Source organism: Sphingobacterium sp. BIGb0116, assembly GCF_024808035.1.
Classification (GTDB): domain Bacteria; phylum Bacteroidota; class Bacteroidia; order Sphingobacteriales; family Sphingobacteriaceae; genus Sphingobacterium; species Sphingobacterium paramultivorum.
Map to the genome: position 1 here is coordinate 519,042 of NZ_JANUDT010000001.1, position 57,671 is coordinate 576,712.

Annotated in this window: 55 protein-coding genes, 1 pseudogene and 1 riboswitch (1 of these 57 only partly in view); of the genes and pseudogenes, 17 read left to right on the top strand and 39 right to left on the bottom strand. The window is 40.2% G+C overall.

Annotated elements, in window-relative coordinates:
- The first annotated feature begins 19 nt into the window (after window positions 1-19).
- Window positions 20-1,273 (top strand): DEAD/DEAH box helicase, encoded by a 1,254-nt coding sequence (locus M2419_RS02465; RefSeq protein WP_262885290.1) that lies wholly within the window; start codon window positions 20-22, stop codon window positions 1,271-1,273.
- A 507-nt stretch (window positions 1,274-1,780) separates the two neighbouring features.
- Here M2419_RS02465 and M2419_RS02470 read toward each other — a convergent pair.
- The 4 genes from M2419_RS02470 to M2419_RS02485 form a co-directional block, all read right to left on the bottom strand.
- On the bottom strand, window positions 1,781-2,509 hold the full coding sequence (locus M2419_RS02470; protein ID WP_153845842.1) for a menaquinone biosynthetic enzyme MqnA/MqnD family protein: 729 nt from the start codon (window positions 2,507-2,509) through the stop codon (window positions 1,781-1,783).
- Entirely contained in the window at window positions 2,502-3,128 is a 627-nt protein-coding gene (locus M2419_RS02475; RefSeq protein ID WP_153845841.1) for a histidine phosphatase family protein, read from the bottom strand. The genes M2419_RS02470 and M2419_RS02475 overlap by 8 nt, the downstream gene beginning before the upstream one ends.
- A 13-nt stretch (window positions 3,129-3,141) precedes the next feature.
- Window positions 3,142-4,341: an aminofutalosine synthase MqnE gene (mqnE, locus tag M2419_RS02480; protein WP_153845840.1), complete on the bottom strand. Its 1,200-nt coding sequence runs from the start codon at window positions 4,339-4,341 to the stop codon at window positions 3,142-3,144.
- Window positions 4,342-4,444: 103 nt separating this feature from the next.
- A complete protein-coding gene (locus M2419_RS02485; RefSeq protein WP_159727644.1) occupies window positions 4,445-6,268 on the bottom strand; it encodes an ABC transporter ATP-binding protein in 1,824 nt (607 codons plus the stop codon).
- 265 nt (window positions 6,269-6,533) lie between these two features.
- Here M2419_RS02485 and M2419_RS02490 point away from each other — a divergent pair, with 265 nt between their 5' ends.
- Both M2419_RS02490 and M2419_RS02495 read left to right on the top strand, forming a co-directional pair.
- Window positions 6,534-7,694 carry a pyridoxal phosphate-dependent aminotransferase gene (locus M2419_RS02490; RefSeq protein ID WP_153845838.1) on the top strand — a complete coding sequence of 387 codons (1,161 nt, stop codon included), beginning with the start codon at window positions 6,534-6,536 and terminating at the stop codon, window positions 7,692-7,694.
- 131 nt (window positions 7,695-7,825) lie between these two features.
- Window positions 7,826-8,665 carry a prephenate dehydrogenase gene (locus tag M2419_RS02495; RefSeq protein WP_075993419.1) on the top strand — a complete coding sequence of 280 codons (840 nt, stop codon included), beginning with the start codon at window positions 7,826-7,828 and terminating at the stop codon, window positions 8,663-8,665.
- A gap of 55 nt (window positions 8,666-8,720) precedes the next feature.
- Here M2419_RS02495 and M2419_RS02500 read toward each other — a convergent pair whose 3' ends face one another.
- The 3 genes from M2419_RS02500 to M2419_RS02510 all read right to left on the bottom strand — a co-directional run bounded on the left by M2419_RS02500 (window position 8,721) and on the right by M2419_RS02510 (window position 13,089).
- Window positions 8,721-9,941, bottom strand: coding sequence for a tetratricopeptide repeat protein (locus tag M2419_RS02500; protein ID WP_153845837.1), 1,221 nt, complete (start codon window positions 9,939-9,941; stop codon window positions 8,721-8,723).
- A gap of 49 nt (window positions 9,942-9,990) precedes the next feature.
- Window positions 9,991-10,374: a hypothetical protein gene (locus M2419_RS02505; protein WP_088162243.1), complete on the bottom strand. Its 384-nt coding sequence runs from the start codon at window positions 10,372-10,374 to the stop codon at window positions 9,991-9,993.
- 102 nt (window positions 10,375-10,476) lie between these two features.
- Window positions 10,477-13,089: a TonB-dependent receptor gene (locus M2419_RS02510; protein ID WP_153845836.1), complete on the bottom strand. Its 2,613-nt coding sequence runs from the start codon at window positions 13,087-13,089 to the stop codon at window positions 10,477-10,479.
- A 429-nt stretch (window positions 13,090-13,518) separates the two neighbouring features.
- Between M2419_RS02510 and M2419_RS02515 the strand changes: the two genes are divergently transcribed.
- The 12 genes from M2419_RS02515 to M2419_RS02570 all read left to right on the top strand — a co-directional run bounded on the left by M2419_RS02515 (window position 13,519) and on the right by M2419_RS02570 (window position 24,219).
- Window positions 13,519-14,148 (top strand): Crp/Fnr family transcriptional regulator, encoded by a 630-nt coding sequence (locus tag M2419_RS02515; RefSeq protein WP_075993423.1) that lies wholly within the window; start codon window positions 13,519-13,521, stop codon window positions 14,146-14,148.
- A gap of 60 nt (window positions 14,149-14,208) precedes the next feature.
- Window positions 14,209-15,054 (top strand): NAD(P)-dependent oxidoreductase, encoded by an 846-nt coding sequence (locus M2419_RS02520; protein WP_153845835.1) that lies wholly within the window; start codon window positions 14,209-14,211, stop codon window positions 15,052-15,054.
- Window positions 15,055-15,172: 118 nt separating this feature from the next.
- Window positions 15,173-15,916 (top strand): dienelactone hydrolase family protein, encoded by a 744-nt coding sequence (locus M2419_RS02525; RefSeq protein WP_153845834.1) that lies wholly within the window; start codon window positions 15,173-15,175, stop codon window positions 15,914-15,916.
- Window positions 15,917-15,961: 45 nt separating this feature from the next.
- Window positions 15,962-17,200 carry a hypothetical protein gene (locus tag M2419_RS02530; RefSeq protein WP_153845833.1) on the top strand — a complete coding sequence of 413 codons (1,239 nt, stop codon included), beginning with the start codon at window positions 15,962-15,964 and terminating at the stop codon, window positions 17,198-17,200.
- Window positions 17,201-17,325: 125 nt separating this feature from the next.
- Window positions 17,326-18,168: a VanW family protein gene (locus tag M2419_RS02535; RefSeq protein ID WP_227550165.1), complete on the top strand. Its 843-nt coding sequence runs from the start codon at window positions 17,326-17,328 to the stop codon at window positions 18,166-18,168.
- A 63-nt stretch (window positions 18,169-18,231) separates the two neighbouring features.
- Window positions 18,232-18,324: riboswitch (TPP riboswitch) on the top strand.
- Window positions 18,325-18,406: 82 nt separating this feature from the next.
- The gene (thiM, locus tag M2419_RS02540; RefSeq protein WP_075993426.1) at window positions 18,407-19,210 is read left to right on the top strand and encodes a hydroxyethylthiazole kinase; all 804 of its coding nucleotides are present in this window, start codon (window positions 18,407-18,409) and stop codon (window positions 19,208-19,210) included.
- A complete protein-coding gene (gene thiE, locus M2419_RS02545) occupies window positions 19,200-19,832 on the top strand; it encodes a thiamine phosphate synthase (protein WP_153845830.1) in 633 nt (210 codons plus the stop codon). The genes thiM and thiE overlap by 11 nt, the downstream gene beginning before the upstream one ends.
- Window positions 19,829-20,668 carry a bifunctional hydroxymethylpyrimidine kinase/phosphomethylpyrimidine kinase gene (thiD, locus tag M2419_RS02550; protein WP_153845829.1) on the top strand — a complete coding sequence of 280 codons (840 nt, stop codon included), beginning with the start codon at window positions 19,829-19,831 and terminating at the stop codon, window positions 20,666-20,668. The genes thiE and thiD overlap by 4 nt, the downstream gene beginning before the upstream one ends.
- Window positions 20,655-21,311 (top strand): thiaminase II, encoded by a 657-nt coding sequence (tenA, locus tag M2419_RS02555; protein ID WP_182331199.1) that lies wholly within the window; start codon window positions 20,655-20,657, stop codon window positions 21,309-21,311. Before thiD ends, tenA begins: the two co-directional genes overlap by 14 nt.
- Window positions 21,312-21,551: 240 nt before the next feature.
- Window positions 21,552-22,295 carry a GIN domain-containing protein gene (locus M2419_RS02560; RefSeq protein WP_153845827.1) on the top strand — a complete coding sequence of 248 codons (744 nt, stop codon included), beginning with the start codon at window positions 21,552-21,554 and terminating at the stop codon, window positions 22,293-22,295.
- Window positions 22,296-22,603: 308 nt separating this feature from the next.
- Window positions 22,604-23,182, top strand: a complete 579-nt coding sequence (locus tag M2419_RS02565; protein ID WP_182331198.1) for a DUF1572 family protein — start codon at window positions 22,604-22,606, stop codon at window positions 23,180-23,182.
- A gap of 149 nt (window positions 23,183-23,331) precedes the next feature.
- Window positions 23,332-24,219 (top strand): AraC family transcriptional regulator, encoded by an 888-nt coding sequence (locus tag M2419_RS02570; protein ID WP_182331197.1) that lies wholly within the window; start codon window positions 23,332-23,334, stop codon window positions 24,217-24,219.
- On the opposite strand, the gene M2419_RS02575 is transcribed toward M2419_RS02570, so the two are convergent.
- The 21 genes and pseudogenes from M2419_RS02575 to katG all read right to left on the bottom strand — a co-directional run bounded on the left by M2419_RS02575 (window position 24,216) and on the right by katG (window position 43,548).
- Entirely contained in the window at window positions 24,216-24,986 is a 771-nt protein-coding gene (locus M2419_RS02575) for a DUF2490 domain-containing protein (RefSeq protein ID WP_182331196.1), read from the bottom strand. The two genes, M2419_RS02570 and M2419_RS02575, sit on opposite strands and share 4 nt — an antisense overlap.
- 63 nt (window positions 24,987-25,049) lie before the next feature.
- Window positions 25,050-25,940: an urea transporter gene (locus M2419_RS02580; protein ID WP_153845823.1), complete on the bottom strand. Its 891-nt coding sequence runs from the start codon at window positions 25,938-25,940 to the stop codon at window positions 25,050-25,052.
- A gap of 10 nt (window positions 25,941-25,950) precedes the next feature.
- The gene (locus M2419_RS02585) at window positions 25,951-26,748 is read right to left on the bottom strand and encodes an urease accessory protein UreD (RefSeq protein ID WP_075993435.1); all 798 of its coding nucleotides are present in this window, start codon (window positions 26,746-26,748) and stop codon (window positions 25,951-25,953) included.
- Window positions 26,749-26,750: 2 nt separating this feature from the next.
- Window positions 26,751-27,389 (bottom strand): urease accessory protein UreG, encoded by a 639-nt coding sequence (gene ureG, locus M2419_RS02590; protein ID WP_112376090.1) that lies wholly within the window; start codon window positions 27,387-27,389, stop codon window positions 26,751-26,753.
- Between the two features lie 12 nt (window positions 27,390-27,401).
- Window positions 27,402-28,091: an urease accessory protein UreF gene (locus tag M2419_RS02595; protein WP_153845822.1), complete on the bottom strand. Its 690-nt coding sequence runs from the start codon at window positions 28,089-28,091 to the stop codon at window positions 27,402-27,404.
- A gap of 169 nt (window positions 28,092-28,260) precedes the next feature.
- Window positions 28,261-28,803, bottom strand: coding sequence for an urease accessory protein UreE (locus M2419_RS02600; RefSeq protein WP_153845821.1), 543 nt, complete (start codon window positions 28,801-28,803; stop codon window positions 28,261-28,263).
- Between the two features lie 3 nt (window positions 28,804-28,806).
- Window positions 28,807-29,394, bottom strand: a complete 588-nt coding sequence (locus M2419_RS02605) for a hypothetical protein (protein WP_153845820.1) — start codon at window positions 29,392-29,394, stop codon at window positions 28,807-28,809.
- Between the two features lie 158 nt (window positions 29,395-29,552).
- The gene (gene ureC / locus M2419_RS02610; RefSeq protein ID WP_070567879.1) at window positions 29,553-31,274 is read right to left on the bottom strand and encodes an urease subunit alpha; all 1,722 of its coding nucleotides are present in this window, start codon (window positions 31,272-31,274) and stop codon (window positions 29,553-29,555) included.
- A gap of 65 nt (window positions 31,275-31,339) precedes the next feature.
- A pseudogene (gene ureB, locus M2419_RS02615) lies at window positions 31,340-31,645 on the bottom strand (urease subunit beta); the annotation flags it as partial.
- 17 nt (window positions 31,646-31,662) lie between these two features.
- Window positions 31,663-31,965: an urease subunit gamma gene (gene ureA / locus M2419_RS02620; RefSeq protein WP_075993440.1), complete on the bottom strand. Its 303-nt coding sequence runs from the start codon at window positions 31,963-31,965 to the stop codon at window positions 31,663-31,665.
- A gap of 175 nt (window positions 31,966-32,140) precedes the next feature.
- Window positions 32,141-32,491 carry a hypothetical protein gene (locus M2419_RS02625; RefSeq protein ID WP_159727663.1) on the bottom strand — a complete coding sequence of 117 codons (351 nt, stop codon included), beginning with the start codon at window positions 32,489-32,491 and terminating at the stop codon, window positions 32,141-32,143.
- 186 nt (window positions 32,492-32,677) lie between these two features.
- The gene (locus tag M2419_RS02630) at window positions 32,678-35,116 is read right to left on the bottom strand and encodes a TonB-dependent receptor (protein ID WP_259254160.1); all 2,439 of its coding nucleotides are present in this window, start codon (window positions 35,114-35,116) and stop codon (window positions 32,678-32,680) included.
- A 41-nt stretch (window positions 35,117-35,157) separates the two neighbouring features.
- A complete protein-coding gene (locus M2419_RS02635) occupies window positions 35,158-35,751 on the bottom strand; it encodes a GNAT family N-acetyltransferase (protein WP_259254162.1) in 594 nt (197 codons plus the stop codon).
- 95 nt (window positions 35,752-35,846) lie between these two features.
- A complete protein-coding gene (locus M2419_RS02640) occupies window positions 35,847-36,689 on the bottom strand; it encodes an ABC transporter ATP-binding protein (protein ID WP_259254163.1) in 843 nt (280 codons plus the stop codon).
- The gene (locus M2419_RS02645) at window positions 36,686-37,702 is read right to left on the bottom strand and encodes an iron ABC transporter permease (protein WP_259254164.1); all 1,017 of its coding nucleotides are present in this window, start codon (window positions 37,700-37,702) and stop codon (window positions 36,686-36,688) included. Before M2419_RS02645 ends, M2419_RS02640 begins: the two co-directional genes overlap by 4 nt.
- Window positions 37,699-38,700, bottom strand: a complete 1,002-nt coding sequence (locus M2419_RS02650; RefSeq protein ID WP_159727666.1) for an ABC transporter substrate-binding protein — start codon at window positions 38,698-38,700, stop codon at window positions 37,699-37,701. Before M2419_RS02650 ends, M2419_RS02645 begins: the two co-directional genes overlap by 4 nt.
- A complete protein-coding gene (locus tag M2419_RS02655; RefSeq protein WP_259254165.1) occupies window positions 38,701-39,258 on the bottom strand; it encodes a hypothetical protein in 558 nt (185 codons plus the stop codon). It lies immediately after the preceding gene.
- 130 nt (window positions 39,259-39,388) lie between these two features.
- Window positions 39,389-40,117 (bottom strand): hydrogenase nickel incorporation protein HypB, encoded by a 729-nt coding sequence (gene hypB, locus M2419_RS02660; protein WP_159727670.1) that lies wholly within the window; start codon window positions 40,115-40,117, stop codon window positions 39,389-39,391.
- A gap of 12 nt (window positions 40,118-40,129) precedes the next feature.
- A complete protein-coding gene (locus M2419_RS02665) occupies window positions 40,130-40,474 on the bottom strand; it encodes a hydrogenase maturation nickel metallochaperone HypA (RefSeq protein WP_088162260.1) in 345 nt (114 codons plus the stop codon).
- Window positions 40,475-40,556: 82 nt separating this feature from the next.
- Entirely contained in the window at window positions 40,557-40,958 is a 402-nt protein-coding gene (locus M2419_RS02670; protein ID WP_088162261.1) for a hypothetical protein, read from the bottom strand.
- Window positions 40,959-41,268: 310 nt separating this feature from the next.
- On the bottom strand, window positions 41,269-43,548 hold the full coding sequence (gene katG, locus M2419_RS02675) for a catalase/peroxidase HPI (RefSeq protein WP_259254167.1): 2,280 nt from the start codon (window positions 43,546-43,548) through the stop codon (window positions 41,269-41,271).
- A gap of 266 nt (window positions 43,549-43,814) precedes the next feature.
- Between katG and M2419_RS02680 the strand changes: the two genes are divergently transcribed.
- Window positions 43,815-44,396, top strand: coding sequence for a DUF4126 domain-containing protein (locus tag M2419_RS02680; RefSeq protein WP_259254169.1), 582 nt, complete (start codon window positions 43,815-43,817; stop codon window positions 44,394-44,396).
- Window positions 44,397-44,598: 202 nt separating this feature from the next.
- Here M2419_RS02680 and M2419_RS02685 read toward each other — a convergent pair whose 3' ends face one another.
- From M2419_RS02685 to M2419_RS02720, 8 genes are all read right to left on the bottom strand, one after another.
- Window positions 44,599-45,054 (bottom strand): Hsp20/alpha crystallin family protein, encoded by a 456-nt coding sequence (locus tag M2419_RS02685; RefSeq protein WP_153845809.1) that lies wholly within the window; start codon window positions 45,052-45,054, stop codon window positions 44,599-44,601.
- A 75-nt stretch (window positions 45,055-45,129) separates the two neighbouring features.
- On the bottom strand, window positions 45,130-45,423 hold the full coding sequence (locus M2419_RS02690; RefSeq protein WP_159727676.1) for a hypothetical protein: 294 nt from the start codon (window positions 45,421-45,423) through the stop codon (window positions 45,130-45,132).
- Window positions 45,424-45,661: 238 nt separating this feature from the next.
- The gene (locus M2419_RS02695; protein WP_153845807.1) at window positions 45,662-46,000 is read right to left on the bottom strand and encodes a hypothetical protein; all 339 of its coding nucleotides are present in this window, start codon (window positions 45,998-46,000) and stop codon (window positions 45,662-45,664) included.
- Between the two features lie 12 nt (window positions 46,001-46,012).
- Window positions 46,013-46,570 (bottom strand): RNA polymerase sigma factor, encoded by a 558-nt coding sequence (locus tag M2419_RS02700; RefSeq protein WP_200845550.1) that lies wholly within the window; start codon window positions 46,568-46,570, stop codon window positions 46,013-46,015.
- Between the two features lie 230 nt (window positions 46,571-46,800).
- Complete coding sequence (locus tag M2419_RS02705; protein WP_200845551.1) at window positions 46,801-47,784, bottom strand: FAD:protein FMN transferase; 984 nt, start codon at window positions 47,782-47,784, stop codon at window positions 46,801-46,803.
- Between the two features lie 87 nt (window positions 47,785-47,871).
- Window positions 47,872-50,070, bottom strand: a complete 2,199-nt coding sequence (locus tag M2419_RS02710) for a PepSY domain-containing protein (RefSeq protein WP_159727680.1) — start codon at window positions 50,068-50,070, stop codon at window positions 47,872-47,874.
- Window positions 50,071-50,084: 14 nt separating this feature from the next.
- On the bottom strand, window positions 50,085-50,570 hold the full coding sequence (locus M2419_RS02715; protein ID WP_075993457.1) for a DUF2271 domain-containing protein: 486 nt from the start codon (window positions 50,568-50,570) through the stop codon (window positions 50,085-50,087).
- An 18-nt stretch (window positions 50,571-50,588) separates the two neighbouring features.
- The gene (locus M2419_RS02720) at window positions 50,589-52,094 is read right to left on the bottom strand and encodes an ankyrin repeat domain-containing protein (protein ID WP_159727682.1); all 1,506 of its coding nucleotides are present in this window, start codon (window positions 52,092-52,094) and stop codon (window positions 50,589-50,591) included.
- A 427-nt stretch (window positions 52,095-52,521) separates the two neighbouring features.
- Here M2419_RS02720 and M2419_RS02725 point away from each other — a divergent pair, with 427 nt between their 5' ends.
- Complete coding sequence (locus M2419_RS02725) at window positions 52,522-53,466, top strand: alpha/beta fold hydrolase (RefSeq protein WP_182331185.1); 945 nt, start codon at window positions 52,522-52,524, stop codon at window positions 53,464-53,466.
- Here the strand turns inward: M2419_RS02725 and M2419_RS02730 are convergent.
- The 3 genes from M2419_RS02730 to M2419_RS02740 form a co-directional block, all read right to left on the bottom strand.
- Window positions 53,458-54,519: an acyltransferase gene (locus M2419_RS02730; RefSeq protein WP_182331184.1), complete on the bottom strand. Its 1,062-nt coding sequence runs from the start codon at window positions 54,517-54,519 to the stop codon at window positions 53,458-53,460. The two genes, M2419_RS02725 and M2419_RS02730, sit on opposite strands and share 9 nt — an antisense overlap.
- 67 nt (window positions 54,520-54,586) lie before the next feature.
- A complete protein-coding gene (locus M2419_RS02735) occupies window positions 54,587-55,687 on the bottom strand; it encodes a family 43 glycosylhydrolase (RefSeq protein ID WP_228280182.1) in 1,101 nt (366 codons plus the stop codon).
- A 41-nt stretch (window positions 55,688-55,728) separates the two neighbouring features.
- Window positions 55,729-57,671 carry the 3' portion of a glutaminase family protein gene (locus M2419_RS02740; protein WP_259254171.1) on the bottom strand. The gene runs 532 nt beyond the window's last position, so only the last 1,943 of its 2,475 coding nucleotides appear in the window; its start codon lies beyond the right edge, outside the window; it ends in the stop codon at window positions 55,729-55,731.

Consider the following 57,671-nt stretch of genomic DNA (forward strand, 5'->3'; position numbering starts at 1 on the left):
CATTTCATCCTTAAATGAGATGCAAGAAAAAGTAGTGGAATCGTTCCAAAAAGACCATGATTTCATCTTACTTTCACCCACAGGATCTGGCAAAACCTTGGCCTTTTCATTGCTCATTTTAGAGCAATTGAGGGAAATCGTTCGGGAGGTTCAAGTACTGATTTTAGTGCCAACCCGCGAACTTGCCTTACAGATAGAGCAAGTGCTACGCAAGGTGGCCACAGGTCACAAAGTCACCTGTGCCTATGGCGGTCATAGTACCCGTATCGAAAAAAATGAATTCAAGGATGCTCCCGCAATTATTATAGGAACTCCAGGACGTATAAAACAACATATCGAAGAAGGAAATTTTGATCCGACCAGTATCCACACCCTTGTGTTAGATGAATTTGATAAATCGTTGGAACTGGGATTTCAGCATCAAATGGATTTCATTATTCGACATATACCGGCCATCAGATCACGGATATTGACTTCTGCAACGATGATGGATGTGATCCCGCCATTTACACAGATAAAGGAGCCTATTCTTGTTGATTTTCTGAATAACTCACAGAACATACCCCGCATTACAATAAAAAAGGTCGTTGCGCCTGTTCAAAAGAAATTGGAGGCATTACTAAAACTCATCTGCAAGATCGGAACGAAAAAAATGATTATTTTCTGTAATCATCGCGATGCAGTAGATCACATCAGCGAACTGCTGGACAATCGCAATATTATTCACGACACTTTTCATGGCGGACTTGAACAGCAAGATCGTGAACTGGCGCTTCTCAAATTCCGTAATCATTCCAACAATGTTTTAATCACGACCGATTTGGCTGCAAGAGGGCTGGATATCCCCGAAGTCGATGCCATTATTCATTACCAGCTACCGCATAAAGAAGATGGCTTTATTCATCGCAATGGACGCACTGCGCGCATGCAGGCAAAGGGTGATGTCTATGTCATCTTAAAGCCTGAAGAAGCCTATCCCTATATAGCGGAAGAAATACCTGAAGAGGAATTTCCCGAATACTATGATCTTCCGGAAAATTCACCTTTCGCCACACTTTATATCAGTGCTGGACGAAAAGATAAAGTCAATAAAATTGACATCGTAGGTTTTCTTCTGCATTTGGAAGGTGTTGAAAAAGACGACATCGGTATAATAGAAGTGAAAGATAAGGTAGCTTATGTTGCCGTTAAAAGAAAGCTTGCTTCCGTTATTATCAATAAGGCTAGTGGGCAAAAAATCAAAGGACGTAAAGTAAAAATTGGACGTACCTAGTTCTTCGCGCTCCAAGAGATCCTCCTTACCTATTTCGGTGGCGAAGGTCAGATCCATTATCCAACTGTCATTCCAATGCATAAGGAGACCTGCATTGTCGTTTAAATAAGTCGATATAAAAACCACTCAATGAGTGGTTTTTTTTATAGGGACCCGATTAACTCTTGGTTAACATCATGTTTGATACTAACAGGGGTATTACAGGGGGTTAGCAGGGGTATAACAGGGGGTTAACAGGGGTGTACCCCTATTAACCCCCTGTTAATACCCTGTAAAAAGAGTACTGTCACCCTTTTAATTCCAAACATGGTGTAATCGGAGTTATATGCCTTACCGAAGTCGTTATAAACAAAAGCAAGAAATAAAGGGAATTTGTCGGGGGTTAGTGCACTTGGGGAATCAATCGCCAGGTAAACCTTCACAATGCCGTGTAAGGCCTACCTGGCGATGCTAATTTAAAATTTTTCAGGGTATGTCATGAGTCCTGTTCAGGTCAAGCGCCCCAGGTTAATCCAGTTCTTTTAAATACCGGAGATACAACTGCACAGCTTCGCGTTTCTTATCTGTCAAATGGAAATTAAGATGTTGCGTCAGATATTTGGTATAATCAAAGCCCTCAAATTCTGGGAGACCGGCTATCACATCGGTTGCATGTTCAACGCCATATGCTAAAGCTTCATTAAATTGCTCCACAAAAGAGTCGGGAAGTTTTTTGTTACTTACCCATAAGGCAAAAGCGAAAGGTAATCCGGTGAAGTTAAACCACTCTTCTCCCAAATCATAAACATAGGGTACTGCATTCTTCTTACCGAAAGTACGATCCCCAATTAGAACATAGGCATCTGGCTCTATAGATTCATCAGTGATCAATTCTACATCCTTTTTCCAATAATTTTTAATCAATACACGTGCTAAACCATTTGACGTGCGCGATTGCTTATCTAAACGTAAAGTTTTTACCTCATCAATAGGCTTATTGGCAAAAATAAAGACAGAATCAACAGCACCTTCTGTGCCGATACAAAAATCGGTATTAATATAATACTCGGGCAGACTTAATAAGGCAGCTGTCGGTATAATACCGATATCAGCTTGATCATCGATTACTTTCTGTGCACAGGCACTTGGATAATCAACGCTCAAGTCGATTTGCTCCATCACTTTCGATTTACGTATTCCATTCAAAAATGGATAAGTATTGGTATACGATACGGCAGAAACTCTAATTTTATTCATTTATCAATGCTTCTAAGTGTGCGGTATTGTAATGGTCCACAATCTCAAATTGACCATTATCATACAGCAATTTATATAAAGCAGTATTTGTATGCGGGAAATCATCCATATAACGGGCATCGACACCTGTCATTAGACAAAGCATAATCCGTAAAGCACGACCGTGCATACAGACTAATATGTTTTTTTCATCTGTCCGAGCGAGCATATGATCCAAGGCGACTTGTTGACGAGCCATCAATTCATAAGGAGACTCTCCGTTTTCAATACTGACATCCAATTCTCCGTTGCGCCATGCTGCGACCAATTTTTCAAAACCAGTTAGCAACTCTGGTGTCTGTTCTTTTCCTTCATAAACTCCCCAGCTTATTTCATCCAAACCAACAAGCTGTTCCCAAGGTAAATCCAAATCAAGAAATCCCTGTACAGTTTGATGCGTACGCAATAAAGTGGAGGTATATATCTTATCAAAAGGCACCGTCTTATAGCGATCAAAGAAAGCCTGAGCTTGAGCTATGCCCATCTTATTGAGCGGGGAATTAACACCCCGTCCCTGCACAATACCTTTTAAATTTAGATCAGTCTGTCCGTGTCGTATAAAATAAAATGTCTTTTTCAACGTGCGATATGAGTTATGAATTGACAACAGGTAATGCATAATAGCTTTTCTTTTGATCACCTTGATCAAAAACAAAATCATTATAATCGGTCACCACATTGTAGAGGGTATCTCTTTCTATCGGATGGCGTCCAACATTTTTTATCAGCTCGACAACCTCTTGTGTGGTCATCCCTGGCTTTTGCTCTTCTGCTCCTGCCATGCTGTATATTTTTGTCGTATCATCCAGTGTTCCATCGATATCATCGACCCCAAAAGCCAAGGACAACTGGGCCGTATCTCTCGATATCATTGCCCAATAAGCTTTAATATGATCAAAATTATCCATGTAAATTCGAGCGATCGCATAATTCCTTAGGTCTTCGATAACGGATACCTCGGGAATATGGGACATTTGGTTCTCCTTATTTCTAAATTTTAAAGGAATAAAGGTCTGAAAACCGCCAGTCTTATCCTGCAGCTGTCTTAGGCGCTCCATGTGATCTACACGATGCCAAAACTGCTCAATATGACCATACAGCATTGTGGCATTGGTATGCATTCCCAGCTTATGCGCTTGCTCATGAATATCCAACCATTGTTCGGCGGTACATTTATCATGTGCAATCTGTTCTCTGACTTCTGGATGAAAAATTTCTGCTCCCCCACCCGGCATGGAATCCAAGCCGCAAGATTGCAAATACTTCAGGCCATCGTAATGGCTTAATTTTGCCTTCTTAAAAATATAGTAATACTCTACAGGTGTAAGTCCTTTAATATGCAACTCGGGGCGATGCGCCTTACATTTGCGAAAGAAATCAGCATAAAATTCGAGGTTTTGTTTAGGAACAACGCCTCCAGTGATATGAACCTCAGTAACAGCCTCATTGTCATATTTTTTGACAATATCCATCATGCCGTCAACTTCCATCTCCCAACCTTCTGCTCGTTCTTTTATTAACCTGGAATACGAACAGAACTTACAGTCATAGACACAAACATTCGTCGGCTCAATGTGAAAATTACGATTGAAAAAAGTATGATCTCCATGGCGTTTCTCACGAATATAGTTAGCAAGCACACCAAGATAGCCTAGCTCACCTTTTTCATATAAAAGCACTCCTTCCTCAAAAGTGATACGCTCCTCTCGCAAAACTTTCTCCGCTATATCTCTCCATTCGACAGCTAAGTTTTTGTCGTTTATCAAGAAATTCAATTTATCTATTGCGTTCATTAAATGTATCTCCTATCTTAAATCAAATGTACCGAAAAGGCAACAAAAGTTATAATAAAAAATGTGACAACAACTAATTTGACAAACCTCTTAGAAAAGAAAGCTAATCTGTAAATTGTTGCATCTCGATTAATTTGCGGTATAATCCTTCACGTTGTATCAGCTCACTATGGCTACCTACTTCTACAATCTTTCCGGCTTCAATAACCACTATTATATCCGCATTCTGAATGGTACTTAAGCGGTGGGCAATGACAACCGTTGTTCTATTGTCCATTAATTTATATAATGAGTCCTGTACCAATTTTTCAGATTCGGTATCTAGCGCAGAAGTCGCCTCATCAAGAAGCATGATCGGTGGATTCTTTAAGACTGCCCGTGCGATACAGATCCGCTGGCGTTGGCCACCCGATAATTTACCGCCCCGATCACCAATGTTGGTCTGATAACCATGTTCTGTTTTCAAAATAAATTCATGCGCATTGGCAATCCGTGCAGCGGCTTCAACCTCTTCCTGGCTGGCAGAAAGATTAGCAAATGCTATATTATTGAAAATCGTATCATTAAACAAAATGGACTCCTGATTGACGACACCGATCATGTCCCGTAAAGAATCCTGGTTTAAATCCCGTAAATCAGTACCATCAAACAAAATTTGCCCTCCAGTGACGTCCATAAAGCGTGGAATCAAATCAACCAAAGTTGATTTTCCCCCACCTGAAGGCCCTACCAATGCAACGACTTTTCCTTTTTCTATAGTCAAATCGATGTTCTGGAGAATCTCTTTATCTTTGCTGTACGAAAAATTGACCTGGTTAAATACGATATTCCTCTCAAAGCTTTTCACAAGTTTCGCGTCGGCGCGATCTTTCACTTCCGTCTTTTCATCAATAAGCTCCAATACCCTTTCACCTGCAGCAAGACCATTGTGGATACCGCTAAAAGAATCTGTTAACGCCTTTGCCGGACGCATCACCTGCGAAAAAATAGCGATATAGGCGATAAATTCCGGTGCAGTTAACCCCTTGTCACCTGAAAGCACCAAATGACCGCCATATAAAAGAATAATTGCGACCATAATGACACCCAGTAGCTCAGAAACAGGCGAGCTTAACTGTTGTCTTTTAGCCATAGCACGGCCGATATTCGCATAACGTTCGTTCTCATTATGAAATCTGTTCTTAATAAAGGAGACCGCATTGAAAGCTTTGATAATTTTAATCCCAGATAATGCTTCGTCCAAATAAGAAATCATATTTCCATAGGACTCCTGTGCGGCATGCGCCTGACTTTTAAGATTCTTAACGATTCTTGCAATAAAAAATCCAGATATAGGAATAACCAAAAGGGAGAAAAAAGTCAATTTTGGAGAAATATTAAACAGCATCACGATATACGCGATCAATTGCAAAGGTTCCTTAAAAACCACCTGCAATGTCCCTGTAACAGAATACTGAACAACCTGCACATCTGACGCGACTTTAGAAACAATATCTCCTTTTCGTTGCCCCGTAAAATAGCCAACATGCAGATCCATCACATTATCAAACACCGCTCTACGCAATTTGAGCAGGGTATGAATGCGAAAATTCTCCATAATACGCTGACAGAAATAACGAAATAGATTACTGATAAATACAGAGATCACAATAACAATACAGACGTATTTCAATGCACCATAGGCTCCAAACTGGCTATTAGCAACACTGGCATAGTAATTAAACCACGCGAGAATGTCTGTATAAGCCTCTGGCTTTACGGCCTCGGCGGTCTCTTTACCAGCGTTAAAAAGTGTATGGAGTAATGGAGCAAGCAATGCTAAATTCAAGGTGCTAAATATAACCGTGATCAGCGTGCAAATTACATAGGGGATTGCAAATTTCTCAATGGGTTTAGCAAACGATAAGAGCCTAAAATATGTTTTCATTTATTTTGAACTAAGACAAATTACCTTTATACGAAAAGTCATTCGTCGGTCTCTCCTCTACCTTTCAGATTTTTGACGAGGAAATTGAACAAAAATAACAAATTAATCAAGAAAAGCACATATCCTGGTAAGGGACTATAAAATTGTTGCATCTCAAGACTAAAGCATCCAGCTTGTTTTGCTTGAAAAATCGATAAAAAAATCTCCTTTTAATAGATAATTCCCTAATTTAGCCTTATTCAAATACCAAATTTATTAAAATAAAATGCAAATAGACGTTGCCAAAAGATTGCAGCACACTGAAGAATATTATTTCTCCAAAAAATTAAGGGAAATAGATGAGTTAAACAAACAGGGTGCGCGTGTAATCAACCTAGGAATTGGAAGTCCAGACTTGCCTCCGCACCCGGAGGTGATCGAGACATTAAATACGAATGCCCAACTTCCAAATGTGCATGGCTATCAAAATTATAAAGGCGCCCCCGCCCTACGACAAGCCGTTGCAGATTGGTATCAACGTTATTATAACGCAACTTTTAATCCAAATACAGAAATATTACCCTTAATAGGGTCAAAAGAGGGTATTGTGCACATCTGTATGACCTATCTTCAGGAGGGAGACCAAGCGCTTATACCCAATCCCGGCTACCCAGCTTATGCGGCTGCAGTGAGATTGAGTGGTGCTGAAGCGATTACCTATAATCTTACACAAGAGAAAAATTGGCTTATTGATCTAAATGAGCTCAAAAAACAAGACTTGTCAAAGGTTAAACTAATGTGGATAAACTATCCTCATATGCCAACAGGTGCCTCGGCACCCGATGCATTTTATCAAGAGCTGATTCAATTTGCCAAAGAGCATAACATCTTGATTTGCCACGATAATCCGTATAGCTTTATTTTGACAGATACGCCAAGAAGCATTATGAGTATCCCTGGCGCGAAAGATGTGGCCATTGAGTTGAATTCGCTGAGCAAGTCTTCCAATATGGCGGGATGGCGAATTGGAGTGCTCGTGGGTGCCGAAGAACGTATAAACCAAGTACTCCGTTTCAAAAGCAACATGGACTCAGGTATGTTTTTACCTGTTCAGCTGGCTGCGGCAAAAGCCTTACAACTTGATGCCTCCTGGTATGCTGATCTAAACAAAATTTACGCTGAAAGACGTCAGCAGGTTTATGAAATTATGGATTTGCTGGACTGTTCTTATCAAAAAGACCAAGTAGGTCTGTTTGTATGGGCACGCATCCCTGAAAAATATAAGGATGGTTATGCGCTAAGCGATGCTGTTTTGGACAAATCACGGGTATTTATTACACCGGGTGGAATTTTCGGAGACAAAGGCGATCAATATATACGCATCAGTCTCTGTGCCACAGTAGAGGTACTCAAAGAATCAATCCAGCGCATTAAAGATAATTTCTAAGACATTCGATATCTCGACAGCTTAATCGCTTTGAAATTATCGATAGAATAATTGATCGAAAAACAACCAGTGTATAAAGCGTTCGGTGTATAACATTTGAACAAAAATACGCTTAATATAATTGTTTACATATGAACATTGCCATTGTAGGCGTAGGCTTGATCGGCGGCTCAGTTGCCATTCGCCTAAAAGAAACAAAATTCTGCGACAAAATAATCGGTGTAGATAAGAGTCAAAAGAACTTAGATAAAGCGATGCATATCGGCTTCATTGACGAAACAGCAAGCTTAGAAGATGCGATTAAGAGCTGTAAAGTATTGGTGCTCACAATTCCTGTCGATGCCATTTTACATGTTGTTCCTCAAATCTTGGATTTGGTTACAGATCAGGTCGTCATTGACATGGGATCGACAAAAACAAATATTCTCAACAAAATCAAGGATCATCCTAACCGGGGGCGTTACGTTGCAGCCCATCCCATGGCCGGAACCGAGTATTCGGGGCCTGAGGCTGCAATACCGGGCTTATTCAAAGGCAAGATGATGGTGTATGTCGAAGCATTTAAAACTGATGAGGATGCTTTCGAGATCGCGGATGCCATCACCGACCAATTGGAGATGCGCAGCTGTTTTATGAATGCGGACGAACATGATGTACACACTGCTTATGTATCACACATCTCTCACCTGACCTCTTTCGCCCTCGCCTTAACGGTATTGGAAAAAGAGAAATCTCAGGGACGTATCTTTGAGCTAGCGGGCTCGGGATTTGAATCTACAGTACGTCTGGCCAAAAGTTCGCCCGATATGTGGACACCTATTTTCAAGCAAAATCGCGAAAATGTACTCGAAGTACTCGAAGAACATATCAAGCAGCTTCAATCCCTGCACGATTCTATTGCCACAGAGGATTATGACAAATTGCACAAACTTATTACCCGTTCCAATAAGATAAAAAGGATCATTAAGTAAAGGGTGCTCTAGTTAGAGCAGCAGGTATAAAAGTCCACCTTTTGGTGGACTTTTTTTATTCATCTTCCAATTCATTGAATTTATCCAAGTCGGCTTTTGCACCTATAGGATCACCCAATTTTTCGCGAATTGCTGCCCGGTAAGAATACAGATCAGAATAATATGGATTCAAATCGATCGCTTTCGAGTAATCTGCCAGTGCGCCTGGTAAATCCTCCAACTTTTCATTCAAATCGGCCCGTAATGAATACACATAAAAATCTTCCGGATTGAGCGTAACAAGGCGGTCAAAATCCAATAATGCTTCCTCAAAATTTCCCAATCGCTCAAACAAAGATGCCCTTTCTTCGTATACGATCGATGAATCACGATCTATTTCCTCCGCTTTGGCATAGTCTTCCAGGGCACTTTGGTAATTACGATAGGATTCAAACACTTTAGCGCGAAATATATAGGCGGCAGAACGATTCTCATCAAGAGCAATAGCCTGATTGAAATCAGACAATGCCAATTCAAAACAGGTCAATTTCAGGTACAAACTTCCTCTAAAAACAAAGAGGTTGCTATCCTTATTGTCGGATTCCGCAATAGCAGCAGAATAAAGACCGATTGCTTTTAGATAGCTATAGCAATGAACATATTCAAGTCCCAATGAATTTATTTCGTCAGTACTCAGCTGCTTTGGCTTCGATTCCAGCTCTTGAATAACCAAATTATCGGCCTCAAAGTAAGTGAGTTCAGCTTGATTCTCCGCCCATTCCAATACACTATGGTAATTAAAATCCAGTCTCTTGGCAATCTGATAATCATAGAAAGCACCTTCGTCTTCATCGATGAGTCGATAAACTAAACAACGGCTCGCATAAAAAAATGGCTCCTCTTTATACTGTTCGATTGCGCTTGTAAACGTTGCAATAGCTTGGTCATATGCCGCTATTTTAAAATAATAAAGACCTAAATAGCTATAGGCAAGTGCATGATGAGTCAAAGCAATCGCCTGCTCAAGTAAAGCGACAGGATTGCCATCGCCACTGATTCCGACATTAAATCCTTCCAATGTAGATCTAATCGCGCTCTGTTGGACGGTATCTAGCCAATTAGCGGAAAAAGATGAACTCGCTTCCGGAAAAAATGATGAAATAGGTAAAAAAGAAAACTTAGCAAGAAGTACGGGTACCGGCAGTGTAAAATCTGATTCCACAAAAGTATTGTTTTGTAGAATGACAGCTAGATTTGAAAACATATGCTTCATACCCAAAACTAAGCTAAATTTCATTACAAAAGAAATCTAACGGTAGATCAAGTACCCTATTCGGGTATTCTTATCAACTAATTTCACCTGTCAGGTATAAGTATTTATAGCGGACAATATCCCTCGAATTTGTAAATTTGATTAATTTTTCCTTTTTGAAAACATAATTGGAAACCTTCTCTTCCATCAAACGCAGGAATTCAACAAATTCAGCAAAAAAGTCTTGACGTTCTCCTGGTGTAAACTGGCTGTTTTTTACAATCCAAAAGAATTGCTCTTCATTTACATGGAAAGATACCTCATTTTTCTTTTCTTTTCGAAAAATAAAGATTGGGTCATTTTCTTGGTTAATAAATAAAGCAAAGCCCGTATTTCCACCATCCAAATTAACAACAAAAGCAGAAAAATGGACAGTACCGATCTGTAAATTTTCCAGACAAATTAATTTATGCAACATCAGGTTGACAATTAGATCACCTAAAATTATTAAGTTTTTATTAAAAAACAAAAAAAGGCCCACAAAATAATTGTGGGCCTTTTGTATTCGACGTAAATCTAATTAGAATGTAAATTTCACAGATGCATTCCAAGTTCTACCCTGTCCGATCAAAACAAAATTGGAAGTGTCAATACCATTCCAAGTATTGTTCACATCTGTCACCAAGTTACTCGAAGTAGCTTCCGAAATATAGAACTTATTCAACACATTGTTCATGTTGACACGGAAACTCATACTGTTCTTGTCACTTACTTTGACATTGTAAGAAAGACCGGCATCCAAAAGATTAAAAGACGGTAATTTCATATAGCGTCCATAAGTTTGGCCATCTATTACTTCTCTACGATAATTCGATGCATACAAACGCTCATAATATCTGTAGTTTGCGTCAACAGACAAACCCTTAAACACTTTATATTTAGCACCAAATCCATAAGAAGTTTGCGCTGCGTTACCAACATGTTCACCGGTTAAATTAACCTGAGAACGTCCCAATTCGACGCGGTTATCGTTACGTATAACAGAGTTTACTGCGCCATCGTATTTCCAGTCACCTATCGATAAAAACCCTGTTAGGCTTAATTTTTCGATTGGGCGGGCCTCAAAATCAACTTCTACCCCTCTATGCACCTGTTTTACACCGTAATTTGTTGTATATAAATAGGCACCTTCGACCAAAATACCAGGATCATTTGTTGGATTGTATTTTTTCACATCATCTGCCGTCGCTAAACTCGAACTACCCGTAACACGGTTTTCCCAAGTTGTGCGGTAAACATTCACATTCACATCCAAGAATCGAGAAGCAAATTTATAACCAGCCTCTAAACCAAGGATTTTTTCATTTTCAGCATTTTCATTAATATCATTTGCAAAATTCATGAAAATATTGTTTTGATAAGGCTGACGAGAATAGTACCCCGCATTACCAAAAACACTATGATGTCCCAATGTATAACTTACACCACCCTTCGTATTGTAGCCAAAGTTGTTCACGTCTTTAGAATCCTCATTACCTGGTGTGTATTGAAAATAATCAGAACGTTTGTTTTGTTGTTCGGAAACCGATCCTTGGAAAAACGCTGTAAAGCCATTTTTCGCATATTCCAATTGACCGAACAGACCTCCGTAACGGATGTATTGATTGTAATCCCAAGCTAAGCGATCTTCACGCGAATCAGGTTTACTTGAGAAAGCTTTCCAAGGGTTTGTTGAGTACGTATTGGTAACCAATGGCTTATTAGGGAAATTAACATTACCGCCTAATACAACACCATTTGTATTTCCAAGTGGATCTGTCAATTTACGATAGTGTGTACCTTTATAATCCCTTACATCAAAACCGACATTGAAATTCAAGGATTCTGAAAGTTTACGATTATAGTTAGAAACTATACCAAACCATTGGTGATTGTTCACATCAGCAGCTAAATATTTGCCTGTATTGTATTTATCGCTTCGCAAGGATTGGCCACCCCCAGCAGCTAACGATGCGTAAACGACAGTTGACAAAGATGATTTATCATCGATCGTCCAGTCCCAGTTCAAGTTGGCTACTGGCTTATGATAAAAGTTCTTTTGTGCATTCATCATCACGCCGTTTGCATCCTTATAATTGTCGTTATAACGTCTGCCATTAGCGAGATAGTTAGACAATTTTGAGGTATACCCCTGGTTGTGCCACTGTGGAGCACCCGTTAACATAAAGTTCAGGTTGTGCTTTTCATTCGCTTTATATCCAACAGACAAGAAATAACTTTGTCCAGCACCTTCTGTATGGTCCATATAACCGTTACCTGACCACTGTGTAAACATAGCCGAAACAGCAAAGCCGTTTTTCATAAGACCGGTATTGTAACCTACCGTTGCCTTCATAAACATATCGTTACCAACAGTGGTACGAACAAAACCACCCTCTTTCATTGCAGTGGATTGTGTCACGTAATTTACGGTTCCGCCGACAGATGAAATCGCTAATTTAGATGATCCCAAACCACGTTGAATCTGCACTAAAGAGGCAATATCTGTAAGTCCCGACCAATTTGACCAATATACACTTCCATTGTCCATACCATTGATAGGCTGACCGTTCAACAAAAATGCTGTATTGGACTGATCAAAACCACGTGTTGTCATAGAAGACTCACCAAAACCTTTTGCCTGACCAGTGATATAAACCGAAGGGGTATTAGCCAATGCGGAAGTAATATCCTGTGCTCCTACCCTTTCCTCTAAATCCTGCTTACGGATCGTCGAAACGGCAATCGGTGTCTTTCTTCCTGCCGCAATATCGATAACCCCATGACCGACAACAACAACCTCATCCAAATTTGTTGAAGATCCAGCCGTAAAAATTGGATTGATATTCAACGATTCCCCCGATTTCAGCATGATGTTTTCGAAAACAACAGGCGTTTCGCCAATGTAAGTTACCTCTACTTTGTAGGGGCCTCCTTCTTGAAGATTTGAAATTTGAAATTTTCCTTGGGCATCGGCTGAGCCACTTACTACTTGTCCACTTGGGATGTGGGTAATTTTAATGGTTGCTCCTTTAACCGTTTGTCCAGTAGCTTCTTTGACAACTCCTGAAACCGAACCAGTATTTGCTGTTTGACCTTGAACGGCACTATAACTAGCAAAAACAAGGGCAAAAAAAAGTAAAGACTTTTTCATGTTAGATGTGATTGTTTTGTTTTTGTGCCGCAAAATTAGGAATTGATTGTCTTTTTAACTAATTTTAACAATACCAATATGATGCAGTATCTCTATATAGAAAGAATAAATTTTAATCTTCCACAGAAAAACAGCAAATTTCAGCAAAAAGAGGCAATAAAAATACAGCATACATAAAATAAATACAACACATCCATCTTATTCATGAAAAAACACCAAAAATAATCAGAATAATATTTTGTCTGTTTTGAATAAATCAAAATTTATCAATTTTACGATTTTTTTGAATTGCATACAAGATTTTATAGCTTATCCTCATGAGGTGCTAAAAATTATTTCTTTCAATCCGTCGTTTCCACCTACCTCTTTTTCTTCCCACAACAGCTGAAATAAGCCTATAAATAATTAACTTTAACTAATTTAAAAAATATGTTATCCATAGAACAAGCTTATACAGGCATTCTTGAACCGGAATTAATCGCTGAAATAGCGGAAAACGCGCATATAAAAACGTTCCGTGAAGGCGATCTCATCATTGATACCAATCAATATATCAAGGCGATGCCTCTCCTCTTGGATGGGGCAATAAAAATTGTCCGGGAGGATGAAGATAAAGGCGAATTGTTGCTCTACTATCTGGAAAAAGGTCAAACCTGTACAATGTCAATAGCCTGTTGCCTCGGGAATAAAAAAAGTGAAATTCGTGCGCTCGCAGAAAAAACAACGACTGTAGCCATGATTCCAAATGAGCTTGTCAACCTTTGGATGGGAAAATACCCTTCCTGGCGAAATTTCATCATATCAAGCTATTCAAGCCGTATGGACGAAATGTTACAAGCTGTTGATAGTCTAGCTTTTTCCAATATGGAAGAACGCATCATCAACTATTTGAAAGCCAAAGTGAAGCTGAATGACGACCGAATACTCACCCTTACGCATCAGGATATCGCTTCCGATTTAAATACATCCCGAGTCGTTGTCTCCCGAATTTTAAAAAAACTGGAACAGGAAGATAAAATAGTGCTGCTTCGCAACGAGATTAGGGTATTGGTAGAATGAGTAAAACATTTGTATCTTTAGCTATACGTAAATTTTGATAGCTATTAATGTAATTTTTAGATGAAGATAGAAAAAATAGGATTTATAGGATTAGGAAACATGGGATACCCCATGGCTAAAAATCTAGAAAAAGCAGGATTCCCCCTTTCTGTTTACAATAGAAACAAGGCTAAAGCAGCAGGCTTTGAAGAGCAATCAATTATCAGCGAAGATATAGGTGAATTAGTCGATCATAGCGACATTATATTTTCCATGCTCACCAATGATGAAGCAGTCAGCGAAGTATATGAAAAAATCCTCCAAAGGGAGATCAAGGGCAAATTGTTTGTCGATATGAGTACAATATCTCGTGAACGCTGTATTTCAATAGCCACTAAGCTAAAAGAAAAAGGCGCTGCTTTTATGGATGCTCCCGTTGCCGGCAGTACCAAACCAGCGACTGAGGGTACGCTTATTATTATGGTGGGTGGTGATCCCGAAGACCTTCATCGCGCTCAACCATACCTCGAGCAGATGGGAAAATCGATCAAACATCTCGGCGAAAATGGCCAGGGAATTGCCGCTAAACTTGCGATCAACTATTTCCTTTCCACCATCTATCAAGGTCTCGCGGAGACGATCTTATTCTCAGATAAACTGGGAATTCAACGAAGCGATATGCTCGAAATCATCAACGATAGTGCCAGTGGCAGTGGGGCAACAAAAGTGAAAACACCATTATTGGTGGAAGAAAACTACAGTCCTGCATTCGCGCTAGACCTTATGCTGAAAGATATTCGACTGGCTCAACAAGCCGGTGCTGAATATCCCCTCCTCAAGACCTTACTCGAAACCTACGGGAAAGCACACGATCAAGGTCTCGGACAGCTCGATGTTATTGGTATCATTGAATCCATCAAGTCGTAGCTTCAGGTTGGCGACAGTGAAAAAAATGTACATTGAAAATTATATTTAGTTGAGATGGACTCCAAATTAGGTTCATTTCTGATCACACAAAATAATGAGTGGAACAAATTCTTTACAGATGAAAACAGTTATGACACTATTGATGCTTACTATGGTCACCATGACTACGCAGGCCCAACAATTAAAACAGGTTTCTTACCAGGATGGTGAACAAAAACTCAACGGCATGGTAACCGCCAATAGGGCAAAAAAAGGCCCTGCTGTCTTAATTCTTCCGGCATGGAAGGGAATTGACAACGAAGCGAAACAAGCTGCATTGCTTCTTGAAAAAGAAGGTTACATTGCTTTCATTGCTGACATCTACGGTGAAGGAAATATTCCCTCGGACAACACCGCAGCTTCGAAAATTGCCGGCCACTACAAGACAGACTATAAAGCTTATCAGCATCGCATAATGCTCGCATTGGAACAACTGAAAAAAGAGGGTGCGGATCCGACGAAAATTGCTATCATCGGCTATTGTTTTGGAGGTTCAGGAGCATTAGAAGCGACGAGAGCCGGCTTCCCCGTCAATGCAGTGATCAGTATCCATGGAGGCCTATCCAAAGCTGCCGACAGACCCAATAGTTCAATCAAAACAAAAGTACTCATTGAGCACCCAGCAGCCGATAAAAGTGTATCAAAAGAAGATTACGATGGGTTGGTCAAGGAATTAAATGAAGGAAAAGCAGACTGGCAAATAATCACTTACGCAAATTCTGGACACACATTTACGAATCCCGAGTCACCCGAATATAACCCCGTAATGGCTAAACGTGCCTGGGAGCACACCTTATTATTTTTGAAAGAAGTATTAAATTAAATAGCAAAGTCAACAACAGCAATATCGACCCAAATGAATTATAACGTGAAACTGCACATTTATCCGATTATCATTCAGTTGTTGATATTGCTGTTATATAGTCCGAGCGCAGCATCGCAAACAGTAAAATCGCTAACAATAGCTAGCCCTTCGCAAGCAATATTGTTTGTCACCAATGAGTCCGATAAATCGACCGATTTTATCATGCGTCTACACGAAAAAAATGCTGCTGAGATTTTCAAACAGGTACCTTTTAGCACAACAAAGTTATTGGTCACAAAAACCGATGCAAAAAAACTCACATTCATCGTTAAAAATCACCAATGGGCTATCGACGTATTGTCATTGAAGCAACGTCATGCCATGATCTTGTTTGATGGATTAGCCAAACCCAAGATCATATACGATAGTAATACCTATCTGGCAGCAGCCAAACCGATATTAAACACCAGCACACAAATTGCGTCAAAGAAAGCTTCGGCACAATATAATACCTCACATTTCTTTGACTCAATCGCACAAGTTAAATTTATTCCATCCGGGCAATATGCAGCGGCTATTATCGCAAATCCCGCTCTTACTCTTTATTACAGTCAGCGTAAGAATATATGTGACGGCACTTATGTAATGCAGCAGTTTTCGGACGAAAATGAGGTGCAATCCGGTGCAATTATGACAACTGTATATGAAGAAGGCAAAGAGATCACATCGAACAATCTTTCCGGGGGAAATAATTATTACAACAAAAGATGCTATAATCAATTCGGACTTATCGACTCCATACAGTACCTTCGCAATAGTAAGTGGAGCAGCAGTACAATTTACCGGTATCTCCCAAATGCCATTGTTTCCTACGATCCTACATTTGAATCGGCGATGATTTATCACTTGAACAGTAAACTCCAGGTTATAAAAAGTGAATCCATTCATTTTGTATATCAACGGAGAGACTGGACCATTTACAGTTATGATCAACAGAATCGAATTACTGAAGAGATTTCGGGTAGAAATGATCAAAGAGAAAGTCGCGTCCGCTATCAGTATGATAGTCCGGAAACAAGTGACTACTCACTACGCCAAACCTTCGATCAAAGCGATCGACTGACAGCCGAAATCAAGCGATCGTACCGAGCCAACGAAACGATTGATGAGTTTTATTATGAGGGTGTATTACAACAAAAATCTATTGTAAAAGATCTCGGAAACTGTGCCTACGAAAGCTTGATATATAACAAGGAGGGAAAGTTAACAGCGAAATACATACAGGCAAAGAAAACCAACTAAACGAACTGAAAAACTGCACTAAGCTCAGACAATAAGATTCTTGATTTTGATAAAAAAATATTCGACGAAATTAGGCAAAAAACACATTTCTGCACTAATTTTGATAGCGATACATAAACGTCAAATTGAGAAAAAGAAAACTGATCAGTCAACGTCATCCCATACTCTATTTTATTGCTGTATGGGCGAGAAGAGTGCAGCGCAAAGCCGTTTGGCTATTTGATAATAAGAAATACAGCACAGCTAAATCAACTGAAAAACTTCCCTTTCGTATTAAAAAGCATCAGTCTGTCTTATTAAAAAAACTGGGCGAAAATAATATGCAACTGCAGATTAACAAAGTTACCAACCTAAAAATTGCAGCAGCACAGATTAATAACATTCTGATCAGACCGAAGGAAACCTTTTCATTTTGTAAACTCGTTGGACTACCCACTGTAAAAAAAGGATATCTGCCCGGCATGGAGTTATCCTTTGGTGAAGCAAGAGCGGGTATTGGCGGTGGAATCTGTCAAATATCCAACCTCATCCATTGGCTTGTTATCCATAGTCCACTCACCGTCAATGAACGTTATCACCACTCTTTTGACCCTTTTCCTGACGATGGCCGTGTTTTGCCATTCGGTAGTGGAGCTACCGTCTTTTATAATTATCGCGACTATCAATTCACCAACAACACGCCTTACACCTTTCAAATAAATCTCTGGTTTACAGACAAATGTTTAGAGGGCGAATTAAGAATTGATCAAGAACTCGATTTTGCGTACCATGTCTTTGAAAAAGAACATCAATTTCTTAAAATAGACAATCAGTTCTTTCGTAAAAATGAGATTTGGCGCGAGAAGTTTTTAAAGTTTCAGGGTGGAAAAGTTTTAGAGACAGAGCTCTTGACCAAAAATTTTGCCCGCGTCACCTATGTTCCTACTGCGTATATTGAAATTAGTGCCGATCAAAATACGGCCGATTAATTCAACAAGCTAAGTGATCGAAAAATGACGGATATGAAAAGTCCTCTTTTTTGTTTAAGTTTGGTCTGGCTTTGGGGGTATTCTGTATAGAATTGAGATAGTCCCTTTGAACCTGATTCGGTTTATACCGGCGTAGGGAAAAGCAAAAATCCACTGTACAGCATATTCCTTTACTGCACAGGCTATCGCTCTTCTTCCCTCCAAGGCCACACAGTACATCTTAGCATATGTAAAAAGAATGGAAGATTCAATTATCAATTTATTAGAGCAGCTGAGGGTTGAAAAACCCCTTGTACACAACATCACAAACCTAGTCGTGATGAACAATACTGCCAACGCACTTTTGGCCTTAGGAGCGTCCCCTGTGATGGTACACAGTCCATTAGAAGTACGCGAGGTTGTCGATATTGCACAAGCTCTTGTCATTAATATCGGCACCTTGAGTGAAGATACTGCCGAAGCTATGCTGGTTGCTACCGAACATGCCAATACCATTGGACGGCCATGGGTACTTGATCCTGTTGGTGCTGGGATATCAGCATTCCGCAATGATTTATTATCCAATCTACTGGATCTCAAACCAACGGTTATTCGTGGAAATGCATCAGAAATCATGACGCTGTACAACTTCAACCAACCGAACACAAAAGGAGTCGACAGCACGACAGCAAGTAAAGATGCTCTCCGATTTGGCCAATTATTGCAAGAGCAAACCGGCTCCATTATCTGTATTTCTGGAGAAGTAGACTATATCCTTTCACAGCAATACCGGGTTGAAGTTTTTAATGGCAACCCTTTAATGACACAGGTAACTGGACTTGGCTGTAGCGCTACTGCGCTTATTGGTGCATTTCTAGGTGTTACAGACCAATATTTTGAAGCAGCTGTTGCCGGTGTATCCATTTTGAGCTTAGCGGGAGAACTCGCTGCCCAAACAGCAGCTGGCCCGGGTACCCTGCAATTGAATCTCTACGATGAACTCTATCAGCTCAATGCAGAACGTCTCAAATCGAAGCTCAAGATCAAACGCTATGCGCATTAATCCGCTTTTTCCCTACCCTTTATATTTGGTAATTTCTGAGCGGGACTGTTATCCTCAAAATTGGCTCAATGTTGCCGAAGAAGCCATTATTGGTGGAGTCGATCTTATACAATTGCGCGAAAAAGCTGACGATCCGGCCACATTTTTGGATAAAGCCATCCGTTTAAAAAAACTGACCGATCATTATGGTATTCCGCTCGTGATCAATGATGCCGTAGCAATCGCTGCCCAAATCGAGGCATGGGGAGTACATGTGGGTCAAAATGATTTCCAGCCGCTCGCTATTCGTGAAAAATATGGCGATAAATTAACTATTGGCTGGTCAATAGAAGACATGCAACAACTGGAAAGTCAACAAATGTACGCCGTTGACCACCTTGGTGTAAGTCCCATTTTTTCAACGAAAACAAAGGTGGATACGGTTACTGAATGGGGAATTGCGGGTTTAAAACAACTTCGGAGTAGGACGGAAAAACCATTGATCGCAATCGGAAGGATGAACTTACAAACTGCAGAAGAGACCTGGAATGCAGGTGCAGACTCCATTGCAGTCGTTTCGGCCATATGCCAAAGTCAAGATCCCAGAGCTGCCAGTGCACAACTAAAAGAACTATTAAAATGACAAAAGATAAAAAATACCGCGTCCCCACTGTACTCAGCATTGCAGGCTTCGACGGTAGTGGTGGTGCAGGTATACAAGCAGACACCAAAACGATATCTGCATTAGGATGTTATGCCATGAATGTCTTAACTGCCCTACCCGTACAGAATACACAAGGTGTAAGAAATATTTATGAAATTCCTACGAACGCTGTCCGAGACCAATTAGATGCTATTTTTGACGACATCTATCCCGATGCAATCAAAATAGGGATGGTACACAATATTGAACTTGTGGAGCTTATTAGCGCCTATTTAAAAGAATATAAGGGACCTATTGTTTTTGATCCAGTCATGGTATCGACCAGCGGGCACAAGCTCATTCACGATGATACAATTCAGGCCTGCATAGAACTTCTTTTTCCTTTAGCAACGCTGATTACACCAAATCTAGATGAGGTAAGTGTCTTAGTAGGCGAAGTTATTGACAATGTCGAGAGGATGAAAAAAGCGGGAAATAGCCTACTGGCGAAAGGTTGTCAATCCGTTTTGATTAAAGGCGGGCATCTCCAAAGCCAAGAGTTAACATCCCTGTTGTTCCAGCACAAGAATCCACCAATTGAATTCAAATCACAAAAAATTAACAGCAAAAATACACATGGTTCCGGTTGTTCGCTTTCTTCAGCAATTGCGAGCCATTTGGCACAAGGCGTTGGTCTCGATAGCGCGGTAGACTTCGCATTGACCTATATACACGCAGCAATAGCTGGTAGCAAAGATCTCGTCATTGGCAAAGGAAATGGGCCATTAAATCACTTCCACAATCCGATTAAACTTATTCAATATGAACTGGACTGATCATGCCTGGGAATCCATAACAGCTATTTATTCTGATATACTTACTATGCCATTTATTGTTCAGCTTAGTGATGGTAGTCTTCCCCTGGATAAATTTCAATTTTATATGCAGCAGGATGCTTTCTATTTAGAAGAATTTGGCCGTGTGCTTGCCTTTATAGGTGCAAAAAGCGCGGATAACCAACAAGCATTGGACTATTTCGAATTTGGTCGCAATGCGCTTCTTGTTGAACGGGCACTACACGAAAATTACTTTCGGGAATTTGGTTTAAGTCCTGCCGACAAGAGCAACAAAATCGAACCAACCTGCCATCATTATGTCCATTTTCTTAAAAGCGTAGCCGCTTTCGAGTGCGTTGAGGTCGCTATGGCGGCAACACTCCCCTGTTTTTGGATTTATAAGGAGGTCGGAGATCACATTGTATCGACAGCAAATACACAGGGAAATCCCTATTCCAAATGGATAGAAACCTATAGCGGTGAGGATTTTGCACAGGGCGTTATCAAGGCGAAAAACTACGTTGACAAAATTGCAGCAGAAACTACTGCAACAAAACGGGAGAAGATGCGACAAGTATTTATAACAGCTTCCCAATTAGAGTATCAATTCTGGTTAGCAGCCTACAAACGAAGGGTATGGTAAACAAACTATTGTCCGATACCGAACAGTTGATGTTCAAAAATGAGCATTAACGAAAATAGCACTCAGGAACAAAACTAGTGTTAATGAGTATTTTAAACGGATTTAAAGTTTTGGCACTACTATTATACTATAGGTGGCAGTTAACAATAGAGCCTGTGCATAAGCACATAAGAAACGATAAAAAGGGAAATTAAAATGAAACTTTCAGTAACAATAAATTTAAACTAATAACAGAAAATAATGAAAAGAATCTTAACCATTGCCTTTATTTCATTTTTATATGTAGCTCAGGCACAAGAACGCGAAACGCGCAAGATCACTGCTCCAGACGGCATTTCATCTGCAACTTCACTACGTGTGGATTACATTCATTCAAATCGAAATGAAGTTGTTGTTGAAGCAAACAACCCTGAACATTTATCCCTTATCGAAACGACCGTAAAAAACGGTACACTGTACGTACAGTATAAAAGAAATACGCAAATTAGAAATGCGAGAAACAATCGTGTAATTGTTTATTCAAGTAAGATACCAACACGTTTCTCAGCATCTTCTAGCAGTTCAATTCATACCGATGAAACTATTAAGGCCGATAAAATTTCTGTTGACGTATCTTCTTCAGCAAGCATATCTCTTAAAAAATTAATTGCGGATGATATAAGCCTTTCAACCAGTTCTTCCAGTAGTTTAACAACGGATGTGAGCAGTAAAAATTTGCAGGTATCTGCAAGTAGTTCGTCCAGCCAAGACATTTCAGGAAGTGCTTCAAATTTAAATTTGAACACCAACTCATCGGCATCGGTTGATATGAGCCGTTTCTCAACGACAAATGCCCAAATACAAGCGAATTCATCTGCAAATGTAACGCTCAGCGTGAAAGAAAACTTACAGGGAAAGGTTTCTACATCTGCAAGAATTGCGTTAAAAAATCAACCAAAAAATGTCCAAGTTGACAAATCAACTAGCGGCAGAGTAGTACTATAATTTTTAGTATGGTCTTTAATAAAGACTGTTTGTTTATGTTTAATGTTTAGTTAGCTTAAAGGTGATACATACCCCAGTATCACCTTTGCTTTTATCCCCCTTTTTGCTCACACTTCTCCTTCTCCTTCTCCTTCTCCTTCTCCTTCTCCTTCTAAATTTACACATTAATCACCTCAAAAAGCAGTATCAGGAAATTAGTGAGATCGATAGCAACACCAGATTTCTACTCAACAAAAACTATTTTAGGTCTCGGTTTCACGACATTTTTTGTATATTAATATTCATATAAATGACAAACTTTCGGCGTAATGGATAATTTTTTAGCGACTTGTATAAAGCAATTTCAATATTATAAATCATTGGGTGATAAAACATTTACACAACTAAGCACTGAACAACTCTTTTGGCATCCAAATGATTCAAGCAATAGCATTGCATTAATTGTAAAACATTTAGGCGGAAATATGCTTTCCCGTTGGACGGATTTTCTCAGCACAGATGGTGAAAAAGAAAATAGGAACCGGGATCAGGAATTTGAGAACAGCTGGACAGATCGCGATGAGCTTATTACCTATTGGAATGCTGGATGGGCTTGTCTATTTCAAGCAATTGAATCTCTCGGAGAAGAAGATCTCGTTAAAATCATCTATATCCGTAATCAAGGACATACTGTCATGGAAGCGATCTTGCGGCAACTCGCACATTATCCTTACCACATCGGGCAGATTCTCTATATCGGAAAAATATGTTTGGATGATAAATGGTCCACCTTATCGATACCCAAAGGTCATTCAGCTTCCTATAATAAGGAGAAATTCAGCCACGAAAAACAGCAACAACATTTCACCTCCGAGTTTCTAAAAGGGAATCAGGAGAATATGTATTAAATAAGCTTTTACACTCCATTAGCACAGTAATTACTTGAATGAAAGCATTGGATTTTAACCTATTTTTCGCAAAATTTTAAGTATATTTGTCATACATACAACTATTCTTTTTTAGTTGATTTCATTGGTAAGTACGTTGTTTTAAGACTATGAAAAATTCGATTAAGATCATCAACAATTACGAGTATAAAAAGTTATTTCTACCTGATGTTTCTGAGCACAATTTATTCAATGAGAATAAAATTCAAGTCTATCGAATTGAAAATTACCTACGCAGTATCCTGATGCCTGTCATCCCCTATCGTACAACGTTTAATTTTCTCATTTTTGTAACGAAGGGATCCCTGACCCAACATCTCGAAAGCGCATCTTATACATTAACTGAAAATCAAGTCATTAATATCAAACAAGGCAATATCACGGCCACGCTGGCAATTTCTGATGATGTAGAAGGTTTTTTTGTGGTCTATGAAAATGAAATTGTGACTGATATTGAACTCGGTATAAACGATATCAAATTTTTCAATTCCCATCCATTTACCACACTAAAAGTACATGTAGCGCATTGGATCCAGCAAATGTTGATATTATTGGAAGAAGAACTTTTTACTGAGGGCCGTGTGATGGAAGTCTGCATTGCAATGATACAGTGTATCTTATTAAAGGTGATAAAATCGGATATTGAAACAAAGGCCCCGATGAGCCGACAGCTAGATATTGCTTTCCGTTTTCGCGAATATGTACAAAAATTCCATATCGATCATAAAAACGTATTATTCTATGCCAATTTATTGCATATCTCTGAAAACTACCTCAATAAATGTGTTAAAGAAGCGACGAATAAACCACCGAAGCAATGGATTAGCGAAATAAGTATTTTACATAGCCAGATTCTGCTGCAGGATGCTACGAGAGATATTGCCGGTATAGCCTTCGAATTGAAATTTCAATCGCCCTCGTATTTCACTAGACTATTCAAAAAAATCACTGGGTATTCACCCAGTGACTATCGAAAACATAAGTTTATGGCGGACTAATGTTTTTTATTGTAAGGTAGATTCCAGATTAAATCTACGGCTAAATAATGAACCCCAAAATCTACTTTGTCATAGCCTTTAATTAAGTCGTTCATATAACCCAGATCCAATCGCAAAGGTGTTTTTGGAATATCTGTCATGTAATAGAAACCCAGACGGGTCTCTTTATAAGCAAAGCTAGACCATGTACTAACAGGTTCGTAGAGCTTACTTATTGCAAAAAGCCCTTCTGCGCTCAAAGCCAATTCTTGCTTATTTTTAGCCGAAATTTTAAAATTTAGCTGCGACTTCAAGCGGGTCCTAAATTGAAAATTCTCTTCGGCTTTCTGAAAATCAGCTGTAAAGAACTTTCGAAACTCTTGCCTTAACGTATTTTTCCATTTCAAACGATCATTCAGGGTAAATGTATACGCATATCGTCCATATAACCTAAATTCTTGCTCGACACCTTCATTATGGTAGGGTGCCGCCTCATCATAAACGTTTTGGCGACGATAGCTCAATGCATAGCTATATTGTTGATTCTTGGCAAATTTATGATAGACCTCATGGTTTAACACCCAAATGGCCTGCTTATGAAATGGATTTGAATCGTCGGGCGTACTTTTAGTTCCCAAACCGATGTAGGTTAGTGCCTCTTTGGTTCCCGCACTATCTAGTTTGCGGCGTAAGCCTAGAACGGACCAAGATGCGGTCCTTGCTTTTCCTAATCCCGGCGGACTGACTTGCGCGTAGGCAGTATTTACATGAATTCCCAATAATAGCATTATTGGGAATAGTTTTATTAAACGAAATTTAAACATAGATAAAATTTTAGTTCACAAAAAGGACTAGGAAGTCCCTTCGGCTGATGAAAATTTATTCACCAACCATTTATCAATAAGTTTGACCGGTTGCATCGCCCACATCGCAAAAACAAATGGGAAAGTCAATGTTGTCCAGCCGTGATGAATCAAAAAGTGATCAAAATATGTGGCGATAATTACAGCAATTAATACATATACGCCATCACGAACACGTGGGCCGCTCAAGGCGATTCCAACCAAAACTGCATTGAAGCTAAAGATGCCATTATTGGTCATGTCTGCAGATTCATGGCCATGGTGGGAAATATAAACACTGATGATAACAGCAGCGAAACCGTAAAGTGCTCCCATGGGATTGCTCAGGAAAACCCCGATGAAAAAGATCAATCCAGCAATTAAACTACCCTGAAAAATAACCTGACCAAAGGCATGGCCTTCAATTAAGAAGTCATCCATTTCCTGAATATCAACAAAATGCTCGGGTACCGTCCTTAAGGCCAATTCTGGAATACTCAACACATACAATGCGATCCAGGTAATTAAAATAAAAGGAAATGTAAATACGGGCAGATTCTTCTTTAATGCAAACCCCATCAAGATGGTGGTCAACGCAGATCCTACGATTAAAGCTCCCCATACCCAGACGTTTGTCTGAAAATAGAAAACCAAAGCTATACCATAAAGCGTAGCATTAAATCCGAAGAGTCCATCATTGATATGATCCTCATCAAATTTCATCAACTTGGCAGTCAATACCCCAACGATATTGGCGAGGATTCCCGCAAAGCCCATTAGTGCCGAATCATAAATAATGGCGCCTATAAATAAAATACCCGTCCAAATGTTACCCTGTAACATAATTTGCCCAAATCCTTTAAAAAAAGCTTTTATAAAAGCTAGGATGTTATTTTTCATTGGAATATAATTAGTTGTTATTCAAAAATATGTTGTCCCATAATGCGCTCTGCATTTCTTTAAAAAGAAGATAAAGCTGTTCGGCACCGTAACCTAAAACGCGAACCATAAAACCGTCATGTTGCAATTCACTAATACCAAACGCGACGTCTTTGGTTTCTCCGTATTGTTCATGGAAAGTCTCGATCCAGTCACTTGGATTCAAGCCGGCACTATTAAGGTAGATCAAAGTCCCCTGGTGCGTATAGCCTTCCAAAATACCCAAACCTTGTATAGGCATACGATCTGGCTGCAGCAATACATTATCTTTCACAACAAGCCTACCATTGACATAACATTCTGTCAGATTTTGAAAGTGATTGTACATAAACTCTTCACCAGACATTTTCCGACCACAAGTCACGATTTCACTAAGCAATAAGTGACAATTAGAGGCAAGATGTACAATGTTATGGCTCAAAAAATGAGACGAATGTTGTGGTACTACAGGATGGGGCACATAAGAAAAAACAGCATTTTCACCAATATTCACTTCCATAGTTTGGGAAGAATGGCCTTTCATATGAAACAAACGCTGGTAAGCTTGCGTTTGTAACTGCAACTTAGCCCCCGGAGCAATATCAACTTGAATACGATGGTCATCTCCATCCAACAAACCAGGCGATGAACTCATAATCATCAAGTACGCTGCGTTGTCTTTTTGATATTGTCCAACTGGAACGATACGAAACGGTTGTGTCGCATATGCATCTTTTAAAAAGGATTTTCCCTCGCGATGTGCTATTTTAATATCTAAAGAACAGATCATAGTTAACGTAGTAAATTAGGTTCCTCAATATCTTGAAGGAGTGCGTATTTTTTAATCCAGCCTACAATCTCTTCCAAACCATCTCCAGTTTTTAGATTTGAAAACAAGAATGGAGAACCTTTACGCATTTTACGTGCATCATGCTCCATTACTTCTAAGCTTGCGCCTACATAGGGTGCCAAATCTTTCTTATTGATCAATAGAAGATCTGATCTTGTAATTGCCGGACCACCTTTACGAGGCATTTTTTCACCTTCGGCAACATCAATTACGAAAATGGTGATATCGGCGAGATCCGGGCTATAGGTAGAAGTCAGGTTATCACCACCACTTTCAATCAAAATCAACTCTAAATCCGGAAAGCGGCTTGCCAGTTCCTCCACAGCTTCCAAGTTCATACTCGCATCTTCCCGTATCGCCGTATGTGGGCAACCGCCCGTTTCTACACCGATAATCCGTTCACGGGGCAGCAAACTATTTTTGGCCATATATTCCGCATCTTCCTTGGTATAGATATCATTCGTAATTACTGCAAGATCAATTTCATTCATCAAACGCCTGCTCAATCTTTCCAATAATGCTGTTTTACCAGATCCTACAGGACCACCAACCCCTATTTTAACATATTTTCTGTTTTCCATTGTAATTGTTTTTTAAGAAATATAAACTCTAGAATATAATCGTTCGTGTTGCATGCAACGGATGTCAAATCCAATGTTGCATAAGCCCACTAAATTCCGTTCAACTGCTAAGGTCTCCTTGCAGAGATCAAGTATATCGTCATGTAAACCAAAAAGTATATCTTGGCCATCCAATTGCCCTAATGGCACAAGTTTAACAGCATTGGTCACCATCGTAATAGCGGCATTATAATAAAAGCCGTGTAACGCTTCTTCCAAAGGAATTTCCAAAAGTGACGCCAACATGCCATACATCAAACAGTAATGACTATCTACTTCCTTCTTTTGGATTAATTCACCCCAGGACAGCATAAAATCCTGCTGTTGATACCGACTGAATATTTTATAAATACGCACGCCCAGTTTTTTACTAGCATCGCGAATTTCTCTTGGACTTTTTAATGCTGTACATTCTTGATCTAGGGCGATCAACGCATCCATGTCCTGCGAAGAAGTTGCATCATAGGCCAGTTTCATCAAAGCAGCATCATTGTACTTCAGATTATACCAGAGGTTATGACGCACGTATTTGTCCGCCGTGGCCTTATCATAGACTAAGCCCTGTTGCACATAGGTTTCCAGTCCATTTGAATGGGTAAACCCACCAATTGGCAATGTAGGATCTGCTAGATGAAGTAACTTGCCTAGAAATGTATTTTTCATTGACATTATTTTTTATTGTAAGTATATATCTTCAAGGACCAATCAGACCCTTGCGTAATCTTCTCTATCATTGGGCATTCAAGCTGACCAAGTTTTTCCTTTGATCCCAATTATTCCCATTAAGGCATCAATGAGCCCGCTACGCTCGATTATTGGACAGAAAGGATCTTCAATCTTCGTTCATAGCTGCTGGCGCTTGCGAATTCATGAAGGCTTTATCGTTGATTATGAGCGGTATATTCTTCGTCGAAAACTTCATCTTCTGATGATGTTTTGGGTCGACATTTGCATTGAACTGACGTAAAAGTTGGCGCTCGCAACGTTGCGGGTCAAACCCCTGTTTCGCTAACCACTCGTACATTGACCTTTCATAAGGCATAAGCAATTCATTTGCCTCCACAAATAGAGGCAAATGTTTGTTTCCAATTTCACTACTTACAAAAGCGGTTCGAAGGAAATCAATTGCCATGACACGGATGACTTCACAAGGTTTGATCGTTACCACAACAATTTTCTCTTCATCTTCGTACAAGATATCGCCATCCTGCAAACTGGATGTATTACCCAACAATTTGACGGCAATATCCATTCCCTCCGCTGTACGTAAACGTTGAATACGTTTGGTCGACTCATACCATTCAATAGCTAGCGAATCAAGACGCTTATTGATCTGCTCACCCTGAATATTCCTTGTGATTTCCGTGATTATCATTTTTTAATTTTTAATAAATAGATTTTTAGATAAGCCTAAACCTACTGTAGACCCATTGATTCCCGTAATAACTTCGTGATCACTGGGAATAGCGGCATCTTTACTATTTTTCTTTTTATAAGACAATTCTGCCACTTTAGCTTTTAATGCCCAACCTTTTCCCAAGGCGATACCCACAAGCGGGTACACCCTGAATAGATACCCATTGTATTTACCATCGACCATAGTACCACCGGTCGCGACATGTTGATCGCCCCACAAATAATGCACATCAACCTGGCCAATTAACATGAAATGCTCACTAAGGGGCCAAGTATTACTATAGAAAGGTCCTATTTCATGCGAATGATCTGTAAAATCCAGTGCTTTATCCTTAGCAGAATTGAATCCATAGTTTAGCCCCGCATTCATGTTGTCGGTGAAAAAATAGGCAGCACCCACCGGAGCGGCACTAAATTGATGCCCCGCTGTTGTTTCGTGGTAATTCAGTGACCCATAAACCATGATACCCCCCTTTTGCGCATAGGCCGATTGTATCGTAAAGCATGCTATTGCTATACAACAGCCTAAAAATGTCTTCAAATTTTTCATTAGCGTAAATTGTATTTTAGCAGTAATGAAGCATCATGAGCAGTCATTATTCCCTCTCTTTATGCGCTTTTGATAAGCCCATGATGATTTCATCAACATATTGTTTTTCATAGTTTATGGCGTGATATCGGATCACGCCATAAAAAAGTAGTATAGGGTTAAAACAAGAAGTATCGTTGTCCCAACGAAACTGTATCAACCGGTTTTGATCGCAGAATCTCACCGTCAAGACTTACCTCATAATTCTCTGGGTTGACGATAATTTCAGGTGTAGCATCATTGTGGATCATATCTTTTTTGGAGATATTCCGACAATTTTCTACAGCAAGTAAGGTTCTTTCCAATTTATACTCTTCTTTAATTCCTTTTTCCAATGAAATTTTAGAGACAAAGTCAAAACAAGTTTGGTGAACAGCTTTACCTAAACCACCGAACATTGTTCTTAAAATAATTGGCTGTGGTGTAGGAATAGAAGCATTCGCATCACCCATTTTTGAAGCGATAATCATCCCGCCCTTAATAATCATTTCTGGTTTTGCTCCAAATAAAGCAGGACGCCAGATCACCATATCGGCAATTTTACCGGGCTCGATTGAACCAACATATTTGGAAATACCATGAGCAATTGCTGGATTGATCGTGTATTTCGCTACATAGCGGCGTGCACGGAAATTATCGTTGTCCTTGCCTTCGTCTTCAGGTAATGGGCCTACTTGTTTCTTCATTTTGTCTGCAGTCTGCCAAGTCCGTGTGATGACTTCACCTACACGTCCCATTGCCTGCGAATCCGAGCTCATGATACTGAATACACCACGATCTTGCAGTACATCCTCAGCAGCAATCGTTTCTGGACGGATACGAGAGTCAGCAAAAGCTACGTCTTCCGGAATTTCTTTACTCAAGTGGTGACAAACCATCAGCATATCCAAATGCTCGTCAATCGTATTTTTAGTGAATGGACGTGTCGGATTTGTCGATGCTGGCAAAACATTTGGATACATCGCCGATTTGATGATATCTGGAGCGTGACCACCACCAGCACCCTCTGTATGGAATGTATGGATGACACGTCCATTGATAGCTTGAATAGTATCTTCTAGGAAACCCGCTTCATTCAAGGTATCTGTATGGATTGCAACTTGCACATCGTATTGATCTGCGACAGTCAAAGCTCTGTCGATTGTTGCTGGTGTAGCACCCCAATCTTCGTGGATTTTAACGCCTAACGCGCCTGCTTCAATTTGCTCCACAATAGGTTGTTCAGTACCTACGTTTCCTTTACCAAAGAAACCGAAGTTCATTGGAAGGTCTTCAACAGCTTGCAACATGCGGCGTAAATTCCATTTACCCGGTGTTACTGTAGTTGCATTTGTTCCATCCGCTGGACCTGTACCACCACCAATCATTGTTGTAACACCGCTATACAAGGCCGTTTCAACTTGTGTTGGGCTGATATAGTGAATATGGGTATCAATACCACCTGGAGTTAAGATATATCCTGATCCACCATGTACCTCCGTAGAAGCACCGATAATCATATTTGGTGTAATATTGTCCATTGTATCCGGATTTCCAGCACGACCAACACCAACAATTTTACCATCCTTAATACCAATATCACCTTTCACGATACCCCAGTGGTCAATGACGATCGCATCAGTGATCACCATATCCAATGTACCTTCATCACGTGTATGAACTGAGGATTGGCACATCCCGTCACGGACAGTCTTACCACCGCCAAATTTGGCTTCATCGCCGTAGTAAGCGTAGTCTTTTTCGACTTCAATAATGATATCTGTATCTCCTAAACGGATTTTATCTCCACTTGTAGGGCCAAAGATGGCGCTATAATTTAATTTGCTAACTTTTAAACTCATGATACTTTGTTTTTAAAGCCTTGTTCTTTTACTTTTTTCATTGCATTTGCTTTCGCAACTTCGGTTTCGGTATCTCCATTTGCCAAATCATTGTGGCCATAGATCCTTCTTGCACCCGCATACGGAACCAATTCGACGTCTTTTGATTCACCTGGCTCAAAACGAACCGCTGTACTGGCGATAATATTCAACCGTTTGCCAAATGCCTTTTCACGATCAAACTCCATCATTTTGTTCACCTCAAAGAAATGAAAATGTGAACCTACCTGAATTGGTCTATCACCTGTATTTGTCACAGTGATAGTTGTAACTTCTCTACCTTCATTACAGATAACATAGCCATCTGCAATAAAAAATTCTCCTGGGATCATAGATTATATTTTAACAATTAGCGAATCGGGTTATGAACAGTAACCAGTTTTGTACCATCTGGAAATGTAGCTTCAATCTGTACATCATGAATCATTTCAGGCACACCTTCCATGACATCTTCACGTGTCAACAACGTTGCACCATACTGCATTAAATCAGCAACAGTACGTCCGTCACGAGCAGCTTCCAAAAGTTCACTACTGATCAATGCAATAGACTCCGGATAGTTTAATTTAAGTCCTCTAGCTTTACGTTTTTTCGCTAGTTCGCCGGCAAGATGAAGCAATAGCTTCTCTGTCTCTCTAGGTAATAAATGCATATAAATATTATTTAAATTGTTGTTATTCGAATTAAAACAAGTCACGGTGAGTACAGGTCACGACAAGGCCATACGACTTAAAAAAATCGTTCAAAATCGTGCTTAAAAGGACAGATTATACCCCTACGCAGCGCAAGGTCTGTCTCTTATCAACCGTTGTAAGAAATGGAAATTTTTATCCCAGAAACGGGATCTTTAAACTTTGGAAAAGAATATATTTTGGCGGCAGGATCAATCGATCCATATAAGGCCTTCTGTTATTCTGAATTTTGAGACGTACAGGATAACAGAATACAAAAAGACAAATTGAAAGCACTCCCCAATAGAGCAGCTTGCTCCATTCATCTTTGAGGTCCATCTGTTCGGTGATATCATAGACATCACGATCTTTAACCGCAGCGACCAAATTCTCCCGCTCGGAATTTTCCGAACCTTTTTCTACATGAGTATGGAAAGCCGCCAGGCTTATCCGGAAAACGGGTAAACTTTGGACAGTAGAATGCGTCGGTATAGCTATTCCTTTCATGAGCAGGGTGCTCAAAAGAAAAACTAAAAAGACTAAACTATACCTCATTCTTGTGTTCACAATTCTATTATTTGTTGTTCAAATTTACGACCAAAGCGGGCTACTTGACTAGCACAAATCTTGAATTAAGTAGTCCAAATTTGTTGAAAAAGCCCGCTTTGGAGATTTTAGATCAATATTTCAAATTTAAAAAGAGTAACCAACTGATACCATGATATTTCTCGGCGCACCAGCAAAGGCTCTTGTGTAGTCAAAACCACCTAAAAAATAATATTTATCGAATACATTGTTCAGGTTTACGGCCATTTTCATAGCACCAATGTGGTAATATGCCGCTGCATTAACAGTTGTATAAGATGGCCATTGTCCCCAGAGTGCATTTCCATCGCTATCCTTTCCGATGCTATTGTCCATCCGCTTACGGTCTACATAATAAACACCGGCACCAAAACCTAAGCCTTTTAAGGTACTATTTGAAAACACATATTTTAACCAGGCACTCGCCATATTTTTGGGTGCTCCTGGCAGGGACTGTCCTATTTCAGAAGGAACCGAGGATGATTTCACCTCCGTATTATTATAGGTATAATTGGCCATAACCTGGAACTCCCGTGTCAACTGCCCACGCACATCGAGTTCAACACCCTGCGATAGCGCTTTGCCAGATTGTCTATACTCCGGCAGCCCTGAATCATTGATAGTCCCTGTGGCAATGAGCATATTCTGTCGTTCAATCCGGAATAAGGATAGATCAACTTGCAATTGTTCCTTAAAGAAACCCGTCTTCACCCCTGTTTCCACCTGGAAACTCCGTTCGGCATCAAAGGGTTTATCGGCACCATAATCTTTATAGTTCTGAATAAAATTGGCGCCTACAGGCACAAACCCTTGTGAATAACTTGCAAAATAGTTAATCTGCTTATTGATTCCATAGGTTACACCAAAACGAGGTAATAAGGCATTTTGTGTCGCATGAAAACGATTTTGTCCATCAAGTGTTTCAGAAGAATAGTGTTCATGACGTAGACCTACAATAAGTTTCAGTCGGTCGTCAATGCTGATTTGATCCTGTATATATTTACCCGTTGTTTTATAAGGGCTCAAAAAAGGATAAGCGACTCCTGTACGCCATACATAATTCGTCAGATCATGAGTCGTATAGGTAGGATTGTTTAAATCAAAAGTCAAAGGAACAACTTTACCATCTATAGTTTGCTGCCTAGCCTCCCGCAATTGGTTTTCTTTGTCGCCTCGATATTGGGCAAAATCAATCCCGGCAACCAAATGATGATCAACTCTATCGCCCAAAAGATCCCACTTGACGTAACCGACAACATTATCGGTATAATCACGCCCATGGCGATCAAAAAAGCGCATATTCATAATGGTATTATGTGGTGCATCAGCAAACGTGTTCATTGTCCGGTGTTCATTGACATCTTCCTGATAGATGGATTTCATGTAGCTCAGATTCAAACTAACATGTTCTGCCAGACGCTGAGACAAACGAGCGCTTAATGAAAAAGTCTTGGAATTATAAAAATCAGAAGGTTGGCTCAACGTAAATGATCTTGGCAACGCATAAAAGTTATTTTCCTTAATCCCCATTCCCCGATCAAGATAACCGTTGAACTGATTATATACCATGTCAATATCAACCACCGTGCCTTCAGCTGGTTTGAAGGTGAAGGAAGGAGCAATCATCATTCGTTTCTGACGATTTACGTCACGGAAAGTCTTCGTATCTTCATAACCCGCATTAAAACGATATAAAATACGCTTGGCACTATCCAATGGTCCACCGAGATCTACAGTAGTTCGCATCGTTTCAAAACTACCGCCGGCAAAATTCATATGCCCCTTAAAATCTTCCAAAGGCTTCTTTGTCGTCATATTAATTGTACCACCCGGCACAATATCCCCAAACAAAGATGCCCCAGGCCCTTTCAAAACCTCGATATTTTCAAGATTGATCGTTAATGGCGAATTATAATAACTGTTACCATACCCATACCCCGAGCGTAAACCATTGACAAGCCGTACACCCGTTTCATAACCGCTTTTGAAACCGCGGATAACAACATCATCATAGGAAGATGCTTCTGTCACACCAGCCAGGTCCTGTACCAGCGCTCCAGTAGTAAAAGCCTGTTTATCTTCGATAAATTCCTTACTGAGTACAGCGACAGATTGCGGTAGATCCTTTAATTTTCCTGCAAATTTCCCCCCCAGCTCCATATTATTTGTCAGATATGAATTGTTGCGTCTACCCGTAACCAATACTTCATCCAATGTATTATCACCGGCTACCATAAGCAATCGAACTCCTTTTTTTGCATTCCAGTTGGCCGTGTTCAAATCCAGCAATACAGGCTTATACCCAATTGCAGCTGCACGTAGCTGTACAGGAAAAGAAGTTATTCCGGTAAAACTAAATTCGCCCTGAGCATTAGAACTTGTCTGTTGTTGTCGATCTGCCAGTGTCAATGTAACCCCTGAGATTGGATTACCGTTTTCATCCTGGATCTTACCAAATAGTGCCACACCTTGTTGTGCATACACCGCTCCCGGTACGGAAGCACTTGTCAATAAAGCGAAAGCTAGCGCTTTCATTACGTTGTTCATTCGAATAAATTATATATTTTTTGGCTTATCCACTTTTAGGGTTAAGCAATACGATCAACGAATAATTCCATGTGTATGGTTGGAAAATTCGATTCATTACAAAAGTCTTTCAACTGAAATCCCTGTTTTCCCCAAAACTCATAGGCTCCAGTCAGGAATGGGTGGGTATGTAAATAAAGCCTTTCGATACCTTTCTCCTTAGCGACCGCTGTCAAGCCCTTAAATAAGGCAGTTCCTAAACCTGACCTACGATAGCTTGGGTCGACAAAAAGACGGGCTACTTCCACTGTTTTCCTTCTGTCAATATCCAAATGCGGGAAACGGTAGTCATAAGCCAGCATGCCAACGACGCCAATCAGTTTACCCTGCTGATCTTTTGCCTGCAAGAATGCACCAGTTTCAGCCTCAAGATACACGGCTGAAAAAGCCAGTAGATCTTTGGGAAGTTTATGTGCATCCAACATCGGGAACAACTGTTTCCGAAATTCTATGACATAAGGTAATACGACATCAATATCTTCTTTTTCAACACGAGATATGCTGATATTTTTCAAATGGGGTTGCGTAGGAAAACATCGCTTGCTCATCTGTTGATTTTCAACCAATATATTGCCGCTGTCTTTGATGGTATTCATATCGTTATAGCTATTTTAAAATATTTGCACAGTAAACTGAGCATCTCACTTGCAAACCATGATCTTTCATAAATGCACCTACTCAGGCAGCTTCATCATGGCGTATTCATTTCAATTTTGGTCTCCGCGTTATGCGCTGAACCCGCAATGGTGTCAAATGCCCTATCCGCACCCAGCATCGGAACAAACATCCATTTCTTTTGATTTTCCAAACTGATCAAAGGAAGTTGATAGGTCTGTTCCAATAATTCCCGTACTTGCTCTTGCTCCAGACCGTGCAGATCCAGGAGCCTATTGTCCTTCATCAGATAAAACTGATCACCAAAAAGGTACGCCATGTTGGGGTCATGCATCACACATAACACGGTTGTCCCCTCTTTGACCAGCTCCTTGGCTGTCTGCAGAACCGCAATCTGATATTTCAGATCCAAATGATTGGTGGGTTCATCAAGCAATAATAAATCAGGCTGTTGTACCAACACGCGACAAAGTAATACCAATTGTCGCTCTCCTCCAGACAATGAGGTATAGGGTTTGTCCTTTAAATGTGTGAGGTTAAATCTATCCAAGATCTGTTCAACGGCCTCGAAGTCTTCCTTACTTGGTGAAAAACGAGAAAATGAGGCGCGTCCCGTCAGAATAACATCAACAACGCTAAAAGGAAATGTGGTCTGATGGAACTGGTTCAGAAAACCCAACTTCAATGAATTGGCCCGACCAACCTTCCAATCGCGACGTTCTGTTTCACCGATAAGAACTGATCCATTATATTTTTTTTCCAGCCCTGCAATAATATTAAACAGAGTCGATTTACCACTTCCATTTCGACCAAGAATAACAGAAAGCTTTCCTTCCGGAAACGACATGTTTACATCATTTAAAATGACGTCCTTACCGTAGGCAAAAGAAAGGTTTTTGATATGAATCGAATTATTCATGAATTCCAGTTGATTTCGTTACGGCGCATCAGGTAGATAAACAAGGGAGCACCAATAATCATCGTAAAAACACCGATCGGAATTTCAAATGGCATAACAGCCCTAGAAAAATCATCGATAAGTAATAGGAAAGTACCCCCAATACTGATATTTGCCCACACAATAATATTGTTATTGGGTCCAAAGATCATGCGGCTGATATGTGGTACAATTAATCCGAACAGACTAATCACCCCGACAGCTGCCACAGCTGATGCCGTAATCATTGTCGCCACAGCAATGAAGACCAATTTCAATATTTTCGGGTTAACGCCAACAGCAATTGCTTCTTGATCGCCAAGGGCGAGAAGATTCAGCTTCCAGCGCAAAAGGATCAGGATCCCCAATCCTATTGTGATCGGCAGGAACGCATGCTGTACTTTCGACCATGATGCCGTATGCAGATTCCCCATTGTCCATTGCACAATAGCTTGTAATTTATAGGGATCACTAATGTATTGTAACAGGGTTAACATCGCTGTAAATACACCGGAAATAACCATTCCAGCCAACACCATCCCAATAATCGAGGTTTTCAAGCTGGCATTTGAAACAAAATAGGTCAAACCTACAGCACATACACCGAACAGAAATGCCGATAGATTGACGGACAATAAAGGGAACAACATGGCCAATGCAGCCCCAAAAGCAGATCCCGAAGAAATACCCAATGTAAAGGGATCAACGATTGGATTCCTAAAAATTGCCTGCAAAATTCCACCGGAAGAAGCTAATGCTGCTCCGACCATAAAGGTCAACAGAATCCGTGGTAAACGTACCTGCCACAATATCGTATCCATGTTATCTTTCAATACCGCATTATGGTCTCCGATATAAATTCCCACTTCCGATCCAATGCGTTGGCAGAGCTCGACAAAACCAATGTTCTGACTTGATCCTACAAGTAAGGAAAGCAATAAAACCAACAGCGGTAAAACAACTAGCAGAAACAGCTTTTTTAATTGATGTATCATTGAAGTAGTCCTGCTTTACCGTATAGTTTTTCAAAAGCTATGGTCATATCCTGATCAAGCTGTTGTTTCGTATAATCCGAAAAACACCAATGTCTAATCTGTTTGGCAAAAAGCATAAATTTGACGGTATGTGGATCGAATGGGAACGACGGTGACATCACAAATACCTGTTTATTTCTCACTGCAGGTAATGCCGCTAGTTCCTTCAGATTATATACGTCTGCCAATTTAGAATTCCAAAGAATAATGAGGTCCGGATTCCATTTATAAATCGTTTCTGCACCGACATTTGGGGCTTCCATTTCCAACGGGCAGGCATTCGCTGCGCCCGAAAGACGGATCGCCATATCAATCAAACTACCTCTACCGGATGTCGAAAGTACTCTACCTTTAGACCAGGCATAATAAACCTTCTTCTGTATTTGATCTTTGGGAGCAGTCATTTTTTTGATCTCCGCCGAAACAAATTGAACAATTTCTTCCGCTCGCGCTTGCTTTCCGAGTAAGGCTCCCATCCCTATCAGTTCATTAAAAATACTTTTTTCATCCTGCGAAGAAAAAGTAAACACGGGAATTCCAAGATCCTCTAATTGGGAAATATTATCCTGATCGGTATTGAACGTCAAAACAAGATCAGGGTTCAAGCCCACTATGCTTTCCACATTATTTGCCTGGCCTGCGAAGGTAGGCGTTGCCAGTTCTTTTTTTGCAATTCTTTGATCCAATTTGGATAAAAAGCTATAGGTATCTTCGAGCTGATAAACCTGCTCAGGAATACCGACAAGACTATTTTCAGCACCCAACATATACACTTCATCAACAAGCGAAGGGAATAGTACAACCACACGCTTTGCCACATGCGCCAACACAACTTCCTTCCCTCTACTATCGACTGCTTTCACTTGACTGTTGAGCGTGCCGGATTGCCGATTTTGGCAGGCACTCAATATACCAGAGCATACCAAAAGCAATACAACTATAATTCGATTCACTTTCATTTAATTATCTTTTCGAACTTGTTCACCCAAACTGATATGCCCGTCTATTCTCTTTAAATCTGGATTCTTCTTATTTTTAGCCTGCAAACGAATCAAATCTTCGGATAACAGTAAGGCTTCCTCCAACTGAATCGACGTTCCATATTTTACCAAAATCTGCTCGTAAAGCCTTCCATCATAAGGGAGACGAAGCGATTCGGCATCTGTTACGTTGAATATCGGCAGATGTCTGTTTCCGATGAAATAACCGAAATCTGCAAGCTGAACCAAATCCGTTGGATTAAATCTTATCGTCAACGAAGGCTTGACAACCAAGATCGCTTGCAGCGTCTCCTGATGAAATAAACCATCTCCATGGTGCCATTCCGCTCCTTGTTCCAATTGCATAAGGATTGCTTTTCCGTTTATTGTATTGCGCGTCAGGCGTCTTTTATGGACTTCATACCACTCAAGATGCACTTGATCGACCTCACTAAGGGCAAACTCCTTGTTTGCGACAATTTTATCTATTGGTATGGGCAGCTTATTCATTTTTGTAAACTTATCTTCATCACACATTAACAGCACTTTTTGACTTTGTTTTCAGGGCTATTTATTTCCTCAAAAAACAGCACTATTGCATCAACATTGAACAGGATAACAATAAAACATGGATCATTATTATCCTATTCATTTTATCTGTTGTTCATTATTTTACTTCAAGCGCTTTATATTGATCTTTTTTTGCCTGAACTCTTTCTTTCAACCAATCACACCAAGTATCAAGGCCGTCACCATTTAATGTACTGATTGTAATAACTTCTAAATTGGGATTTACCTCGCGCGCATCTTTCGTTACCGCATCTACGGAGAAAGGTACATATGGTAATAAATCCGCTTTGGAAACCAACATCAATTCGCTTGTTAAAAACATACGTGGGTATTTTTTGGGTTTATCATCCCCTTCTGTTGTCGCCAATAAGGTTACGCGGTAATCTTCACCCAAATCAAATGCCGATGGACACAATAAGTTCCCAACGTTCTCGATAAACAACAGATCTATTCCTTCAATATCGATATGATCCAGGGCTTGTAAGATCATTTGTGCCTCAATATGACACATTCCTCCAGTGACAATCTGCAAGGCATTGATGCCCACATCGCGCATACGTACCGCATCGCGTTCAGTTTCCGGATCACCCACCAAAACAGCGATATTCAAATCTTCCGACAAACGTTTTCCCGTCTCTTGCATCAAGGTTGTTTTGCCCGAACCCGGAGAAGAGCATACATTGATCACACAGACATCTTTCAGTCTATCGCGGATGGCTTTTGCGACAAAATCATTTGCTTTTAATAAATGTAGTGTTGTATTTTCACATTGAACCGAACCTACACGGTTACCTAAACTTTTAGGATTTGGAGTATTGTCTGACATGATAAACGATTTTTAGTCTTGTTTAAAAATTACTTTTGATATATAGAGTTCATTTCCCTGAACAATTGTACTGGAGGGTTGCCCGCAGTCACAGACAAATCGATGAAAATGAACAGGGAAATTTTTCTGGCAATGTTCACAGTATGCAATGATATCGTTTACAACGACCTCCATTTCCATATCCTGGTATTGCGTATTTTCAGCAATAAAAGCATCAAATGCATTTTGGATCAATACAGGCTGAACGTTGGATAACAATCCTGCTGTAACTTGAATTTTTTGAATATCATCTACCCTAGCCTCATAATGCGAGGTCAACGTATCAAAAATATCCTTTACTATACTTAGCTCGTGCATTGGTATATTTTAAGAAATAAATAAATTTAGAAAAGAAATGGCAGATTTCTTTGCCTGTCTGATATGAAGAAAAGCTTGCGCTTTAGCATGGAATTTTGATTTGCTCAAACAGCAAAAATCGAGCTATGGGTATAGGCTCAAGATCTAGGGTATGTTCATACCGATAGTCTTTCTGCAATGGGGATGGCAGTAGTTCATGCCAAAGCAAATCAACAGTAACCAACCAACGATCCATTAACCAATCTTGTGCTACTTCTACGTCCATTTCCGCAACAATGGATTGAAGCGATGGGTAGAGTGAACAAAAGTGGCTATGATCTTTTGGAAAATGGGTTATGCGTGAATCTCCCGCGTGTTCTGAAGGACTTTTTGAAGATAAATACGAGGATTTAAAACTATCACTTTTCAGTACAAGACTGTTTGCATTTAAAATTTTAAATGATAATAACAGTGCTGCAAACAGAAAAATAAAGTGCTTCCACATAGCTTTAACCTAACAAAGTATCAAAGATTCCTTTGAAACCAATACAAAGTTACTACCGATCAAAGAAGAAAAAGTAGCACAAATCTTGAATTTTATTTCACAAAATAGGAAACACCCAAAGAAAATTCCATAATTCTATATATATTAAATTAAAATTTGGTTAAAGTGAGATTAAAATGATATTAGAGGCAAAAATTGGGTATTTTTTGTCGCAGCTAAACACAATACAAGATATTTTCTCATGTAGCAAAATCGTAAGAAGCCAGCCTCGATAGGAGACTGGCTTCTTGAAAGGCTTAATTTTTATTCATTAGCGATGCAAATCGAAGCGATCCAGCTCCATCACTTTATTCCATGCCTTCACAAAATCTTGTACAAATTTTTCGTTTGCATCGGAACTGCCATATATTTCGGCAACGGCTCTTAATTCAGCATTAGAACCAAAAACAAGGTCTGCGCGTCCTGCTTCCCATTTTTTAACACCAGTTTTACGATCTGATCCTTCAAAAACTTCCCGATCCGGAGAGATTGCTTTCCAAGCCGTTCCCATATCCAATAGATTAACAAAAAAGTCATTGGTCAGTTGCCCAGGTCGGTCAGTCATTACGCCTAGTTGGGAACCATCAAAATTGGCTTGAAGGGCACGCATCCCGCCAATAAGAACAGTCAATTCAGGAACCGATAAGGTCAGCAACTGTGCCCTATCAATCAATAACGATTCCGTAGACACGGTATAAGCGCCTTTGCGATAGTTTCTAAATCCATCCGCAATGGGCTCAAGATAGCCCATGGATTCCACATCCGTTTGCTCCTGTGTAGCATCCATACGCCCAGGGTGGAACGGCACTTTGATATCATGCCCAGCAGCACGAGCTGCCTGCTCTATCGCGGCAACACCGCCCAAGACAATTAAGTCTGCCAATGAGATCTTTTTACCGCTCTGTTGTTTTCCATTAAAATCCTGCTGAATGTGTTCAAGCGCAGTAAGAACTTTTTGCAGTTGCGCCGGATTATTGACTTGCCAATACCGCTGCGGAGCCAAACGTATTCTAGCGCCATTTGCACCACCTCTCATATCCGACCCACGGAATGTAGACGCTGAAGCCCAGGCTGTCGTTACGAGCTCGGCAGTGCTAAGTCCCGCGTTCAATAGGGCGGATTTCAATATACTAATGTCATCCGTATCGACCAAAACATGATCGACAGCCGGAATAGGATCTTGCCACAATAATTCCTCAGCAGGAACTTCGGTCCCCAAATAACGCTCTCTTGGTCCCAAATCACGGTGTGTTAATTTAAACCAGGCGCGAGAAAATGCATCAGCAAACGCATCTTGATCTTCGTAAAATTTACGCGAGATCTTTTCATAGATTGGATCAAAACGCAACGATAAATCGGTCGTCAGCATCGTTGGCCTGCGCTTTTTATTTGGATCAAAAGGATCTGGAACATTCGAATCGGCACCTTTGGCGACCCATTGGTGTGCTCCTGCAGGGCTTTTTGTCAATTCCCATTCATGCTCAAACAGGTTCTTAAAAAAGAGATTGGTCCATTCCGTAGGTTTTTGAGTCCAGATAACCTCCAATCCGCTCGTAATCGCATCAGCACCTACTCCACTGCCGTAAGTACTTTTCCAACCTAATCCTTGTTGTTCTATACCGGCAGCTTCAGGCTCTTTTCCGACATTGTCGGCAGGTCCAGCTCCGTGTGTTTTTCCAAAAGTATGCCCACCTGCAATCAAAGCGACAGTTTCCTCATCATCCATAGCCATCCGACCAAAAGTATCTCGTATATCTTTTGCAGCCGCTATAGGATCAGGATTTCCATCCGGTCCTTCTGGATTAACATAAATTAATCCCATCTGTACCGCTGCCAACGGTTTTTCAAGATTACGGGAGTGTTGCTTACCATCTGCATTATCATCGGCAGACAAAACACCATGTGCTTCAACTACACCTTCTGAACCATGTGCATAACGAATATCACCGCCTAACCATGTTGTTTCAGAGCCCCAATATACGTCCAATTCTGGTTCAAAAGCATCCACACGACCACCGGAATAACCAAAAGTTTTGAAGCCCATAGACTCCAAAGCGACGTTACCAGTTAAGATCAATAAATCTGCCCAGGAGATATTTTTACCATATTTTTGTTTGATAGGCCACAACAGGCGACGAGCTTTATCTAAACTCACATTATCAGGCCAGCTATTCAAGGGTGCAAAACGTTGCTGACCAGACCCAGCTCCGCCTCGACCATCACTTACCCGATAGGTACCCGCACTATGCCAAGCCATCCGGATGAATAATGGGCCATAATGACCAAAATCTGCCGGCCACCAATCCTGTGAATCGGTCATCAATGCATGCAAATCTTTTTTTACAGCTTCTAAATCCAACTGCTTAAATGCTTCTGCATAATCAAAGCCTTCGTCCATCGGGTTTGACTTGCTCGCATGTTGTCTCAACAGATCTACACGAAGTCTATTTGGCCACCAATCCTGATTCTGAGTTCCCCCTCCCGCAACGGCGTTGCGCATAGTACCATTGTGAAATGGGCATTTGCTAATGTCTTTTTCGTTGTTGTCCATATGAAAAGAAAGTTTATTTATATAATACCTTAAGTGATCAAATTGTTTGACTTCCACTTTCATAAAATTACACAAATGCACTCCCGCTTGTACATCGAATGATTCGATACACTATAATCAAAATCTATATACAGCATCATCAAGTATATAAAAACTCGAAAATCATCTTTTAGCGAGACTCCAGAAAACGCGGATTTTTAGCATTGCTAAAACAAAAGCCATTCTTTTATTATTCTACAATTAGGTTGTATCAAAAAATATTGGCCATGAGTGACATTTCTACATTTTTGGTGAGTGCTTTTATAGGAGTGAGTTTGGCGGCAGCCACTGGCTTCCGAATTTTCATGCCCTTATTTTTATTGAGTCTTGGCTGTCGGCTGGAATTGTTCCAAGTTGGCAATGAATTAGCCTGGGCGGGTTCACCTCTTGTTTTAGCAGCAACAAGTATAGCTATGATTTTGGAAATAGCGGGGTATTACATCCCTTTTATAGACAATATATTGGACAGCCTATCCATCCCCTTAGCAACCATAGCCGGTACTTTACTTTTCGCTATACAGTTTACAGATATTTCTCCTTTTTTCCGCTGGGCTATGGCCATAATCGCCGGTGGTGGTACCGCAGCAACCATTAGCACGGCCCTGGCAGGCACCCGAGCCGCCTCTTCGATCGGAACGGCCGGTTTTGGTAATTTTATGATTTCGACAATGGAAACCATCGGTTCCACGATATTAACCATACTCGCCATATTTGTGCCTTTTATGGCTATAATCGTTGTTATAGGCTTGTTTTATTTCTTCTGGCGATTTGGCAGAGAACAACTAAATAAAAAACTTAAAAGAACTTAATAATTGAGAAACCATTGAATCTAATGAAACAGCTCCTCCTATCTTAAAAAAAATTAAAACTTTATCGCAATAAAGAGATTATGCTTATAACATATGCGCCTGTTTCATTTGATCTTTCAGTATAAAACAAAAAAGGACAGCAAATTTCCATGCTGCCCTCTTTGTTTTCAGATCTTATCCTGACTTGCGTTTACTTCCCTTGTTAATCAATGATAACTTCTTGTGGCCGTATTACCTTTTCAAGATCTTTTGGAAGAATGACGGTCAATACCCCATCCTCGAAGCTCGCATGCACATTATCCGTAAGCACTTGTTCATTTAATTGGAATTCACGTTCAAATGCCATTCCATCGTACTCTTTATAAATATAATCTATGGCATTGTCCTGAGCATTCTCTGTACATGAAATTTTTAGTATTCCGTCATTTATACTGACTTGGAATTGTTCCTTCTTACGGCCAGCAGCAAAAAGCTGTACTTCATAGAATTCTTGATTCTCTACAATATTTACAGGAACAGATTGCTGTCCGCCACCACTGTGTGCGGCTTCACCTTCAAAAAAATGTTGTTGAAATTTTTCAAAACGGTCTTTAAAATGTTGTCCGCAAAATTTGTTATGATTTGAATATCCTCTGGTATAATGATCTCTTTTAAACATGTCTTTAATTTTTAATATTGAATAATACGTTGAACTGATACATGACGAAAGCTTCGTCTTTGCAATTTTTTAAGCTTAATAAACGGGAACTATCGTTGCTTTCCTAGCACGTTTTTGTCCTTGTAATGGTACGATAGCGACCACTGTGTTGTAATGACGGTGAACGTTCGGATATACCGGAGTCCTATCCATTTTGAATGCTTGTCTATCTCTCCTACGCATTCTTGCTGCTGCGAAGCTTCCTATTCCGAAGAGAACTGTCCCAAACAATAAGAGTTTAAAGATCGTCCCAATAATCAAGGTTGCTAATCCCGCTATTGCCGTAAGCACAATCAGGCGTGGCAATATAAATCGAAGTTTATTTTTCATTTGAATACATCTTTTTTGTAAAATGGTTGCTGGCTTCCTCCATTTTCATCTGATTGAAAACGACATTCTCCTTGACCATTCGTATTTTGTAATTAATTATTATTCTGTCCAACATCCATTCTGACAGAACATCGCGTTCTGCTATTTCCTTAGCATCAGGATACCGGCATAAAAAAAGGCGCCTTTATAGAAGAAGACGCCCAACAACAGTTTTTACTTTAAAATTTTTATTCTTTTTTTAGAATCCACATCGTCCTCCAAAACGACGCTTCCATTCTTCCCGCAAACGCTCCCTTTCCTCATCGGAAAGATCTTCTCCTTTTTCCATCTGACGCGGAAAACCTTTTCGAAATCTCCCCCCTCCAGGTTTACCAAAACCCCTACCGAATAGAATTCTTGACAAAATAAAGAGTCCCAATGCCTGCCAATAGGTAATTGTTTTTAAATTGAAAATATCAACCATTAATGTATTCCATAAATATTGTAGTAAGGCTACCAACAAAAAAACACCAATGATAATAGCGACAAACATAAAAGCGAATTTACCCTTCCGCTGTCTATTCATTCTTCCATTCATAGCTTAATCCTTTTAAAATTTTAATTCTTCATACAAACTTCGCAACCGTACCCGCAGGTGCTTCACGGCATACCCTTTTCGACTGATAATCGTCTTTAGGTTCTCATTTTCCATAATGGCAATTTCTTGAAGTGTTTTCTCTTCCAGCTCATTCAGCACAAAAACTCGACGTTGCTTCTCCGGCAATTCCTCTAATGCTTTCATCAGCTCATCCCAAAAAATATCCTTAAATAATTTTAGCTCGGGATTATTGGAGTCGTCGGCCAAAAGGAACTGACGAATAGGAAAAGTACTTTCACTATCATCATCACCTGCTATCATATCGTCAAGTGATTCACTTTTCTTTTTCCGATAACTATCGGTAATCTTATTTCGCGTGACAGCATAGAGCCATGCTCCCGCATTCTCCAGTTCGTCCATATTGGTCAAACGGCTAAATTGATACCAGACCTCCTGTAAGATATCTTCTGCATCCTCCGTTTTCTTTACTTTTCCCTTAACAAAACGTAGCAGCTGACTTCCATAAGTCTTAACGATATCCGTAAATGATCTGGAATTTTTTTCTGCCATATGATTTTGGTATGCAATGTCCATAGCAGCATAGACGAACTAGTCGAACTTTTACTTTAAATTATTTTCATGGATCTACTTTCTTACTGACTTCCACCGCATGAACAACATGACACATTCCTTTTCGTCTTCTTTCGTATACGCTTTGTTCGCATAAATATACTAGATAATCAGCTAATAGGCTATGCTTTCTATACACTTTATGCAACATAAAAAAGTAGTTCCATGGTTTAAGACTTCCGGCGCTGCTGAATGACCTTACCTTTATCGGTAATAAAAATATAATGGTATGCTGGAAAACGCTGAATCAATTTTTTTCCTTCTTTCTCGCCCAGTACCATGATTGAGGTACTAAGTGCATTTGCGATTTCCGCTGAGGGTCCATAAATCGTCACTGAAGTTAACCCTGTAGCTGGATAACCTGTCACCGGATTTATAATATGTGAATAACGTTTTCCATTGATCTCCGCATATTTCTCATAGCTGCCCGAAGTTGCTACGGCCATTTCATTCAAACGAAGAACTTTGACCATTCGATGGGGTTTGAACGGATTATTTACGCCCACTTTCCATGCATCGTTCTGGGGTGGGCTTCCCCAAGCCGACAGATCACCAGAAGCATTCACTATACCTGCTTCAATCCCTTTTGCTTTCATTATTTCCCTGCCCCTATCTGCTGCATACCCCTTCCCAATAGAACCGAAACCGATCTTCATACCCGGTAACTCCAGAAAAATTGTCGAAGCCGCACTATCGAGGCGAATGTGTTGATAACCAACTTTCTCGACAGACCTTTTAATCACTTCTTCCGAGGGCATCGTGGTCATGCTGCCTTCAAATAGCCAAACTTTATCTAAGGCAACAATACTGATATCAAAAGCACCACCTGAATTTTGAGCATATTGGATTGCACGTTGTGTTAGTTCAAACACTTCTCTATCCACCTTAACTGGCTTAATCCCTGCATTGCGGTTCACCGCTGCTATTTGGGTTTGCGGACGCCATTCTGAAATCAGGTTTTCTATTCGATCTATTTCGGAGATGACTTCATCGATATGCTGATTTGTAATCGAGCTATCCCGATCTACCAAGCTAATTTCGAAAACAGAGCCCATAAGGGTAACCTGCCGCTTTACCAAGACCTGCGCAATCCCCGAAGTAATGGATACAAAGCAGAGTATTAAAAGCAGGCCACATTGTTTATTGTTCTTCATGAGATTGATCTGAAAAAGGGATTAAAAAGTCGATGCGTACCAAAAGCAGTCTTTATCGATGGGATATGCTATTGTACCACCAATTTACTAATAACAATCGGTTAAGATCTGTCCATTTTCTTTGTAGACTGCAATAGTTTTGCCGACATGTCGCAAAAGTAGCTCATTTAAAGTATATTCAACATCATGCTGCATACGCAATGCTCCACAAAGCAATATATAACCTCCTTTATCAAGCAATTCGACAAAATATAGCGCATCCCGACGAATCAAATCCATGACATATTGTGCATTTTCCTCGCGTGAAAAAGCCAGTTCAAGCTGTTTCAGATGTCCCAGCTTTATCTGCTCATCAGCAAAATCTATATAGTGTGCTGTCATTTCATTTCGATGGCGAAAACCAGCATACAGACGCAAAGGAGTCATACTTTCATTCGCTGAAATCATGCCTAGAAAAGGCGCTACCCCTGTACCATTCGCAATTAAAGCAACTGCATTTGCGGCTTTCGGAAAATGAAAACTTGGATTAACCATGACTCGTGCCTGCAGGGTTTGATTCGGTTCCAATCGATACAGGAAGCTTGAACCGAATCCATTAGGAAACAATTTCACCACAAGCTGAACCATCCCGTCTTTGTAACCTATCGAATAAAAACGTTCACGTTGATCTTGCGCGGGATAGATTGCCAATAAATCGCCCGATTGCATTTTAATTTTACCTGAAGGTTTCAGTACTAAAGTAAAGGTAGTATTACTAGCTGAAACTGTAGACTTCGCTATCACCTTAAATTTCGTCAATCCGACGACTTTAGCACTATAAATAGCCGGTGCAGAAGCTAATGCAATATTGGTCTGAGCAGACCACTGATGTATCCATGAAATAAGCTCATCGACATTCTTATCATTAACTGTATGTAAATCTGTTAGTCGAGAAGCCCATGCTTGTTTTTCTAATAAATGATCAATTTCGCACGCATAGGCACAAAAGTCGGGATAGGCTTTTGAACCAAAGCCCAGCACCGAAAATTGTACGTCTTGTTCTTGTGGATGGCTGTTGAGCTTATGTTCAAATTGAAGTGCATTGGATGGTGCAGTTCCTAGCCCGTATGTTGAGGTAAACACAAGCAAGTGTTTTGCCTTTGGAAAGCATTGATATTGATTCATTCCGAGCAGCAACGATTTTTGCCCATCCGCTAAGAGCTGTTTATGGATCTGATTGGCGAAAAACAGCGTGCTTCCATTTTCCGTTCCGAAAAGAATAACAATCTCTGCTTCTTCAGGTTTATATTTATTCTTGATTTTAGTACGCGTGCGCTTGAATGTGATTGCAAAGCCCGTGTAAATAAAGAACACAATATTCAAAGATGCGAGCCCCAATATAATGGCCCATATGATATTGGTTTTGCCCGTATGGAGGTCCAAAGAAAACTGTTCGGCCAATGCTGTAAAGGGATACTTTACTTCTTTATGCAAGCTTCCATTCAACTGATTTATGGTCAATTCCCGATCGCGAAGCTTCAATATAAAAAACTCATCAGGATCGTCTTCCATAAACGGAAACTCCAACGTCTTCAAATCGACAAGTTTTGTATTTTGGAATATTGAAAATTTTGCTACCTCCAATTGGATATCTTCCTTCATCTTATTGGGATATTCAATTGTTTGGTTCGGCTTTTTTAAGATTTCAATACGCACCAGAAATAAATATGTACCTGTTAGGGCCAATATCAAAATTGGTATCAAAAATAGACGTCCTGAAACAACATGGAAATACTGGGCAAAAAAGTCCCGGTTGATTTTGGCAAAGAAATGTCGAACGCCCTGTTGACGCTTGACAATCAGAATAATTCCTGAAATAGTAATAAGAAACAACAGAAATGAAACCACACCAATAATCACCCGACCGGTCACTTTAAGAAAGAGTGAGCGGTGTAAAGCTGTAACCCATTGAACAAATTGGGACTTATTCAATTGGGGACCAAGCAGACGCCCCGTATTCGGATCGATATAACCTTTCACAGTGTTGCCATCTGCGTCTATGGCATCAATGCTCACGAATTGATTGTGATCTACCGAGATCGCTATGATTTCAGGATAAACCTTGCGCAAAGCTGTTACTGACTGCGCAAGGTTTAACGTTTCAATATGTTCAACCCGATAAGGCGGAATTTTTTCGTTGACGGCGTCAATGGCCAATATTACGCCAGTTATCGATAATAAAAGTAAAAAGATAGAAGAAACAATAGCTAAGGCTAAATGTGCATACCTCCAAATAGATACCAGCATTTTTACCCCTTTTCTTATTGTACTTTATTTAACTTAACAAGTTTGATATATCCCTTGCCATTAGCTTTTTCAGTGATAGCTTCCTTTGTCAAAGGAATTTCAACATCAGCAGTATGGTATTTTTGTTCCTCTACAGCAGATTCAAAACGGAGTTTATACCCTTTGTTAAACTTCGTTTCATCAATATCCAATGTCCGCATGGCACGGTCACCGCCACCAACTGACGCACCCGTCACCGCATTTAGCTTTTCTTTGGTTTTATTTTGGAACTTGTACCATTCCTTGATCGTATTATACCATTGTTTATCAGATCCCAATACGGCGAGTGTTTTTTCGTAAGCTCCACTAGGATTAATCAGTGAAATCACCACGTAGGCTTTCTCACCTTCATAGGCATTCATTTGGATCATACACTTATATTTAGCTGCCTGTGCGAAAGAGCTTAGGGCTGCCATCGAAAATAAAAGAGTGGCTATCGTTGTTTTAACTATGTTATTCATCTTCAATTGAATCTAATTTTATTTCAAAAAGTCAAGCTGCACATTGGATTTAGACAAGAAATCGTTTTCTTTCGCCAAATCATAAGCCGTTTCATCGAATTCTGTTTTCAATTCCTTTTTTGCACCAAGGGAAACCAATGTTTTTAGCAAGGAATCGTCTTTTGCTATGAGAGCTGCCTTATGTAGTGCCGTCGTTCCCTCTTTATCCTGTGCGTTAATATCTGCTCCAAGTTCGCTGGCTTTCTGAATAAGCTTCACATTCTCTTTCGCTACTGCCAAATGATACAATGTGCTACCATTTTTTTGTGGAGCAACAACGTCCAATCCATTCGTCTTAAGTATCGCTAATTTTTCTTTAAACTCATCCCCTTGTGAAGTATTTCCCTGCCCACCGGGTCTGCCGCCCTGAGGCAATTCCTTGTAAGAATTAAACCAGTAAAAGGCCAAGTTATTACCTTCCTTATCCAATAGCTTGATATCGGCTCCATCTTTAATCAACAATGCCACTATTTCGGGAGCCCCATTCGCTACAGCCTTGGTCAATGCAGATTCGCCTTTTTCATTTACTGCATTTACGTTCTTCGCTTTAGCAAGTAGCAGCTCGACCAATTTAGCATCCTTACCGCTAGCAGCCACCATAAGCGCTGTATTTCCATCGTTGTCCGCTTTTGCAACATCTACACCTTTATCCAAAAAATAATTGATCACGGCCATATCTGGTCTGCGAACTAAAGCATGCAGCACTGTCGCTCCTTCTTTATTTACAGCCTTGGGATCCAATTTGAACTTTTCAACCAAATAGGTATAAACCGACAAACCATTCGATGCTTGTCTGGAACCCTGAGTCGCAAAAAACAACGCATTATTGGTTGGTTTTACGCCACGGGCGATGAATTTCTCCATGAGCTCGATATTTCCAAGTTTAGCCGCATAATCCGTCACTGTGCGGCCCGACTCGTCTTTATCTTGAATAGATAATCCTTTTTTAATGAAATAATCTGTCAATGCAAGGTCCTTGTCTGCAGACGCTGCAAGCATCATTAATGTAGCACCACCTTCATATTTTTGCTTGGGATTCACACCCGCTTTAAACAAAGCATCATATACGGCAGTATTTGTATTTCCTGTCGAAGCTGCATAAGCAATAATTGGGTAACCATGGCTATCTTGGTAATTGACATCCGATCCTTTTGCAATTAAAAACTCGACAAGCTCCGCATTTCCACTTGACGCTGCCCAGTGTAAATAACTACGGCTATGATGCGTCTTCTTCGTTACACTATTCCCTTCTTGTTCGATCATAAACTTGACAACATCCGTCGGAGCGCCATTTAATATCGCCATTGTGACTGGATCAAAGGATGCCGCATTAGGCTGAGAAGGGCTATTTCCTTTACTGATTTCTTCTTTAACAATTGTCAAGGTAGGTTTACCTTTCCAAAACTCGCCGTTCATTAACGAGTTTGTTTGCGCCTGTGCATAAGTTGCAGCGAATAATAAAGCTGCTAAAAGTGTCTTTTTCATCCTTTTATTTGTCTTTTGAAGTTGATGAAGTAACATGGCCTATTCATTCCCTACTCAATTATTCGGCAAATTGAGCTACAGTCATACGATAACTTGGGTCGAAATACATCGTGCTGGTTTCATCAGAATATAAGTGTAAATGCGTATATTTTAAGAACAAGGGAGCTTTCCGAATTCGATTTTGTACAACAATTTCTGCATACAGACAAGTCCATGTTTAAAATAGAATAACTACTTTATTTAAATTAATTCTAAATTAATGCAAATCTAAAAAATATTCCCAAACCACAAAAATTAATCGTGCTAATTTTCATTGGTCAACTACCCTTAAAGCCTTTCGGTCTCATCCGAACAAAATCGGAAAGAAGATTGTTAAACTTGCAAATGCACTAAAATTATCTTAGTTTACTTAAAATAAAGAGGTATAATGAGCAAGGTAGCATCCAATTTTTATACAATCAGCGCGACGACTGAAAATGAACATAAAATTTTCTATCGTTTGTATGTACCCGACGACAATCAGATAGTGGCGACAATACTCCTGGTACATGGCATGCAGGAGCATAGTGGTCGGTATGAAGAATTGGCCAATTATCTGACAACACAGAATTTTGCGGTTTTAACCTACGATCAATTGGGCCATGGAAAGACAGCTCTAGATGCCGATCAATTGGGGTATTTTAAACAGCATGGGGCTAAAGAACAACTCATTGATGATGCCATTACAATGAGTAATTTCTTGAGAAAAACATATCCCCAACTGCCTCAATTTATTTTAGGGCATTCCATGGGATCCTTTGTAACACGCTGCGTGTTACAGAAAAAAGGAATACAATTTAAGGGAGCCATCATCGTGGGGACAGGCCAACGTCAAAAAGGTTCCACAGCTTTTCGCCTTTTACTCACTTTTCTCAATAGTATTGCCCCAAAAAGAAGAAGTAAATTGATCAACCGTATTTTTGACAGGCGCAACAATGCTCGATTTAAGAACGAGCCCAACCAAAATAACAGCAATTGGTTAAGCGTAAGCAAGACAAACCGTATTTCATTTTTGGAAGATCCCCTTTGTGGGGGGTTGTTTACCAACAATGGATTTCATACCGTGTTAGACCTTTCCTTGCAAGCGACAGATATCGAAGCTACCAAGAATATCCCAAAAAATCTTCCAATTGTATTTATCAGCGGACAGGATGATCCAATTGGAGATTTTGGAATGGGCGTTGAAAAGAGCGTAGCGCAGTTAAGTGCACAGGGGCAGACCGATATAACCATTAAATTATATCCAGGCATGCGGCATGAAATTTTAAATGAAGACTGCGAAATGGAGGTATTCCAGTTCATCAGTACCTGGCTTCATCGCCATTTAGTTTAGTTTCCGGCTGTAATATTTCCGAATAGGCTCATCTAAATATTTAAAGACCAATAAAGCTACAAAAATCAACGACAGCATTCCAATTATAATAATCACAGCCATTTGCTTATTCGATGGGTGATGGAGCTCCACATAGCTCATAAAAATCCAGATAAATGGATAATGAATGATATAGAGCGGATAGGAAATATCACCTAAGAACTTGCATAACTTCTTGACCCCTCCAAAAACAGGTAGTCCTCCTATCCCCAGCATGAGCAATAAAGGAAAATAAAAGATAACGACAATAGGATCGATGTACTTACCATAAACATCAGAAAACGGAATGAAAAATACGACAGCAAGCAGACCAAGAACACTGAAAAAAGAAAGCTTGTTCGAAATAGTCCAGTTCGACCTAAAAATAAGTAGTCCCATTGAAAATGAAAACCATAAACGGATTCCCCCAGCCCAAAAGTTATCTGCCCCAAAACCTACAGCTAAATAGCCGGAACGAAATGATTCGACACATAGCGCTGCCGCACCGAGGAGCACTATTCCCCAAAGAACCTTTTTTGGAATGCGTACCAGTATCAAAGCATAGGCTATATTGGCGATATACTCCCAAAATAGCGACCATGTAGGTGGGTTTAAATGAAAAAGATTAAAATATCGCTCTGGTACAGCTGGGTATGGGATCAAGGTTATCCCACTAATAAACATCCCTATCTTCTGTAAGACGGAAAATGAGCTGGCCAAATTACTGAATGGGTCGTACATAAATGCCAATAAACCAATTAATGTACCGATTATAACCAATGGATGCAATCTTAACAAACGCAAGAGGAAGAATCGTTTTAGACCAATTGTGACCAGCTTCTGATCATAAGCATAGGCAATTACAAAACCCGATAAACAAAAGAAGAAATCAACGGCTAAATAGCTATGTGGAATAAAACTATTGCGATAATCCGGTTGTGCAATTTCCATAAAGTGAAACAGTACGACTGCAATTGCGGCCACCCCACGCATGGCGTCAAGAAGTTCAAAATGTTTCTTCGTTTGATGTATCATATTTTTTATGGACAGCGAAAATCCAGATCCACAAAAGTAGACCATCCGCTGCTAGCTATTGAAAATTCTATTTAAAATTAAACGTTGGGGCCCGTTGCACTGCAACACTACTGGTTGCCCCTTCAATTTTGGGCCAGTCCTTATCCCAGACAATCTGATCCAAAAATAGCATCCGACGATTTCCCCCCGTCGCAACACGAGGCCGCTTTGGGTCCATACCATGATAGAGTATCCAATCTTTTCCCTTATCGTCTGTAATAATGCGCGAAGTATGACCAGTCCCCACAAATTGATCATTTCCCTTTAACAACAACGTTCCACTCCCCCGCTGTGTAAGATTACGCCCCTCTTGATCGATATAAGGTCCCTTCAGCTTGCGAGAGCGACCCACAAGAACATGATAACTGCTTTTTTCTCCTTCACAACAGGAGCCCTTGGATCCGATAAAGTAGTAATATCCTTTCCGTTTATGGATCACGACAGCTTCAAAATCCCCAGCAGCAACTTTAAATTTTTTATTTAAATCGGGTACCGCGGTCCCATTTTCATCGAGTTCAACACCATATGTTCCCTGCGTATTCGCATCACTAAAACTACCCCAGAACAGATAATTCTGCTCATTTTCTGTAAAAAAATAAGGGTCTATTGAATTAGGTACATCGATCTCCTTGCTATCAAAAAGTTTACCTTGATCGATAAAGGGGCCTTCCGGTCTATCTGCTAGGGCTACACCAATACCGGGGTTGGGGTCTCCCCATGTTGAATAAGCATAATATAAGATATACTTACCATTTAACCGCACCACATCTGGTGCCCAGATTCCCCCCTCGGCTTTCCAGCTCGGTTTTGAGCTGAAGGCCGTGCCAATCCAGGTCCAATGAGCAAGATCAGCCGATTGTAGAATAGACACCAAACGCTGTCCCTTTCCGTCGCCCCAATTGTCGGCTGTCCCGTATGCGTAGAACATTTTGCTCTGAGGATCTCTAACGACTGTAGGATCAGCAAGTATAGGCTCAAAAACCGGATTGCTGTAGGTCTTATGCTGAGCCGTAGCATTTGTTATTTGACCCGACTGCTTAACTGAACCTGGAGAGCTTCCGCAGGAGCTCAACAAGTTCAGTATTGCAACTGCGCCGATCCAATATCTGAACAACATTGCATTCAACATCTTATTATTTTTTTATACTATTTTCTTCATCACAGGAAAAGCTATTTTGCTTTTCCCAATTTCTCTTCCAACATTTTGATAAAATACCCCCCAACAACGGATCTTGCTTTAAATCCAGCTCTCTTAGGACGGTCTGTATACGTCCAATCCGACATGGGAACACGGTCTATTGTTTCGTTCATAAAATGGTAGACTGGCTTTAAAAATGCCTCAAAGGTAGGCTTGTCATTTGCCATGGTCGCCGTCCAAATAATCCAATCGGTTTTGGTATAAGGCTGACGATTGTCCAGGGGAAGTCCGTATTTATTTTGTTTGCCGAGATAGTATTTAATTTCAGTTTCACGAATAGAGGGATCAAAAATATCCATCTTAAGCAATTTATCCCAGACCATATTATACTTTTGGCTCCAGGTTCCGGTTTTATCAAAAGTCAACTTATAGTGATCCCCATCTTCAGCCATCTTTTTCCATTTCATAGCCATTGCTTTTGCTTCGGTCAGATACTTTTTCGCCGTAGCCTCTTCACCAAGCATTTGGGCTAGATAACCGTAAGATGCAATACCTAAAATAGCTTTAATTGATAAATTGGCATTATGTGCAAAATGGCCCGCGAAATCATCTGTGCACAACTGATTTTCAGGGTCAAGACCTTTATCTACTAAATAATCTACCCAGGTAGACAACACTTTCCAATGTTTTTTGGCATAAGCTGCATTTCCTTCGACCTTCGCTAAAGCATAAGTTAATATCAACATATTTCCCGATTCTTCGACAGGCATATCCCCACCGTAAGTTTGGCCATTCGCCAAAGGATAGGTCCCAACATCATGCGCAGCAAAAGGTTTTGTCCACTTATTGCTTTCACTATAATAAAAAATGGCGTTCATTAGTGCTTTTGCCAGTTCCGGATTATAGTAAAGGAAAATCGGAGCCGAAGGATAGGTTACATCAACAGTTCCTATTGACCCATTGCTATCATTTTCTTTGGACAGTAAAAGCAGATCGCCATTGGGTGCTTTTACAAGTTTATGAGCGGCGATTGCCTGTCTATAGGCCAAGGCACACAATGCAGCATAGTCCTCACCTCCGTTGCGCAAAGCTGTACCCCATAATTCGGCATCAAATTTATCAGCAGCCTTTTTGAGAGCAGTATACTCTTTGTCGGCCAGTTCAAATTGTTTCTCAATGGAACTATTTCCATTGGTATTCCAATAAGGTCGTAAATTTTGTCCAAAATATTGGATGGAATACAGGTCATCATACCCCAACAAGATCTTATCCTGGTAGCTTGATGAGACATCAAAAGTTTGCATCAGTGCCAATTGTTGTCCTCCATTTGAAGAAGAGCTATTTTCACTCTTCAGAAAATTAGACCGTAATTGATGGCTACTTCCGACCGCGGACTTTGTCTTTGATTTTGCACCAGCCATATAGAAATACCCCCAATCTATCCGTAGATCGTCACCTTTCCTTCCTAGAACCTGCTGGCTTTTGCTTCCTGTCTTTACAAACTGGAGATTTCCTGAGACAAAGGAACTGCTTGCAGCATCTTGAAGTGGAGAATTCAGTGCCCAATTTGGTGCTGCCTCCAAATAAAGTTGTACCTGGTGTTTCTTGCCATCCTTCGCATGGACCGTATAGGAAAGATAATTTACGGGTCTAGCCATTAAGTCCAATTTATCCAGAAACATCGGCGCAGTAAATGTAATATTTAAATCGACCGGCCCGCAGTTAAACGAATAATGTGTTTGTGTTGCCTGCACATTGGAAGCGATCTGCTTCGCTTCATTGTCGAATTGAATACTACCATCTTTTTCTGTAAAGAGTCCAAAATCAAAATATCCATTCGCTACCCTATTATAGCAATAACCCGCGAGTATATTTTTTCCTTTCTTCAATGTTTTTACGACATGATCGGGCAGCTTGACCCGACTATTTTTACCTGTCAAATTGCCTGTATTAGTAACCTCAATACCGTTGACGT

Excerpts from the sequence above, each read along its gene's own strand:
- M2419_RS02735 (WP_228280182.1), bottom strand. The coding sequence starts at position 55,687 with ATGTTGAATGCAATGTTGTTCAGATATTGGATCGGCGCAGTTGCAATA.
- M2419_RS02645 (WP_259254164.1), bottom strand. The coding sequence starts at position 37,702 with ATGATACATCAATTAAAAAAGCTGTTTCTGCTAGTTGTTTTACCGCTG.
- M2419_RS02670 (WP_088162261.1), bottom strand. The coding sequence starts at position 40,958 with ATGTGGAAGCACTTTATTTTTCTGTTTGCAGCACTGTTATTATCATTT.
- M2419_RS02485 (WP_159727644.1), bottom strand. The coding sequence starts at position 6,268 with ATGAAAACATATTTTAGGCTCTTATCGTTTGCTAAACCCATTGAGAAA.
- M2419_RS02570 (WP_182331197.1), top strand. The coding sequence starts at position 23,332 with ATGAAAAATTCGATTAAGATCATCAACAATTACGAGTATAAAAAGTTA.
- M2419_RS02575 (WP_182331196.1), bottom strand. The coding sequence starts at position 24,986 with ATGCTATTATTGGGAATTCATGTAAATACTGCCTACGCGCAAGTCAGT.
- M2419_RS02470 (WP_153845842.1), bottom strand. The coding sequence starts at position 2,509 with ATGAATAAAATTAGAGTTTCTGCCGTATCGTATACCAATACTTATCCA.
- M2419_RS02580 (WP_153845823.1), bottom strand. The coding sequence starts at position 25,940 with ATGAAAAATAACATCCTAGCTTTTATAAAAGCTTTTTTTAAAGGATTT.
- ureG (WP_112376090.1), bottom strand. The coding sequence starts at position 27,389 with ATGGAAAACAGAAAATATGTTAAAATAGGGGTTGGTGGTCCTGTAGGA.
- M2419_RS02520 (WP_153845835.1), top strand. The coding sequence starts at position 14,209 with ATGAAGATAGAAAAAATAGGATTTATAGGATTAGGAAACATGGGATAC.
- M2419_RS02500 (WP_153845837.1), bottom strand. The coding sequence starts at position 9,941 with ATGAAATTTAGCTTAGTTTTGGGTATGAAGCATATGTTTTCAAATCTA.
- M2419_RS02715 (WP_075993457.1), bottom strand. The coding sequence starts at position 50,570 with ATGAATAACATAGTTAAAACAACGATAGCCACTCTTTTATTTTCGATG.
- M2419_RS02680 (WP_259254169.1), top strand. The coding sequence starts at position 43,815 with ATGAGTGACATTTCTACATTTTTGGTGAGTGCTTTTATAGGAGTGAGT.
- M2419_RS02690 (WP_159727676.1), bottom strand. The coding sequence starts at position 45,423 with ATGAAAAATAAACTTCGATTTATATTGCCACGCCTGATTGTGCTTACG.
- M2419_RS02585 (WP_075993435.1), bottom strand. The coding sequence starts at position 26,748 with ATGATCTGTTCTTTAGATATTAAAATAGCACATCGCGAGGGAAAATCC.
- M2419_RS02705 (WP_200845551.1), bottom strand. The coding sequence starts at position 47,784 with ATGAAGAACAATAAACAATGTGGCCTGCTTTTAATACTCTGCTTTGTA.
- M2419_RS02465 (WP_262885290.1), top strand. The coding sequence starts at position 20 with ATGCAAGAAAAAGTAGTGGAATCGTTCCAAAAAGACCATGATTTCATC.
- tenA (WP_182331199.1), top strand. The coding sequence starts at position 20,655 with ATGAACTGGACTGATCATGCCTGGGAATCCATAACAGCTATTTATTCT.
- M2419_RS02635 (WP_259254162.1), bottom strand. The coding sequence starts at position 35,751 with ATGAATACCATCAAAGACAGCGGCAATATATTGGTTGAAAATCAACAG.
- M2419_RS02640 (WP_259254163.1), bottom strand. The coding sequence starts at position 36,689 with ATGAATAATTCGATTCATATCAAAAACCTTTCTTTTGCCTACGGTAAG.
- ureC (WP_070567879.1), bottom strand. The coding sequence starts at position 31,274 with ATGAGTTTAAAAGTTAGCAAATTAAATTATAGCGCCATCTTTGGCCCT.
- ureA (WP_075993440.1), bottom strand. The coding sequence starts at position 31,965 with ATGCATTTATTACCTAGAGAGACAGAGAAGCTATTGCTTCATCTTGCC.
- M2419_RS02605 (WP_153845820.1), bottom strand. The coding sequence starts at position 29,394 with ATGAAAAATTTGAAGACATTTTTAGGCTGTTGTATAGCAATAGCATGC.
- hypB (WP_159727670.1), bottom strand. The coding sequence starts at position 40,117 with ATGTCAGACAATACTCCAAATCCTAAAAGTTTAGGTAACCGTGTAGGT.
- thiE (WP_153845830.1), top strand. The coding sequence starts at position 19,200 with ATGCGCATTAATCCGCTTTTTCCCTACCCTTTATATTTGGTAATTTCT.
- M2419_RS02525 (WP_153845834.1), top strand. The coding sequence starts at position 15,173 with ATGAAAACAGTTATGACACTATTGATGCTTACTATGGTCACCATGACT.
- M2419_RS02720 (WP_159727682.1), bottom strand. The coding sequence starts at position 52,094 with ATGAAAAAGACACTTTTAGCAGCTTTATTATTCGCTGCAACTTATGCA.
- thiD (WP_153845829.1), top strand. The coding sequence starts at position 19,829 with ATGACAAAAGATAAAAAATACCGCGTCCCCACTGTACTCAGCATTGCA.
- M2419_RS02510 (WP_153845836.1), bottom strand. The coding sequence starts at position 13,089 with ATGAAAAAGTCTTTACTTTTTTTTGCCCTTGTTTTTGCTAGTTATAGT.
- M2419_RS02490 (WP_153845838.1), top strand. The coding sequence starts at position 6,534 with ATGCAAATAGACGTTGCCAAAAGATTGCAGCACACTGAAGAATATTAT.
- M2419_RS02685 (WP_153845809.1), bottom strand. The coding sequence starts at position 45,054 with ATGTTTAAAAGAGATCATTATACCAGAGGATATTCAAATCATAACAAA.
- M2419_RS02695 (WP_153845807.1), bottom strand. The coding sequence starts at position 46,000 with ATGAATGGAAGAATGAATAGACAGCGGAAGGGTAAATTCGCTTTTATG.
- M2419_RS02495 (WP_075993419.1), top strand. The coding sequence starts at position 7,826 with ATGAACATTGCCATTGTAGGCGTAGGCTTGATCGGCGGCTCAGTTGCC.
- katG (WP_259254167.1), bottom strand. The coding sequence starts at position 43,548 with ATGGACAACAACGAAAAAGACATTAGCAAATGCCCATTTCACAATGGT.
- M2419_RS02630 (WP_259254160.1), bottom strand. The coding sequence starts at position 35,116 with ATGAACAACGTAATGAAAGCGCTAGCTTTCGCTTTATTGACAAGTGCT.
- mqnE (WP_153845840.1), bottom strand. The coding sequence starts at position 4,341 with ATGAACGCAATAGATAAATTGAATTTCTTGATAAACGACAAAAACTTA.
- M2419_RS02730 (WP_182331184.1), bottom strand. The coding sequence starts at position 54,519 with ATGATACATCAAACGAAGAAACATTTTGAACTTCTTGACGCCATGCGT.
- M2419_RS02565 (WP_182331198.1), top strand. The coding sequence starts at position 22,604 with ATGGATAATTTTTTAGCGACTTGTATAAAGCAATTTCAATATTATAAA.
- M2419_RS02560 (WP_153845827.1), top strand. The coding sequence starts at position 21,552 with ATGAAAAGAATCTTAACCATTGCCTTTATTTCATTTTTATATGTAGCT.
- M2419_RS02515 (WP_075993423.1), top strand. The coding sequence starts at position 13,519 with ATGTTATCCATAGAACAAGCTTATACAGGCATTCTTGAACCGGAATTA.
- M2419_RS02650 (WP_159727666.1), bottom strand. The coding sequence starts at position 38,700 with ATGAAAGTGAATCGAATTATAGTTGTATTGCTTTTGGTATGCTCTGGT.
- M2419_RS02710 (WP_159727680.1), bottom strand. The coding sequence starts at position 50,070 with ATGCTGGTATCTATTTGGAGGTATGCACATTTAGCCTTAGCTATTGTT.
- M2419_RS02655 (WP_259254165.1), bottom strand. The coding sequence starts at position 39,258 with ATGTGTGATGAAGATAAGTTTACAAAAATGAATAAGCTGCCCATACCA.
- M2419_RS02700 (WP_200845550.1), bottom strand. The coding sequence starts at position 46,570 with ATGGCAGAAAAAAATTCCAGATCATTTACGGATATCGTTAAGACTTAT.
- M2419_RS02725 (WP_182331185.1), top strand. The coding sequence starts at position 52,522 with ATGAGCAAGGTAGCATCCAATTTTTATACAATCAGCGCGACGACTGAA.
- M2419_RS02600 (WP_153845821.1), bottom strand. The coding sequence starts at position 28,803 with ATGATAATCACGGAAATCACAAGGAATATTCAGGGTGAGCAGATCAAT.
- thiM (WP_075993426.1), top strand. The coding sequence starts at position 18,407 with ATGGAAGATTCAATTATCAATTTATTAGAGCAGCTGAGGGTTGAAAAA.
- M2419_RS02665 (WP_088162260.1), bottom strand. The coding sequence starts at position 40,474 with ATGCACGAGCTAAGTATAGTAAAGGATATTTTTGATACGTTGACCTCG.
- M2419_RS02625 (WP_159727663.1), bottom strand. The coding sequence starts at position 32,491 with ATGAAAGGAATAGCTATACCGACGCATTCTACTGTCCAAAGTTTACCC.
- M2419_RS02505 (WP_088162243.1), bottom strand. The coding sequence starts at position 10,374 with ATGTTGCATAAATTAATTTGTCTGGAAAATTTACAGATCGGTACTGTC.
- M2419_RS02595 (WP_153845822.1), bottom strand. The coding sequence starts at position 28,091 with ATGAAAAATACATTTCTAGGCAAGTTACTTCATCTAGCAGATCCTACA.